Source organism: Bartonella pachyuromydis (assembly GCF_039543065.1).
In the GTDB taxonomy this organism is placed as follows: domain Bacteria; phylum Pseudomonadota; class Alphaproteobacteria; order Rhizobiales; family Rhizobiaceae; genus Bartonella; species Bartonella pachyuromydis.
This window is the reverse complement of the sequence record NZ_BAABJA010000004.1, coordinates 1-57,671: the sequence shown is the minus strand read 5'-3', so window position 1 is coordinate 57,671 and position 57,671 is coordinate 1. Positions and strand designations below refer to the sequence as shown.

At 38.3% G+C, this 57,671-nt stretch carries 46 protein-coding genes, 1 tRNA gene and 1 pseudogene (1 of these 48 running past the window's edge); 28 read left to right on the top strand and 20 right to left on the bottom strand.

Translation table 11 applies throughout. From position 1 onward, the window contains the following. From carB to ABD917_RS04160, 3 genes are all read left to right on the top strand, one after another. A protein-coding gene (gene carB, locus ABD917_RS04170) for a carbamoyl-phosphate synthase large subunit (RefSeq protein ID WP_345118850.1) crosses the window boundary here: on the top strand, window positions 1–2,632 show its 3' portion. 854 nt of this gene lie to the left of the window's left edge; 2,632 of the gene's 3,486 nt are visible here — the last part of the coding sequence; its start codon lies beyond the left edge, outside the window; the stop codon is at window positions 2,630–2,632. A gap of 625 nt (window positions 2,633–3,257) precedes the next feature. Beyond that, window positions 3,258–3,467, top strand: a complete 210-nt coding sequence (locus ABD917_RS04165) for a cold-shock protein (protein WP_142416370.1) — start codon at window positions 3,258–3,260, stop codon at window positions 3,465–3,467. Window positions 3,468–4,447: 980 nt separating this feature from the next. After that, the gene (locus ABD917_RS04160; RefSeq protein WP_345118849.1) at window positions 4,448–5,650 is read left to right on the top strand and encodes a pyridoxal phosphate-dependent aminotransferase; all 1,203 of its coding nucleotides are present in this window, start codon (window positions 4,448–4,450) and stop codon (window positions 5,648–5,650) included. A gap of 761 nt (window positions 5,651–6,411) precedes the next feature. Here the strand turns inward: ABD917_RS04160 and ABD917_RS04155 are convergent. Together ABD917_RS04155 and trxB are read right to left on the bottom strand one after the other, a co-directional pair. Further along, window positions 6,412–7,317: a LysR family transcriptional regulator gene (locus ABD917_RS04155; protein WP_345118848.1), complete on the bottom strand. Its 906-nt coding sequence runs from the start codon at window positions 7,315–7,317 to the stop codon at window positions 6,412–6,414. A gap of 38 nt (window positions 7,318–7,355) precedes the next feature. Further along, window positions 7,356–8,309, bottom strand: a complete 954-nt coding sequence (gene trxB / locus ABD917_RS04150; RefSeq protein WP_345118847.1) for a thioredoxin-disulfide reductase — start codon at window positions 8,307–8,309, stop codon at window positions 7,356–7,358. Window positions 8,310–8,619: 310 nt separating this feature from the next. Here trxB and ABD917_RS04145 point away from each other — a divergent pair, with 310 nt between their 5' ends. After that, the gene (locus ABD917_RS04145) at window positions 8,620–10,014 is read left to right on the top strand and encodes a TrkH family potassium uptake protein (protein WP_345118846.1); all 1,395 of its coding nucleotides are present in this window, start codon (window positions 8,620–8,622) and stop codon (window positions 10,012–10,014) included. A gap of 711 nt (window positions 10,015–10,725) precedes the next feature. Here ABD917_RS04145 and ABD917_RS04140 read toward each other — a convergent pair. Together ABD917_RS04140 and greA are read right to left on the bottom strand one after the other, a co-directional pair. Beyond that, window positions 10,726–11,784 (bottom strand): glycosyltransferase family 4 protein, encoded by a 1,059-nt coding sequence (locus ABD917_RS04140; RefSeq protein ID WP_345118845.1) that lies wholly within the window; start codon window positions 11,782–11,784, stop codon window positions 10,726–10,728. A gap of 6 nt (window positions 11,785–11,790) precedes the next feature. Next, on the bottom strand, window positions 11,791–12,264 hold the full coding sequence (gene greA / locus ABD917_RS04135; RefSeq protein ID WP_208440456.1) for a transcription elongation factor GreA: 474 nt from the start codon (window positions 12,262–12,264) through the stop codon (window positions 11,791–11,793). A 320-nt stretch (window positions 12,265–12,584) separates the two neighbouring features. Between greA and ABD917_RS04130 the strand changes: the two genes are divergently transcribed. The 3 genes from ABD917_RS04130 (at window position 12,585) to ABD917_RS04120 (ending at window position 16,905) form a co-directional block, all read left to right on the top strand. Beyond that, window positions 12,585–12,908: an SH3 domain-containing protein gene (locus tag ABD917_RS04130; protein ID WP_345118844.1), complete on the top strand. Its 324-nt coding sequence runs from the start codon at window positions 12,585–12,587 to the stop codon at window positions 12,906–12,908. 253 nt (window positions 12,909–13,161) lie between these two features. Beyond that, on the top strand, window positions 13,162–15,459 hold the full coding sequence (uvrB, locus tag ABD917_RS04125; protein WP_345118843.1) for an excinuclease ABC subunit UvrB: 2,298 nt from the start codon (window positions 13,162–13,164) through the stop codon (window positions 15,457–15,459). Window positions 15,460–16,197: 738 nt separating this feature from the next. Beyond that, window positions 16,198–16,905, top strand: a complete 708-nt coding sequence (locus ABD917_RS04120; RefSeq protein WP_345118842.1) for a BA14K family protein — start codon at window positions 16,198–16,200, stop codon at window positions 16,903–16,905. A 65-nt stretch (window positions 16,906–16,970) separates the two neighbouring features. Here ABD917_RS04120 and ABD917_RS04115 read toward each other — a convergent pair whose 3' ends face one another. Next, window positions 16,971–17,621: an MBL fold metallo-hydrolase gene (locus ABD917_RS04115; RefSeq protein ID WP_345118841.1), complete on the bottom strand. Its 651-nt coding sequence runs from the start codon at window positions 17,619–17,621 to the stop codon at window positions 16,971–16,973. Between the two features lie 143 nt (window positions 17,622–17,764). Between ABD917_RS04115 and ABD917_RS04110 the strand changes: the two genes are divergently transcribed. Together ABD917_RS04110 and ABD917_RS04105 are read left to right on the top strand one after the other, a co-directional pair. Next, window positions 17,765–18,475, top strand: coding sequence for a response regulator (locus ABD917_RS04110; RefSeq protein WP_345118840.1), 711 nt, complete (start codon window positions 17,765–17,767; stop codon window positions 18,473–18,475). 1 nt (window position 18,476) lies between these two features. Next, window positions 18,477–19,817, top strand: coding sequence for an ATP-binding protein (locus ABD917_RS04105; RefSeq protein WP_345118839.1), 1,341 nt, complete (start codon window positions 18,477–18,479; stop codon window positions 19,815–19,817). A gap of 52 nt (window positions 19,818–19,869) precedes the next feature. Here the strand turns inward: ABD917_RS04105 and ABD917_RS04100 are convergent, their stop codons facing one another. Together ABD917_RS04100 and ABD917_RS04095 are read right to left on the bottom strand one after the other, a co-directional pair. Next, window positions 19,870–20,370, bottom strand: a complete 501-nt coding sequence (locus ABD917_RS04100) for a type III secretion system chaperone family protein (RefSeq protein WP_345118838.1) — start codon at window positions 20,368–20,370, stop codon at window positions 19,870–19,872. Between the two features lie 378 nt (window positions 20,371–20,748). Then, window positions 20,749–21,006 (bottom strand): accessory factor UbiK family protein, encoded by a 258-nt coding sequence (locus ABD917_RS04095; protein WP_345118836.1) that lies wholly within the window; start codon window positions 21,004–21,006, stop codon window positions 20,749–20,751. 272 nt (window positions 21,007–21,278) lie between these two features. Here ABD917_RS04095 and lgt point away from each other — a divergent pair, with 272 nt between their 5' ends. The 4 genes from lgt (at window position 21,279) to ABD917_RS04075 (ending at window position 25,480) form a co-directional block, all read left to right on the top strand. Then, window positions 21,279–22,157, top strand: coding sequence for a prolipoprotein diacylglyceryl transferase (gene lgt, locus ABD917_RS04090; RefSeq protein WP_345118835.1), 879 nt, complete (start codon window positions 21,279–21,281; stop codon window positions 22,155–22,157). Then, window positions 22,132–23,211 (top strand): class I SAM-dependent methyltransferase, encoded by a 1,080-nt coding sequence (locus ABD917_RS04085; RefSeq protein WP_345118834.1) that lies wholly within the window; start codon window positions 22,132–22,134, stop codon window positions 23,209–23,211. Before lgt ends, ABD917_RS04085 begins: the two co-directional genes overlap by 26 nt. A gap of 79 nt (window positions 23,212–23,290) precedes the next feature. Continuing rightward, entirely contained in the window at window positions 23,291–24,076 is a 786-nt protein-coding gene (gene pgeF / locus ABD917_RS04080) for a peptidoglycan editing factor PgeF (RefSeq protein WP_345118833.1), read from the top strand. A 471-nt stretch (window positions 24,077–24,547) separates the two neighbouring features. Then, complete coding sequence (locus ABD917_RS04075; RefSeq protein WP_345118832.1) at window positions 24,548–25,480, top strand: ribose-phosphate pyrophosphokinase; 933 nt, start codon at window positions 24,548–24,550, stop codon at window positions 25,478–25,480. Here ABD917_RS04075 and ABD917_RS04070 read toward each other — a convergent pair. Further along, window positions 25,477–26,976: a helicase HerA domain-containing protein gene (locus ABD917_RS04070; protein WP_345118831.1), complete on the bottom strand. Its 1,500-nt coding sequence runs from the start codon at window positions 26,974–26,976 to the stop codon at window positions 25,477–25,479. The two genes, ABD917_RS04075 and ABD917_RS04070, sit on opposite strands and share 4 nt — an antisense overlap. Window positions 26,977–27,258: 282 nt before the next feature. Here ABD917_RS04070 and ABD917_RS04065 point away from each other — a divergent pair, with 282 nt between their 5' ends. Both ABD917_RS04065 and pth read left to right on the top strand, forming a co-directional pair. After that, entirely contained in the window at window positions 27,259–27,882 is a 624-nt protein-coding gene (locus ABD917_RS04065; RefSeq protein ID WP_345118830.1) for a 50S ribosomal protein L25/general stress protein Ctc, read from the top strand. A gap of 78 nt (window positions 27,883–27,960) precedes the next feature. Beyond that, window positions 27,961–28,542 (top strand): aminoacyl-tRNA hydrolase, encoded by a 582-nt coding sequence (pth, locus tag ABD917_RS04060; RefSeq protein ID WP_345118828.1) that lies wholly within the window; start codon window positions 27,961–27,963, stop codon window positions 28,540–28,542. A 260-nt stretch (window positions 28,543–28,802) separates the two neighbouring features. Here pth and ABD917_RS04055 read toward each other — a convergent pair whose 3' ends face one another. Further along, entirely contained in the window at window positions 28,803–29,543 is a 741-nt protein-coding gene (locus ABD917_RS04055; protein WP_345118827.1) for a L,D-transpeptidase, read from the bottom strand. A gap of 260 nt (window positions 29,544–29,803) precedes the next feature. Between ABD917_RS04055 and ychF the strand changes: the two genes are divergently transcribed. After that, window positions 29,804–30,907, top strand: a complete 1,104-nt coding sequence (ychF, locus tag ABD917_RS04050; protein ID WP_345118826.1) for a redox-regulated ATPase YchF — start codon at window positions 29,804–29,806, stop codon at window positions 30,905–30,907. A 414-nt stretch (window positions 30,908–31,321) separates the two neighbouring features. Here the strand turns inward: ychF and ABD917_RS04045 are convergent, their stop codons facing one another. From ABD917_RS04045 to petA, 4 genes are all read right to left on the bottom strand, one after another. Beyond that, on the bottom strand, window positions 31,322–31,762 hold the full coding sequence (locus ABD917_RS04045) for a PRC-barrel domain-containing protein (RefSeq protein ID WP_345118825.1): 441 nt from the start codon (window positions 31,760–31,762) through the stop codon (window positions 31,322–31,324). A gap of 108 nt (window positions 31,763–31,870) precedes the next feature. Beyond that, window positions 31,871–32,746: a cytochrome c1 gene (locus ABD917_RS04040; RefSeq protein ID WP_345118824.1), complete on the bottom strand. Its 876-nt coding sequence runs from the start codon at window positions 32,744–32,746 to the stop codon at window positions 31,871–31,873. Beyond that, complete coding sequence (locus tag ABD917_RS04035; RefSeq protein WP_345118823.1) at window positions 32,740–33,996, bottom strand: cytochrome b; 1,257 nt, start codon at window positions 33,994–33,996, stop codon at window positions 32,740–32,742. Before ABD917_RS04035 ends, ABD917_RS04040 begins: the two co-directional genes overlap by 7 nt. A 4-nt stretch (window positions 33,997–34,000) precedes the next feature. After that, entirely contained in the window at window positions 34,001–34,549 is a 549-nt protein-coding gene (gene petA, locus ABD917_RS04030; RefSeq protein ID WP_345118822.1) for a ubiquinol-cytochrome c reductase iron-sulfur subunit, read from the bottom strand. Window positions 34,550–35,376: 827 nt separating this feature from the next. On the opposite strand from petA, the gene ABD917_RS04025 reads away from it, so the two are divergent. After that, window positions 35,377–35,850 carry a tRNA (cytidine(34)-2'-O)-methyltransferase gene (locus ABD917_RS04025; protein WP_345118821.1) on the top strand — a complete coding sequence of 158 codons (474 nt, stop codon included), beginning with the start codon at window positions 35,377–35,379 and terminating at the stop codon, window positions 35,848–35,850. Between the two features lie 573 nt (window positions 35,851–36,423). On the opposite strand, the gene ABD917_RS04020 is transcribed toward ABD917_RS04025, so the two are convergent. Then, complete coding sequence (locus ABD917_RS04020; RefSeq protein ID WP_345118820.1) at window positions 36,424–37,677, bottom strand: CCA tRNA nucleotidyltransferase; 1,254 nt, start codon at window positions 37,675–37,677, stop codon at window positions 36,424–36,426. A gap of 247 nt (window positions 37,678–37,924) precedes the next feature. Here ABD917_RS04020 and ABD917_RS04015 point away from each other — a divergent pair, with 247 nt between their 5' ends. The 5 genes from ABD917_RS04015 to ABD917_RS03995 all read left to right on the top strand — a co-directional run bounded on the left by ABD917_RS04015 (window position 37,925) and on the right by ABD917_RS03995 (window position 45,963). Continuing rightward, the gene (locus ABD917_RS04015; protein WP_345118819.1) at window positions 37,925–38,956 is read left to right on the top strand and encodes an AAA family ATPase; all 1,032 of its coding nucleotides are present in this window, start codon (window positions 37,925–37,927) and stop codon (window positions 38,954–38,956) included. A 2-nt stretch (window positions 38,957–38,958) separates the two neighbouring features. Beyond that, window positions 38,959–39,870 carry a DUF58 domain-containing protein gene (locus ABD917_RS04010; RefSeq protein WP_345118818.1) on the top strand — a complete coding sequence of 304 codons (912 nt, stop codon included), beginning with the start codon at window positions 38,959–38,961 and terminating at the stop codon, window positions 39,868–39,870. After that, window positions 39,867–42,671: a DUF4159 domain-containing protein gene (locus ABD917_RS04005; protein ID WP_345118817.1), complete on the top strand. Its 2,805-nt coding sequence runs from the start codon at window positions 39,867–39,869 to the stop codon at window positions 42,669–42,671. The genes ABD917_RS04010 and ABD917_RS04005 overlap by 4 nt, the downstream gene beginning before the upstream one ends. Continuing rightward, window positions 42,668–44,767: a glutamine amidotransferase gene (locus ABD917_RS04000; protein ID WP_345118816.1), complete on the top strand. Its 2,100-nt coding sequence runs from the start codon at window positions 42,668–42,670 to the stop codon at window positions 44,765–44,767. Before ABD917_RS04005 ends, ABD917_RS04000 begins: the two co-directional genes overlap by 4 nt. Before the next feature lie 296 nt (window positions 44,768–45,063). Beyond that, window positions 45,064–45,963 (top strand): metallophosphoesterase family protein, encoded by a 900-nt coding sequence (locus ABD917_RS03995; protein WP_345118815.1) that lies wholly within the window; start codon window positions 45,064–45,066, stop codon window positions 45,961–45,963. Between the two features lie 358 nt (window positions 45,964–46,321). On the opposite strand, the gene ABD917_RS03990 is transcribed toward ABD917_RS03995, so the two are convergent. Continuing rightward, window positions 46,322–47,230: a cation diffusion facilitator family transporter gene (locus ABD917_RS03990; RefSeq protein ID WP_345118814.1), complete on the bottom strand. Its 909-nt coding sequence runs from the start codon at window positions 47,228–47,230 to the stop codon at window positions 46,322–46,324. 700 nt (window positions 47,231–47,930) lie between these two features. On the opposite strand from ABD917_RS03990, the pseudogene ABD917_RS03985 reads away from it, so the two are divergent. Beyond that, window positions 47,931–48,746 (top strand): annotated as a pseudogene (locus tag ABD917_RS03985) (TrmH family RNA methyltransferase). 47 nt (window positions 48,747–48,793) lie between these two features. On the opposite strand, the gene mnmA reads toward ABD917_RS03985, so the two are convergent. After that, window positions 48,794–50,023: a tRNA 2-thiouridine(34) synthase MnmA gene (mnmA, locus tag ABD917_RS03980; RefSeq protein ID WP_345118813.1), complete on the bottom strand. Its 1,230-nt coding sequence runs from the start codon at window positions 50,021–50,023 to the stop codon at window positions 48,794–48,796. Window positions 50,024–50,389: 366 nt separating this feature from the next. Between mnmA and sciP the strand changes: the two genes are divergently transcribed. Further along, on the top strand, window positions 50,390–50,665 hold the full coding sequence (gene sciP / locus ABD917_RS03975; RefSeq protein WP_345118812.1) for a CtrA inhibitor SciP: 276 nt from the start codon (window positions 50,390–50,392) through the stop codon (window positions 50,663–50,665). Window positions 50,666–50,790: 125 nt separating this feature from the next. Here the strand turns inward: sciP and ABD917_RS03970 are convergent, their stop codons facing one another. Continuing rightward, window positions 50,791–51,177, bottom strand: coding sequence for a flagellar export protein FliJ (locus tag ABD917_RS03970; protein ID WP_345118811.1), 387 nt, complete (start codon window positions 51,175–51,177; stop codon window positions 50,791–50,793). Window positions 51,178–51,738: 561 nt separating this feature from the next. Here ABD917_RS03970 and ctrA point away from each other — a divergent pair. Beyond that, the gene (gene ctrA / locus ABD917_RS03965; RefSeq protein ID WP_345118810.1) at window positions 51,739–52,440 is read left to right on the top strand and encodes a response regulator transcription factor CtrA; all 702 of its coding nucleotides are present in this window, start codon (window positions 51,739–51,741) and stop codon (window positions 52,438–52,440) included. A 209-nt stretch (window positions 52,441–52,649) separates the two neighbouring features. On the opposite strand, the gene chpT is transcribed toward ctrA, so the two are convergent. After that, on the bottom strand, window positions 52,650–53,288 hold the full coding sequence (gene chpT, locus ABD917_RS03960) for a histidine phosphotransferase ChpT (RefSeq protein WP_345118809.1): 639 nt from the start codon (window positions 53,286–53,288) through the stop codon (window positions 52,650–52,652). Between the two features lie 213 nt (window positions 53,289–53,501). Between chpT and ABD917_RS03955 the strand changes: the two genes are divergently transcribed. Continuing rightward, the gene (locus tag ABD917_RS03955; RefSeq protein ID WP_345118808.1) at window positions 53,502–54,098 is read left to right on the top strand and encodes a DUF1134 domain-containing protein; all 597 of its coding nucleotides are present in this window, start codon (window positions 53,502–53,504) and stop codon (window positions 54,096–54,098) included. 26 nt (window positions 54,099–54,124) lie between these two features. Further along, window positions 54,125–54,811: a hypothetical protein gene (locus ABD917_RS03950; protein WP_345118806.1), complete on the top strand. Its 687-nt coding sequence runs from the start codon at window positions 54,125–54,127 to the stop codon at window positions 54,809–54,811. Window positions 54,812–55,159: 348 nt separating this feature from the next. Here the strand turns inward: ABD917_RS03950 and ABD917_RS03945 are convergent, their stop codons facing one another. Both ABD917_RS03945 and ABD917_RS03940 read right to left on the bottom strand, forming a co-directional pair. Next, complete coding sequence (locus ABD917_RS03945; RefSeq protein ID WP_345118805.1) at window positions 55,160–56,278, bottom strand: DegT/DnrJ/EryC1/StrS family aminotransferase; 1,119 nt, start codon at window positions 56,276–56,278, stop codon at window positions 55,160–55,162. A gap of 55 nt (window positions 56,279–56,333) precedes the next feature. Then, complete coding sequence (locus ABD917_RS03940; protein ID WP_345118803.1) at window positions 56,334–57,284, bottom strand: Gfo/Idh/MocA family protein; 951 nt, start codon at window positions 57,282–57,284, stop codon at window positions 56,334–56,336. Between the two features lie 167 nt (window positions 57,285–57,451). Between ABD917_RS03940 and ABD917_RS03935 the strand changes: the two genes are divergently transcribed. Beyond that, window positions 57,452–57,528 (top strand) — tRNA-Met (locus tag ABD917_RS03935). The last annotated feature ends 143 nt before the right edge of the window (window positions 57,529–57,671 follow it).

Sequence of the window (57,671 nt, the reverse complement as noted above, 5' to 3'; positions counted from 1 at the left end):
TTCCATTGAAAATATTGATCCTATGGGTGTTCACACTGGTGATTCGATCACTGTAGCCCCTGCCCTCACCTTAACGGATAAAGAATATCAATCTATGCGCAATGCTTCCATTGCCGTTCTGCGTGAAATTGGTGTTGAAACGGGCGGGTCTAATGTACAGTTTGCTGTTAATCCTGAAAATGGCCGCCTTATTGTTATTGAAATGAACCCTCGTGTTTCCCGCTCTTCAGCGCTTGCTTCAAAAGCAACTGGTTTTCCCATTGCTAAGGTAGCGGCGAAACTAGCCATTGGCTACACACTTGATGAATTAAAAAATGATATTACGGGCGGTGCAACACCAGCATCTTTTGAACCTTCTATTGACTATATTGTTACGAAGATTCCTCGTTTTGCCTTTGAAAAATTTCCTAGTTCATCTCCTATCTTAACAACTGCGATGAAATCTGTAGGGGAAGTAATGGCAATTGGACGCACTTTTCAGGAATCTCTGCAAAAAGCGCTCCGTGGACTTGAGACGGGTCTTACCGGTCTTGATGAAATTGTCATTCCAGAACATGCTGAAGGTGATGAAAAGAGTTCCATACGCTCTGCCATTGCAATCCCCAGTCCTGATCGTCTGCGCTACATTGCCCAAGCAATGCGCACGGGCTTGCCCTTAAATGAAATTCATCAAATTAGCAAAGTTGATCCATGGTTTTTAGAGCAAATAGCCTCCATTGTTGAAATGGAACAGCGCATCCGCACCTATGGATTGCCCAAAGATGCAAATAATCTACGCATGTTAAAAGCCATGGGGTTTTCAGATGCGCGTTTAGCCACCCTTACGGGACAAGAACCAAATGATATTGCAGCTTTACGTAAAGCGCTCAATGTTAACCATGTTTTCAAACGGATTGACACTTGTGCGGCTGAATTTTCTTCTCCCACAGCCTATATGTATTCGACGTATGAAGTTCCCTTTGCAGGTATAGAGCACTCAGAAGCACAGGTTTCTGAACGCAAAAAAATTGCCATTTTAGGTGGCGGACCAAACCGTATTGGACAAGGCATTGAATTTGATTATTGTTGCTGCCATGCTGCTTTTGCACTCCGTGAGGCAGGTTTTGAAGCTATTATGATTAATTGTAATCCTGAAACCGTCTCGACTGACTACGATACCTCCGATCGTCTTTATTTTGAATCTTTAACAACAGAAGATGTTATTGCTATTTTAGAAACAGAACAGGAAAAAGGCGAATTGGTTGGAGTTATCGTTCAATTTGGTGGGCAAACGCCACTGAAGTTAGCAAGTGCCTTAGAAAAACATAATATCTCCATCTTAGGCACTTCACCTGACGCCATTGATTTAGCAGAAGATAGAGATCGCTTTCAGAAACTGTTATTCAAGCTTAACTTAACACAACCTAAAAACGGTATTGCACATTCAATTGAACAAGCACACAACATCGCCCATGAACTAGGTTTTCCATTGGTTGTTCGCCCCTCTTATGTTTTAGGAGGACGTGCTATGCAAATTATCCGTGATGAACGTGGTTTGCAAAAATATTTGCTTGAGAATGTAACCGAATTGGTTTCAGAAGATATCAAAGCTCGTTATCCAAACGATAAAACGGAACAAATCAATACCTTACTTAATAAGAATCCGCTTTTATTTGATACCTACCTAACCGAAGCCATTGAAGTTGATGTAGATTGCCTATCTGATGGAAAAGAAACATGGGTCGTTGGCATTATGGAACATATTGAAGAAGCCGGTATCCATTCTGGTGATTCGGCGTGTTCTTTACCAGTACATACGCTCTCAAATAAAATCGTCATTGAATTAGAACGTCAAACCAAAGCATTAGCTCAAGCACTTCATGTTCGTGGCTTAATGAATGTGCAATATGCCATTAAAGATGACACAATTTACGTCTTAGAAGTTAATCCCCGTGCTTCACGTACTGTTCCATTCGTCGCAAAAACCATTGGTCGCCCCATTGCTAAAATAGCAGCCCGTATTATGGCAGGAGAAACTCTTCAAAAGGCTCTTGAAGCTTATGGTGGCTTACCTTCTCCTCAACAAAAACCACATATTGCTGTCAAAGAAGCTGTTTTTCCTTTTGCGCGTTTTTCAGGTGTCGATACGCTTCTTGGTCCAGAAATGCGTTCAACCGGTGAGGTTATGGGACTTGATTATGAATTTGCTCTTGCTTTTGCTAAAGCCCAACTTGGAGCCGGTGTTGAACTTCCAAAGGAAGGAATGTTATTCGTTTCCGTGAGAGATGAAGATAAAGAACGTATTTTAAATCCCGTAAAACTTTTAACGAATCTTGGCTTTTCTGTTTTAGCAACAAGTGGAACTCAAAAATTTCTTGTCGAACATAATGTTAAAGCAGAAAAAATTAACAAAGTTCTAGAAGGACATCCTCATATTGAAGATGCTATTCGCAATCGACAAATTCAATTAATTTTCAATACAACCAGCACCCCTAGTGCTATCTCAGACTCCAAATCATTACGCCATGCCGCACTCATGCAAAAAGTCCCCTATTATACAACAATAGCTGGAGCACAAGCTGTAGTAGAAGCTATCAAAGCACTTAAAAACAATTGCTTGGAAGTACGCCCACTGCAAAGTTATTTCTCTTGATTTTTTTACTATAGTAAAAATAAGCAATACATTGATTTGTAATGGTAATTCATTTCTTTTAACTTGAATGAGAGAGCTAATAGCGTAGGATTCTCTCATTTTGAATCTGTCGCTGTTGAATCAATCAAAATTACTTTCTTGCACATTACAAATAGGATGAGCATCTGCATCAAAATTCTTAAAGATAAGAAATAAAAACACCTCTCATAAATCTCGTTTCAGATACCAAGAGCTATTGCAACATTGGGAGCTAATAAAGAGTACGATGATATCAGCTCTCTCCTTCATAAATATAAAGACGGTGGTAGGTTTTACCATTATACCATTCACAGATAGCATCGTGAAATGGGCTTAGATACCTTAATGTCTCTTTAAAACAAGCACGTGAATATTCCCTCTATATTCTCTGGTAACCTTTTATTTGCATAAAATATCGATTAAGGCTTGCTTTTTATCCTAAAGACTTTATATTAAGGTTCATCGAACTTTCGGTTATGTGACTTTCTTTCCTGTGCATTCTGCACTCTCGACGAAACTTCTCCCACCTAATTTCGATCTAAAACCGTATTGAAGGACATATGTGACTTCAATACATAATACAATTATATATTCTAAGGAGTTTCCTATGTCTACAGGAACAGTTAAGTGGTTTAATACAACAAAAGGTTTTGGATTCATTCAACCTAGTGATGGAAGTGCAGATGTCTTTGTACACATTTCCGCTGTTGAACGTTCTGGTTTAAGCAATCTGAACGAAGGGCAAAAAATTTCCTATGATGTTCTTCAAGATCGTCGTTCTGGAAAATTTGCCGCTAGCAATCTTGCTGCGCTATAATTTTTGAAATTCTACTTTGTTCAATAAAAAAACTCGCCTTCCGAGGCGAGTTTTTTATTTTTATATTTTATAAAAAAGTGTTGTTTTTTTTACTTTGCACAATAAGCTAAAATACTCCTGCTCTTCCCTCTAAATCTTTTACAATCACCACGAATGGCTTTTTGCAAAATCTCCAAAAACACCACAGATTACTTGAACCAAAATTTTTCAAACTCTACCAGCCCCCTTAAGCCAAAAGAGAATTGCAAGATAGTATAAGAATCCTACAGAGGAAGTATTTTTTTCTTGAAACGCAAAAATGCATCTGAATTATTGATTTTATTAAAGAAATGTTTGATAGAATACTGTTCTATGCGATAATATATTGTTTCATAAGCATAATTATAGCTTTGCAAAGTGAATAACCGCCCTGAATATCATAAGATTTCCCATTTCAATTGCTTTTATATTGAAACAAAAAACTTTTTCCTGCACATGACCAGAAGAGTTGGCGTATGGATAAGAACGAATAAAGAAAGCAGGAAAAATCTTCTTCATCCCTGATAAATTCACATTCATAATTCTTTGGCAAATTCTCCTAAAATCTAATGCTATTCCCTTTGTCTAACCTGAAAATACATAAATTTATGGATATAATACCTATGAAAAGAAGAAAAATTCAATGATTAAGTTCTTATTTTTATAATAAACGTTATCAATAAAATGATGGAAAGATCTCTATCTTTAACCAATCACAGAAATTCTTTCAATAAACTATAACTCTTTTGCCAATCTCTTTTCCTAAGATAAGGTTTCTCTCTGATAATATTCCTTTTCTATAAATAAAAATATTATCACCTATCCGCCTTCAATTTAAATTTTACTTAAATTATATAAAGACTAATATTTTTCCTGCACTTTTTTATTGCATACAACGTAATCTCTTATAGAATGTCCTCGAATTAATAATCATTTGCTGATATCATATAAGGATTGACATTATGGCTTTCATTGCCGATCGGCTCTCCCATATCAAACCTTCTGCAACAATTGCGGTTTCCCAAAAAGCACGTAATTTAAAAGCGTTAGGACGTGATGTTATTGCTTTAAGTGCTGGAGAACCCGACTTTGATACACCAGATAATATCAAAAATGCTGCTATTGAAGCTATTCGACGTGGGGAAACAAAATATACCCCTATATCTGGTATTCCAGAATTGCGTCAAGCAATTGCAGCAAAATTTAAAAGGGAAAATAATCTTACTTATCAACCAGAGCAAATTATTGTTGGTACCGGTGGTAAACAAATTCTTTTTAATGCATTAATGGCAACTTTAAACAAAGGGGATGAAGTCATTATTCCATCTCCTTATTGGGTCAGTTATCCAGAGATGGTCACCCTCAACGAAGGCAGGCCTGTTTTTGTAGAAACAAAAGCCCAGTTTTCTTATAAACTTCAACCACAAGAACTAGAAGCTGCCATTACCCCAAGAACCAAGTGGTTTCTCTTTAACTCTCCTTCAAATCCATCAGGTGCCGCCTATACATATGAAGAATTAAAAAAGCTAACGGATGTTCTCGTAAAATATCCTCATATTTATATTCTCACCGATGATATCTATGAGCATCTAACATATGAAGATTTTGTCTTTGTCACTCCCGCAGAGGTAGAACCAAAACTTTATGAGCGTACACTCACAATGAATGGTGTTTCTAAAGCTTATGCCATGACGGGTTGGCGAATTGGTTATGCAGGAGGACCACAAAAGTTAATTAAAGCCATGGATACCATTCAAGGTCAACAAACATCTGGTACAAGTTCCATCTCTCAATGGGCAGCTGTTGAAGCACTCAATGGCCCACAAGACTTTATAGCTCAAAATAAAAGTACTTTTCAAACACGTCGTGATCTTGTCGTTTCCATGTTAAATCAAGCTCTAGGCATTAATTGTCCAACACCAGAAGGAGCATTTTATGTGTATCCTTCCTGTACAGAACTTATCGGGAAAAAAACACCTGAAGGTAAAGTTATCACAAATGATGAAGACTTTGTTATAGCGCTTTTAGAAGCAGAATCGATTGCTGTCGTCCATGGCTCTGCTTTTGGACTTGGCCCCGCTTTTCGTATTTCCTATGCAACATCAGAAGAATTGCTAAAAGAAGCTTGCTCACGTATTCAACGATTCTGTAATAGTTTGCTTTAAAATACGTCAATTGTTTATTGTGTCTATTGTTACCATTTTGTTGGCGATCAGTCTTTCTGAAAGATTTTCAGCTGTTGAGCTATAATAAAAACAAATGGATTCTATAGAAAACATCTATGCCGAAACCTATGCCAAGAACAGAATAAAGAAGCTCTTCACACAGATAAAATAGAAACAAATATCATTCTAAAAATGATACTCTTATAAAGCCTGTTCCTATTTTCTTCTCCCCTCATGAAAAGTGAAAGCATTGGCTATTTTAACTCTATAATCAAGAAATAATTCTTGTCGAAGTTTACGATTACATTCAATGACTACCACAAGGCTTTTACACCTCTGTAAAGTCTACACCTATCAATGAATTCATAATATTAAAGAGAATTGAATACTTACAAATACCACGCTTTCAAGCCAACCTTTGCTCTTCTAAAATGGCCATGACAGTCTCAATATTCCTCATCACATCTTAATGTGCCTACTGTTGGAGATCCATAAAAAGCTTTGAGATTTTTTTAACCTGCAAAATATCTGTATTGTTAAACAGAAGCTAAAAAAAAGCCGGACAAATGTCCGGCAAGTTTGGAAAATCCCCAGAGATAAAATCAATCTGACAGATCTTCGTAAGGGAACACTCAAGAAAATGCAATGGGAGGCAACATAATCAAGAGATAATTCTCTATCTCATTTTATAAGAAAAAGCACAATAAAGACTTACGCGTACCTGCTATGCATTATAAACATAGCTCTTAAAGAGTGCTTCATTAAAAAGACCACTGGCGCGCTTTTAAAAAGATATAATCTCGAAAAGCATTCAACTTTGCCAAATTCTTTAAAGCATAAGGATAACAAAAAAAGGTATCAAAAGAAGGAATATCAACCATATCAGGAAAAAGGCGAACAAGACGTTCATCATTATTGACAATATAATCAGGAAGCACAGCAATACCAAGATCACGCATAAGCGCATTCTTGATTGAAATAATATTGTTAATTCTTAAGACTGAAGAACGCAAAGACCCATTATTTCTACCAGCCTTTTCCAACCAATTTAAACCAGATAAATAATGTGGAACAGGTTCACCAAATGAAATAATACGATGTGCATCAAGTTCAGATAATTTTTCTGGTTTTCCACAATTTGCGATATAGTTTTCCGAAGCATAAACATGCATATGAATTGTAAATAATTTTCTTTGTATAAGATCAGGCTGCTGAGGTTGATGGAGACGAATAGCACAATCTGCATGACGCATTGTTAAATCAAGTTCTTCATCAGAAAGCAAAAGCTGGATCCGCATATCAGGATAAAGACTTAAGAATTCTGGCATACGCTCTGCAATCCACCCAGCTCCCATTCCGAAAGTCGATGTAACACGCAAATGGCCGGTTGGTTTTTCACAACTTTCACTTAACTGCGATCGGACATTTTCAAGTTTCATCAAAACATCATGCGTTGTTCGATAAAGAATTTCACCCTGCTCTGTGAGAATCAAACCACGCGCATGACGCTGAAACAAGGGCACTCCCACCTCTTGCTCTAAAGCTGATACTTGTCGTGAAACTGCTGATTGAGATAAATGAAGCCTTTGAGCAGCATGGGTAAAAGAACCAGCTTCTGCGGCGGCATGAAAAACCCTTAACTTATCCCAATCCAATGGTGACGCCACAATTTCACCTCTCATTTTTTTACTTATTTCAATAAATGTCATGCTAGCAGATCTAAAAAACGTTCTGCTTCCAATGCCGCCATGCATCCCCTTCCCGCTGCAGTTATAGCTTGTCGGAATGTCTCGTCTGTGACATCACCTGCAGCAAAAACACCAGCAACGCTTGTTGCTGTTGAATCTGGCTCTGTCCACAAGTAACCACCTCTTTTTTGTTTCAGTTGCCCTTCAAACAAAGAAACCGCGGGATCATGCCCAATGGCAATAAATACTCCCTCCGCATTTAGCTTCACTTCTTGACCAGTTTTAACATTTTTAAGACGTGCACCCGTTACAACAGCTCCCTTTGAATCTTGAGCTGGCAAACCAACAATTTCTTCCACTATATGATCCCAAAGAATGCGCACATTATCGCGGGAAAACAGTCTATCTTGTAAAATTTTTTCTGCCTTAAAATAACCGCGCCGATGAACCACACTTACACTTTTAGCCAAATGCGATAAATAAAGGGCTTCTTCAACGGCTGTATTTCCCCCTCCTACAACAATGACATCTTTACCACGATAAAAAAAACCATCACATGTAGCACAAGCAGAAACTCCCCCTCCCATAAAAGTCTGTTCACTTTCCAAACCAAGCCAACGCGCCTGCGCCCCTGTTGCGATAATGAGGGCGTCACAACAATATTGTGTTCCGGAATCTCCATATAAAGTAAAAGGATATTCTAATAAATCAGCCTTTGTAATACTATCATAAATAATTCTTGTCCCCATATTTTCAGCTTGTTTTGCCATTTGTTCCATTAACCACGGTCCTTGAATTGGATCAGCAAAACCTGGATAGTTTTCCACATCCGTTGTAATCGTCAACTGCCCACCTTGCTGTAAGCCAGTAACCAAAACAGGCTTGAGCATTGCTCTTGCCGCATAGACCGCTGCTGTATAACCAGCTGGACCCGAGCCAATAATAAGCAGGCGAATATGCGATTGTACCATAGAATCCCCTTATACTTTTTGTTACTTGATTATTCTATAAATTATAATGGAATACAGCCTTTAAAAAAAATTCTCAACAGCCTAAATTATGGTGTATATGTATTTCCTTTCAAGTTTGTTGAAAAAGTTCAATTGTCAATTTACCAAAGCATGCTTAATATAGAAGTTAATCTTTATCGTATAAAGTAAAGAAAGGTAAATTCTTATGAGCATAAAACTGTAACCAAAAATGATAGAAAGATAGGGGACGACCATTTTTCAATTTATTATCAATGTTTGTGCACGTTTTGCGCTGATTATGGGAGGAGCAATGCTTCTGCCGATTTTAGTTGATTTGCATGACAATAACCGTAATTGGATAACCTTTCTCTACTCTTGTGCTATAACCACCATGTTGGCAACGCTGATTCTTTTAGCAACGAGAGGTGCGACCTGTCGTTTTTCAGCACGGCTTGGTTTTATGCTCACTGTTTGTCTTTGGCTAACAGGAAGCGTTGTAGGTGCTCTACCTCTTTACCTCTCACCTCTTCCTATTTCCCTAGCAGGAGCAATTTTTGAATCTGTCTCTGGAATTACCACCACAGGCTCCACAGTACTTACTAGTCTTGACAATTTATCGCGAAGTATTTTGTTATGGCGCTCTCTCATATGCTGGATTGGAGGCATTGGTTTTATCGGTTTAGCCTTATTGCTGTTGCCTTCACTGCGTGTTGGTGGAGTACAACTTTTTCATATGGAATCATCAGATAAATCCGAAAAAATATTGCCTCGCATTAACCAAATTGCTAACGGAATTATCATAGCCTATGTTGGACTAACATTGGCTTGTATGCTCTCCTATTTTGCCTCTGGTATGAGCTTATTTGATGCTATTAATCATGCAATGAGCACGATAGCAACAGCTGGTTTTTCAACCCACGATGCTTCTTTTGGCTATTTTTCTGATACACCCGCCATCTTAATTACTTCAACAATTTTCATGTTACTCTCCGCACTACCCTTCGTGCTTTATGTTAAATTAGTGCTTCCTGGCCGCTCTAAACGCTTCATTGATTCGCAAATAATTGTCTTTCTCTATATTGTTTTTCTTTTCAGCTTTGCTTTAGCAGCATGGCTAAAATTTCATGATCATCGTGCTTTTTATGCGATTTTTCTTGATGTCATTTTTCATCTCACATCCATCATTAGTACCACTGGTTACAGCGCCGAAGATTACCAACTTTGGGGACCTTTTGCGCTTGGTATCTTTTTCCTTGTTTCTTTTACAGGCGGATGTGCTGGTTCTACCTCTGGGGGAATGAAAATCAATCGCCTCATTATCCTTTGGCGTATTACACAAACAAATATAGAAAAACTGCTTTTTCCCAATGTTATTGTAAAAGCGCGCTACGATCATTTAAACATCTCAAGTGATGTTGCCAAAGCAGTGTTATTTTTTGTCTGCCTTTATATGTTCTGTCTTCTCATTGGTACTGCACTTTTGCTCACAACCGGACTTGACTTTACCACTGCCTTTACAGGAGTCCTAACCGCCCTTTCCAATATAGGTCCAGGTTTTGGCAACATTATCGGTCCCGCAGGTAATTTTTCGACAATCAATGATCACGCTTTATGGATTTTAAGTTTTCTGATGCTGGCTGGACGTCTTGAAATCATAACGATATTTGTACTTTTTATCCCCGCTTTTTGGCGTGAACAATTTTAATGCACAGCATCAATTAGAAAATGAAGCCCTGATTCAATAGATAAAAGAATCTTAAAGAGCTTTAAAACACGCAACCATACAAGCAATATAAAACTAATACGAAATGAAAAACCTAAAAAGCTCTTCTTAGTGCATAGACCGTTCTAAATAGCTGCATCACATAAATTCTCAAGTATCACTCAAGAACGTTCAAAGCACATTACGATCTTATAACATTCCTATTCATTAACCTCTATACAACAAAAAGGGACTAGTTCACACAACATTCCAGTATATTTTACCAATGGCTTTTAATCGAGAAAAAACCCGAAATCATTTCGCGCAAAAATATTTTTATCACAATCCCCCTGATATTAATTTTTATCTATGAAACAAAACATAATCCCCTCTCCCCTAAGACAACACAAACAGCTTCAAAAAATTCTTCTCTTTTATAAGGTTGCTATCATAAAAGCAACGACAGAAACCTAATAGTACCAAGAGATATCTACAATTGTTAAGACTTAAAAAGATGAAAGCATTCTTTTGTCTGATGTAATATTTCTAAAATCAAAAATGATCAACCCGCTTCTGTAATTTTATGATACCTCTCACGCCCTTCAAGAAGTATAAATTTCTAAGCCTTTTATCAAAAGCTTTGTTCGTTTATGATGAGAGCATACAAAAATATCATGCATATACTCCACTTCTCAAACCAAATTCCCAATATATTTAAGACGTTTTTTCCGCAAATATTTCCTCGTAAACGCTGCCAATGGCTTGAGCCTCTTTTTCCAAAGGAAAGTGGGTACGAACATGTGCTAAAGCCTTTTCTCCTGCTGTTATTGTTTTTTCTAAATCAGCAAAATAAGGTTCAATTGCTGCCGTTAAAGCATCTCCATCCCCTGCTTGAACAACTGTCCCTGTTCCTTCCACCACCAATTCTTTATAAACTCCCGCATCACTTGCAACCACAGCCGTCTGTGATGCCATTGCTTCCAAGGGTGTTAAACCAAAACCTTCTGTACGAGAAGGTGCTACATACAGCGACAAACGGCGGTACCACAAAGGTGTATTGAGTAACTCACCAAGAAAAACAATGCGACCATCCAAACCCGCCTTTGCAATCTTTTGGCGTAATTTTTTCTCAAAGTTATAATGTTGTTCTGTCGTTCGACCAGCAATAAGTGCTGTCCACTCAGGATAACGTGGCAACAACGCTATCATTGCCTCGACAAACAAATCAGTACCCTTTAAATAACGCACACGCCCAAAACACCCTACCGCATATTTTCCAAGAAGCCCTGTAGAAGAAAAGCAATCATCAAGGGCTTTTGGTGGAGAAAAACGCCTAACATCAATTCCATGCATAATAACTGTATGAGGTACTTCTAGATAGGCTCCCGTACGGATACTGGTAGCAATCACCCTATCCATACGCCAAATCAACCACTTGGTAAAAGATTTATGATGGCGCTGAGAAGCCGATGTGAAGACAAGTTTAAGCTTCATTCGCAACACATCACGCAAAAAAATGCCACAAAGCATCTCAATATTGCGTCGTGCATGCCAAATACGAAACGGCCTGTCCTTCGGGCTTTTCCAAAGCCCGAAAAGGTCCTTAAAGGCAAGAGCTGGTAAATTCTTTGGTAATCCAAATCCGAAAGTAGAGATATATATGCCTTTTTCTCGTTGCAGTGGAATAAGCTGAATAACCGTAGATGTCACTCCTGATAAACGCTTTTTAAAGTGAGGAGCAATAACCTCCGTTTCTTGCAAAGATACACGCATAACAATTTAGATGTATTGAACCTCAATAATTTCGTAATTATGTGCACCACCTGGTGCATTCACTTCAATAACATCCCCCTCTTGCTTACCAATGAGTGCACGTGCAATAGGCGAGGAAATAGAGATCTTACCAGTTTTTACATCCGCTTCTTGATCACCAACGATCTGATAAACTTTCTTCTCTTCAGTATCTTCATCCAAAAGTTTGATAGTGGCTCCAAATTTAATTTTGTCGCCGGAAAGACGGGAAACATTAATCACTTCTGCCCGCGCAATATAATCTTCAAGCTCATTTATACGCCCCTCATTATGACTTTGCGCTTCTTTAGCAGCATGATATTCGGCATTTTCTGACAAATCACCATGGGCACGCGCCTCAGAAATTGCTTCAATAATCCGTGGACGTTCTTGCTGTTGACGCCAACGTAACTCTTCTTTAAGACTTTCAAAACCAGCTGTAGTCATCGGAACTTTTTCCATAATCCGTCCCTTTCTGTTACACGGAAGGTTCAATAAAATACAAAAAACGGCTTCCAAAATGACTTTTGGAATCCGAAAACCACAATCTTCTTCATTATATAGTACAGCATCTCTGTTTTCCATATAAAAATAAAAAAGAAGATAAAGCATTCACTACTTATATTGGAACCAACAGATATTTTAACCTCTCAAATATCAACTTTCGCCACCACCCTTCAGAGCCTTTTAAAAGAACTAATTGTATTTCTTGCTGTTTTATCATAACTTAATTCATATAGAGAGAATAAAAGGAAATCTCTAAAGGAATCCTCTGCAGAAAAATGAAAACGTTGATAATTTTTTTTGTGTTTGGCCCTCTCTTTTTAGCCACAACCGTATCTGGAGCCACGGATGCCTTTGTCATAACAAATCTTAATTTGAGAACAGGACCAAGTACAAAGCATGCAGTTCGTGATTTAATTCGTGCTGGAGAGTTGGTATTTGTACAAACCTGTAAAGAAAAATGGTGCTATATTAAATATAATACCCAAACAGGTTGGGTATCATCTCATTATCTTTCATTTAAAAATGGCAATGATCTTTATCAAACCTATACAGTGTTTTCACTAACAAACAAAAAGCGCACACTCCATAGCAACCCATAGTGATATAGCCAGTACTTCCGCCAAACATCATCATAGTGCAAAAGAAATAATGCACATGAAAAACCATTAATATTATCACATGCAAAATATTTAAAACGCGTATTTCATCTTCAAAACTTGATGAATATCCTATGAAAGATTCAAGGAACTCAAACAAAATTGCTTAGGAATACTTTACCGTTATCGCGATTAAGTTGTAAAATTTGCGAATTCCTTTAAAACTATGAAAACTTTTCTATCAAAGGATTCAACAATGAAAAATGGTGTCACAGCAACAGTGGAAGCTCTTTCTGCTCTGATTGCTTCAGGAAATCCTCTTTTTAAGAATGGTGCATTATGGACACCTCACCGCCCTGTACGTCCTGAAAAATCTGAAGGTGGTATTCCATTTCAACTTGAAACATCCTTTGAAGCAGCAGGCGACCAACCTCAAGCTATTAAAACTCTGGTTGAGGGCATTAAAAAGGATGAGCGTACACAAGTTCTCTTAGGTGTTACTGGATCAGGAAAAACCTATACAATGGCAAAAATCATTGAAAAAACCCAACGTCCGGCTCTCATTTTAGCACCAAATAAAACTCTAGCGGCACAACTTTACGGAGAATTTAAAAGTTTTTTTCCTCACAATGCTGTTGAATATTTTGTATCTTATTACGACTATTATCAACCTGAAGCCTATGTAGCGCGCTCTGATACTTATATTGAAAAAGAATCCTCTACTAATGAACAAATAGACCGTATGCGCCATGCAGCAACACGCGCTGTCTTAGAGCGTGATGACGTCATTATTGTGGCATCTGTGTCCTGTATCTATGGGATTGGCTCGGTAGAAACTTATACAGCCATGACTTTACAAATACAAAAAGGAGATAAGCTCAATCAGCGAAAACTCCTAGCTGATTTAGTTTCTCAACAATATTACCGACAAGACATAAACTTCATTCGTGGTTCTTTTCGTGTCCGAGGAGATACAATTGAAATTTTTCCTGCCCATCTTGAGGATCGTGCTTGGCGACTTTCGCTCTTTGGTGAAGAAGTAGAAACAATTACTGAATTTGATCCTCTCACAGGAAAAAAAACAGCTGAACTCCAATCCATTAAAATTTATGCCAACTCACACTACGTCATACCGCGGCCAACATTAAATCAAGCAATGAAAGCCATCAAAATGGAACTGGTTCAACGTCTAGATGAATTAAACGAAGCAGGACGCCTTTTAGAAGCGCAACGTTTAGAACAGCGTACAATGTTTGATCTAGAAATGTTAGAAACAACCGGCTCATGCGCCGGAATTGAAAATTATTCACGCTATTTAACAGGACGACAACCTGGAGAACCGCCACCAACCTTGTTCGAATATATTCCAAACAACGCTCTTGTTTTTATTGATGAAAGCCATGTCACGATTCCTCAAATTGGTGGCATGTACCGAGGTGACTTTCGTAGGAAAGCAACCCTAGCAGAATATGGATTCCGTCTCCCCTCCTGTATGGACAATCGTCCTTTGCGCTTTGAAGAATGGGATGCCATGCGTCCACAAACCATTGCTGTCTCCGCAACACCTGGACGCTGGGAAATGGAACAATCTCACGGCATTTTTGCTGAACAAATTATTCGCCCCACAGGACTTGTTGATCCACCAACAGAGGTACGCCCTGCCTCTAACCAAGTCGATGATGTTGTCAATGAAATTCGTAAAACAATTCAAAAAGGCTACCGCACTTTAGTCACTGTACTAACTAAACGTATGGCTGAAGATTTGACAGAATATCTCCACGAACAAGCTATTCGGGTACGCTATATGCATTCTGACATTGATACATTAGAACGTATTGAAATTCTTCGCGATCTCAGGCTTGGGACTTTTGATGTTCTCATCGGCATCAACCTGCTTCGAGAAGGACTAGATATTCCAGAATGCGGTTTTGTTGCCATTCTAGATGCCGACAAAGAAGGTTTTTTACGCTCTGAAACCTCACTTGTGCAAACAATCGGACGCGCTGCACGCAACGTAGATGGACGCGTTATTCTTTATGCTGATACCATTACTGGCTCTATCGAAAGGGCATTACAAGAAACACAACGACGTCGAAAAAAACAGATAGCCTATAATGAAGAACATCATATCACCCCCACCAGTATCAAAAAAAATATCGACGATATTCTCAATTCAGGAGGAGAAGACCACCATACTTCTACAAAACTTCCTGATTTTATCAGACAAAACCATATGGTTGGAAATAATTTAACAACCCATATTCAATATCTCGAAAAATCAATGCGTAAAGCAGCCGCTGATCTGAACTTTGAAGAAGCAGCACGACTTCGTGATGAAATCAAACAACTACAGAAAATAGAACTCGCAATCGCAGCTGATCCTTTAACACATCATAGTGAACAATCCATCCATGAACTCATGATACAATCAAATTTTTTCACAAAGCCAGATCTTGATCACATGGGGCCAACAATAGACACTGGCATTTTGGAAAATCGCAAAGCAAAGAGAAAATCTCACAAAAATACTCTTAACAAAACAACAAGAAAATAAGACATTGTTCCTAATCAATAAGCTAAGACTATAAACCTGTTTAAAATCAATCTCTTTCCTCTAAAATCTTAATAACATAATCAAGAAACAGCACCATCCCATAAAATGAATAGCCTAAATATCAATGCAGCTTCAATTAAGCAAAAAGGTAACATAACAAAGAGATGATATAAGAAAACATTTCTTATAATGATCTTTTCATCAGAAAATCATAAACCTACCTAAAAATATTTCTAAACTTTAAAGTCGTAAAAACCAAATCAAAAACATCTTTTTCATATGCCCCATATACTGTGAGACAGAGCATAAAGGTAGTTTTTTATAATCAGCCTCTTACAAAGCCATCAAACCAGAGAATATTCTTATGACGAATGTAAGTAAATGAGATACTCTTATAATAATATAACCTCATGATAGCAAGAGTTATACCTCTTTAATTCACGCTATTGTTATTCAATTTTAAAATCTTATAAATTAAAAGAAAAATAAAAATATTATTTTACATAAAATCTTATTAACAAAATCAATTCTAATAACGATCAATACAATTTTATAAATTAAAATAAACAGAGTCTATTTCTTTAAACCAAACTTTTGTCATGATTTTGTGTTGATACTTAATAAAATAGTTTTTTATTCGTTATTATCAAAACAAATCAAAAGTCGTTCAGTTTGTGTTCAGTTTGATACGTGTAGAATTATGAAAAAATGCGAATTTACATAATAAGGAGCATCGCTATGAAAAAAATAATCAAATTAGCGGTATTATCCGCAATATCGAATGTAACTGCTTTCATGCCACTAAGCACAACACTTGCGAGCAGCGCATGGGGTTATAGAGAAGATACTATCACGAAGACAATGAAAAGTATAGAAAAAGAAATAGATGATCATATGAAGGGTATAGAAAAGGAAATAGATGATCATATGAAACGTATGAAGAAAGATATTAATAGCCGTTTTTCTTCTAATTCTTTTCCTACTCCTCCTCGCAAGAACCTCCATCGTATAGCCTATACGGGAGGCGAATATCATCACCGTAATGTTGAACGTAGGACATATCATTATAGTGAACGCAATACGACAACCCATCATCATCATACCCATAAACATTATGAATCTCGTAACAACTCAGGAGAGGCTATAGCAGCAGGCCTTCTTGGTCTTGCTGCAGGGGTAATTCTTAATAATGTTTTCAAAAAACCAGAACAGCCACAAACACAAATCATTTATCAAAAGGTTCCTCAAGCCATCTATCAACAAACTCCAACAAGTCAGGTTATTTATGAAGTTCAGTCAATAACAACATATCCCCCCCTCCAACAATCACAGGTTCATGATTGGCTTCAATATTGCAAGAAAAAATACCGTTCGTTCAATCCAAAAACAGGGACTTTTCGGGGTTCTGACGGACGAGAATACATTTGCTATGCTCCAGTAAATTAACTTCTTTGATAAGCTACTTAAAGAAATTTTAAAAACCAAAAAAACACTTGAGAGTGTTTTTTTGGTTATACATTAAACTCTTGAAGAAAAGGATTCCACTGGCGCTCATAGCCTAAGTGGCTTCTTGGTCCATGACCACAGATGAAACGAACATCGTCACCTAGTGGCAAAACTTTTTCTCGAAGTGATTTCATCAACGCATCATGAGAACAGAAGGGAAAATCCGTGCGTCCAATAGAACCACGAAAAAGCACATCACCCAATAAAGCAAAACGTTGTTTTTCATTGAAATAAATGACATGGCCAGGTGAATGGCCAGGTGTGTGAAAAACATTGAACACATGTCCAGCAAAATCAAGACTATCGCCATCTTCCAGCCATTGATCAGGAATACAACTGCGTGCATCAGTAATACCATAATTTTTTGCGCTTTCACATGCAGCATCCATCACAGGCTTATCACCATAATGTGAACCGATAATTTTAACACCAAGAGCTTCTTTTGCTTGCATTGCCGCTCCCACATGATCAAAATGACCGTGTGTTATCCAAATAGCTTCAACAGTAACGCCCATCTTTTGGATCACTTTTTGAATTTGAGGCCAATCCCCACCAGGATCCACTAAAACCCCCACTTTTTGTTCATTATCAAAAAGCAAAGTGCAATTTTGTTGAAAAGGTGTAACTGGAATAATATGTGTACTAAAATTGCTCATGATATTCTTTTTAAAGTAAATTTTTCTAAGCTTCTGAAAGAGCATTTTCTTCTTTATAGAGTAAAATAGCTTGCTCGACAGCTTTATGCAACTTATGTAAACTTGAATTCTGTAAAAACGCAATTTTGTCAAGGTTTTGAAAAATGACCGATCACTTTCAAGTTTTGTGTGATGATGCACCTCACCTTCTTGTGATAGATGACGATACGCGCATTCGCAATCTTTTATTGCAATTTCTCATTAAAAATGGATTTCGTGTTTCAGTTTCGGCTCATGCTGATGAAGCTAAACGGCAGCTTGCAAGTTTAGATTTTGATCTTCTTATAGTTGACGTCATGATGCCTAGACAAAACGGTATTGATTTCACATACGCACTTCGTCAAACAAGAGACGTTCCTATCCTCATGCTCACGGCTTTGTCAGAGACAGATAATCGCATCCATGGCTTAGAAGCAGGTGCAGATGACTATCTTGCTAAACCATTTGACCCTCGTGAGCTTCTCCTTCGCATTCACGCCATTTTACGACGTGGTTTTCCACTAAAGCAGCCTAAAATCGAACAGATTGTTTTTGGACCATACATTTTTTCCATTGCACGGCGCGAACTCAAGAAAGGAGGAGAAATTATTAAATTGACAGACAATGAACAAAAAATGATGGTTATTTTTGCTGAAAATGCAGGAGATATCATTCCACGTTATAAATTTGCAATGGATGATAAAAATATTGGCGAACGTGCAATTGATGTACAAATTAACCGCCTTCGCCGTAAAATCGAAGAAAATCCAGCACTGCCAATATGGCTCCAAACCGTACGGGGAATAGGTTATAAACTTTCAATTGAACAAGCATAATATGATTAAACCTGCAAAAAAATTTGTTCGCTGGTTAACAAAGAAGATGCCTAAACGGCTTTATGCACGCTCTTTGATCATCATTATTGCCCCTATGGTCCTCCTGCAAACAGTGATTGCTTATGTTTTTATGGAACGCCATTGGCAAATGGTAACCGAACGTCTTTCCACCGCTGTCGTCCATGATATTTCAGCTATTATTGATATTATTGAAACATATCCGCAACAAGATAACTACGAAGAGATCAAGCGTATTGCACAACAACGTATGGGATTAAACATGGCGATCCTCCCTCCTGCCTCTCTTCCTCCACCAGGACCTAAACCATTTTTTGCAATTCTTGATTATTTTCTCAGTGAAGAAATCACTCGTCAAATTAATCGTCCTTTCTGGATTGATACAGTAGGCGATTCTGATCTTGTTGAAATCCGCATTCACCTTGGTCATGGTATTTTACGCGTGTTTGCACCACGTAGCCAAACCTATGCTTCCAATACTGCTATTTTTTTAAGCTGGATGGTAGGAACAGCTCTTTTCTTATTGCTGATAGCGATCTACTTTCTGCGCAATCAAATCAAACCAATTCAACAATTAGCTGAGGCAGCAGAAAGTTTTGGACGCGGTCGCCCTTTACCAGAAGGATTTCAACCACAAGGAGCTGATGAAGTCCGTCGTGCTGGCATTGCTTTTTTACGCATGCGTGAACGTATTGAACGCCAAATTGAACAACGTACTATGATGCTCTCAGGTGTAAGCCATGATTTAAGAACAATTCTCACACGTTTTAAACTTCAGCTTGCCTTAGCAAATACAGACTTCGATATTAAACCTCTTGAGCAAGATGTAAGCGACATGCAAAATATGTTAGAAGATTATCTTGCTTTTGCCCGTGGTGAAAAAAATGAAAGCGTTAAAACTTTTAATTTAAACACCCTCATGCAAAAATTTTCCACCGATGCACATCTTCACAAACGTCAATTTTCCTACACCATTGAAGGTCCTACACAAATACAAGTACGCCCCCGTGCTTTCACACGCCTCGTGAGTAACCTTATATCAAACGCATTTTATTACGCCAATACCATCAAAATAACAGCCATATCTCACCAAGAATCCTTTATATTAATGATTGATGATGATGGACCTGGCATTCATAAAAATATGCGTACAGAAGTCTTTAAGCCGTTCTTTAGAGTCGACAAAGCACGAAACCAAGATGCAAGCGGAACAGGACTTGGCCTTTCTATTGCCCAAGATATAGCCCGTAGCCATGGAGGCAACATTCAACTAGACGATAGCCCTCTCGGGGGCTTGCGTGCTATTATTGATATCCCCCTATGAAAAAACTTCACAAATCGTTTTTTTTAAATGCTTAACAATAAATTGTAGAGATTTAAGCATTTCCTACAGTTTCAAACAAAGTATATTGCAGCGCCTTGTAAGCACTTTCTCCACGCCAAGCGACCATCTGAAATGCTACATAATGGCTTTCACAAACCTTTAGTGCGTGTATCAACAATGTTTCAACTTGTATATGAGATGGATGAACCCCTCCTGCCAATAAAAGCCCTTGTCGATAAATAACCGAATTATTGCTTCGCCAATAATCAAAATGTCCCAGCAGCAATTTTTCATTAATTGCTAGCAATAAGCGGTGTATTTCTGCCGTTTGAGCATTTTCAATAGAAAGATCAAATGCACAAGCCAAATGAAGCGCCTCCTGCTCTTCCATCCATGAAAAAGCAAGGCGATAATTTGCCCGTTTCCCTTCTACACAAACACGAATTTCATCTTGTGCATCCCGCTCAAACGACCAATTATATTTACAAGCAATCTGTTCAATAAAGTCAACAGGATGCTCTTCTCTTTCTGTGGCGCAAAATGCAAGCCTCATTATAATCCTCAATCATATTAAAACATTGTCAACAGAACACAAACCACCCCAACTGTAACAACATTTTGTTACAACCAAAGCCTTTACACCAAACAAATACACATTAAAAAAATTGACAGTACACAAGCACCCGCAACACAATCACGCTTCCCCAACTAACTTGATAACCATAGAACGAATCATCAGACTTTTTCAGTGTATTGATACAATTCTACAGCGCCAGTCCCTTATCAAAAAAAATATTTTTATTTACAGAAAATAAATCAAAACTAAATGGACATTTTCCGCTAACAGACTCAAGATTAAGCATTTTTTAATTTCAAGCATCCCATTGAAAAACTGGGGATATTTTTTCTAAAACTTTTTATAGAAATTATTTTACTTCTTTTCTGTCTGCGTTTCTTCCAACTCCTCAAGGCGTTTTTTTACATCCACATTGTCAGCGTTCGCTTTTAGCACCATTTCCTTAAAAGCTTCAAATTCTTCGCGTGAAACAAGATCAAGTTTATTTGCTATTTTTTCAGCTTGCAAACGAAAAGCTGTTCCAGCTTCACGTCGTATACCTTGTGCAATTTCAGCAGCATCTGTTGCTAATTTTGCTAATTCATCAAGAATACGGTTTGATCCATTACGCATAATGTTTTTCCTTAAATTTTAATTATTGACACACGCATTATAGCGTATTTTCATAACATTTAGATACTGTATTTGTTCCTTTTACCCTATAGATTTTATCCTATCCTACAGATTTTTCCATGTAGATTTTTTTAAGTCTTTTACACTCTTTTTACCAACATAAAATTTTAGCATGAGAAAGCAGTGGAAACCTACCACTCTCCCCGCTTGACCATTATACATTCATCTGTCATTCCTGACTATAATGTAACCTCAAAGAAAATGCTTAACTCATGAACAATATTTCTTGTCCTGCCATTGCTTTTCCAGATTTTCTCAATCCGGTAATTGTCCGTTTAGGTCCCTTATCTCTCCATTGGTATGGACTTGGTTACGTAATGGGCATTCTTTTTGCTTGGTGGTATGGGCAAAAGTTATTAGAAAAACAATCTCTATGGTATGCTAATCATCCTCCTATGAGTAAGGAAAAGATAGGAGATTTTGTTGTTTGGTCTGCTATCAGTGTTGTTGTTGGTGGACGTTTAGGACAAGTACTTGTATGGGATCCCGTTTATTATTTTAGCCACCCAAGTGCTATCATCGCAGTGTGGGATGGAGGGATGTCCTTTCATGGCGGGCTCATTGGCATCATCATTGCAATGATTTGGTTTGCCCATAAAAATAACATCAAGATACGCGCAATGTTTGATATCATTGCTGCCGGTGCCCCTATTGGTATTGGTATTGTACGGATATGCAATTTTATTAACCAAGAATTATGGGGCAATGTCACCACAAGTCCTTGGGCTGTTTGTTTTCCCCTAGATCCGTACTATTTACCACGCCATCCAAGCCAACTTTACGAAGCCTTCATGGAAGGATTCCTTCTCTTTGTCGTCCTATCCATTGTTATTTTTGCTTTCAAAGCATTAAAACGCTCCGGTACTGTGTCAGGAATATTTATTATAGGTTATGCAATAGCACGCAGTATTTCAGAAGTTTACCGTGCTTCCCAAGAAGATCCAGAATGGTTTTCCACCCTCTTTCATTCTACTGGCTTCACCTACGGAATGGCCTTGTCTCTTCCGATGCTCCTTTTAGGGGGGTATCTCCTTTTTCAAGCTTTCAAAGATAAATCTGTAGAACATGGCCACCCTGAAAGAAAAAATTAAGAAAATCATCGCGCTAAATGGCCCAATCCCTGTCAGTCAATATATGACACTAGCACTTGCAGATCCCCAATTTGGCTATTATCAAACACAAACACCCTTTGGGCGCGCTGGTGATTTCACGACAGCCCCTGAAATAAGCCAGTTATTTGGAGAAATGATTGGTATTTGGCTTCTTGCAAACTGGAAAATGTATGGTTGTCCTTACCCCTTTATTCTTGCTGAAATAGGTCCAGGACGTGGAACTTTAATGAATGACATTTTGCGTACCATACAAAAATTATCTTCAACCGCATTTAACGCTGCTGAAATTTTTCTTATTGAAGTGAGTAAAAAACTTGCAAAGGAACAACAGAAATGTCTTGCACCTTATCAAAAACAAATCCAGAATATTAAAAGCTTTGATCAAATCCCCTCAAAACCACTTTTTTTAATTGCTAATGAGTTTTTAGATACACTCCCCATCAATCAATATATTAAAATCAATGGAGCATGGAAAGAACGCCACATTACAGTAAACCAAGATGGAGATTTCGTCTTTATTGCCACCCCATATGAACTTCCCACTTCTTGCTTACAATCTTATTGTTCTGAAATGCCTGATGGCACAATTTTTGAACATGCTCCCTCACGGCATCAATTGATGCAACAAATCAGCAAGCATTTATTACGAGTACAAGGTTCTGCGCTGCTCATCGATTATGGTGCTCGAGATCTCGCCTTTGGCGATACACTACAAGCACTCTCAAAACATGAATTCCGTGATATTTTTGATGCCCCAGGTGAACATGACTTAACATCCCATGTTGGCTTTTTCTTTTTAAAAAAAATAGCCCTTGAACAAGGTTGTTTTGCTGAGATCCTCGAGCAAGGAGACTTTCTTTTAAAAATGGGACTGCTAGAACGGGCAAGACAACTTGGAATAGACAAAAGTACGACACTGCAAGATAAAATTCGCCAAGATGTCGAGCGATTAGCGGGTCCAGATCAAATGGGAAGATTGTTTAAAGTTTTACATATAAGTGACAAAAATATACCGATACCTCCCAGATTTTGATAATCAAAAATATTGACAAATACGCACATTTCACTCACTATTCTCATTTTGAAAACAACCATTTTCTATAAAAAGCTTTATGTATCCTCTCGCTCATCCCATCCTTGCAAAAGAACTTTCTGCTTTACACATAAACGGGATAAAACATGGTTTTTTCACACGCCAATGCGGTATTTTTAAAAGTCCTTCTCAAAACCTTAATGTTGAAGAAAGCTCAAATGATCAATCTGCACATACCGCACAAAATCGTATTTTAATCGCTGATTACTTTGGTGTTGAGATAGAAAATTTAGTTACTGTCAATCAAATACACTCTTGTGATGTTGTTGTAGTGAATCAAGTGTTTATTGATGAAGCTCCCAAAGCAGATGCCATTGTTAGCACCACATCAGGCCTCGTCATCGGCATTCTTACAGCAGATTGTGGACCAATTTTATTAGCTGATCCACAAGCTGGTGTTATCGCTGCAACTCATGCAGGCTGGCGAGGAAGCTTAAAGGGAATTGTAGAAAAAACGATTACCGTTATGGAAAAACAAGGAGCTAAAAGATCATCGATAACAGCAGCTCTTGGACCTTGTATTGGTCCTTACCACTACGAAGTAACAGAGGAATTTTATCATCAATTTATTGACTACCATAGTAATTTTCAAAAATATTTTGTAAAAACAGATAAAGTCAATCACTTTTATTTTAATCTATGGACATTCATTATCAATCAACTCAAAGAAGCAGGTGTTAACGCTTCCTGTGTAGAGCTTTGCACTTACCAAGATGAACAGCGCTTTTTTTCCTATCGTCGTGCAACACTCCGAAATGAACCTGATAATGGACGACAATTTTCTGCTATTATGCTCAATAAATAAAAAGTGAGACTTTTTCACTTTGAAGAGAATAGCGAAACTGCAAAATAAATTCTTTTCTTTCAATGAAACAAGAAACACTCTCCAATACTGTGCTTTTTATCAAAAAAGCTTTTTTCGCGTACAAAATGTAGAGCGTTTAACATTTCTTCTTTATCCAATTTACTTCATAAAGAAACTCAAGATAAGCTCTTTTAACTCGAACTCAGCTTCATTCCTTTCATACAGAAAACAATACGCATATTATTTTATAAAAGTAAGAGCAAAAAATTCCCATCAATATATTTTTTACTCTATGACCAAAAAACTTTGTTCTAAAAGCAATAAAACTTTGGAAAAAGAAAAAACAAGACACAGAGCTCTTTAACAATAAGAAATAAAATTGTAACGCTTTTATAATTGTTTCCTTGCAATCTGATAATAAGAAGTTAAAAAAACTATCATACTCTACCTTGACGACTCAGAGGTTTTACTATGAAGCTTTTCTGCGGCAATTCCAATCCACGTCTTGCTGAAGATGTTGCAAATTATTTAAATATTCCCTTAGGTAAAGCAACCGTGAAACGCTTTGCTGATCAAGAAATCTTTGTAGAATTACATGAAAATGTACGTGGGCAGGATGTATTTGTTTTACAATCCACATCCTATCCAGCAAACGATCATTTGATGGAATTACTCATCATGATTGATGCGCTTCGCCGTTCTTCGGCGCGTCGTATCACCGCTGTCATCCCCTATTTTGGTTATGCGCGCCAAGATCGTAAACCTGGACCACGCACCCCGATTTCTGCAAAACTTGTTGCCAACCTAATTACTGAAGCAGGAGCCCATCGCGTTTTAACATTGGATCTTCATGCTGGACAAATTCAAGGTTTTTTTGATATTCCAACGGATAATCTCTATGCTGTTCCAGTTATTTCTCGAGATGTCAAAATGCATTATTCTCTTGAAAATGTTATTGTTGTTTCACCGGATGTCGGGGGAGTAGTACGCGCACGTTCACTTGCCAAACGCTTAAACAGTTTGCTGGCCATCGTTGATAAACGTCGCGAACGTCCTGGTGAATCAGAGGTTATGAATATCATTGGAGATGTCTCGGGAAAAGATTGTCTTTTGCTCGATGATATTGTTGATTCCGGTGGAACCCTATGTAATGCAGCAAGTGCTCTCCTTAAACACGGTGCGAGTAGTGTCACCTCTTATATCACACACGGTGTTCTTTCTGGAAATGCTATTGAGCGTATTACCAACTCAGAGATGAAAGAACTGGTTATTACGGATTCCATTATGCCAACAGAAGCGATTGAGAAAGCGCATAATATTCGTGTTTTACCAATTGCAGACCTGATTGGCGAAGCAATCGCAAGAACAGCAGCAGAACAATCTGTCTCGAGCCTATTTAGCTAAATGGGTTGCTTGGGATCTCCTGGTGCAGTTTCCACACCAAGGTCAGGAAAAGCTATAATGCGTTGACCATTTAAATGTGTATGAATAATAATAAAACCGCGCTCTTCAAAGTAGCTTAAGAGTCGGCGTGCACGGCTTAAAGAATGGGTTCCATAAAGACGTGCTAAAAATGCATCTGATGGACAGGGTTTTCCACTCAAAGCAGCCTGTGCCACATGCAAAAAAACACCTTGAACATCATCTTCCAAACTTTCTGATAGTTGTAAAAGGCGCTTCCAGTTTTCACTCACAGCAGTTTGTTCGTCGACACAAGCTTGAGCAACAGCCAATTTGCGTCGAAATTGTGAAAGGTTTAAAGGATCTCCTGAAAGACCATGAATACGACAACGAACTAAGAAATCTTGATAAAGTAGCGCTGTAGAACGATAAAACGCCTCAGGATCATCAAGGATTTCCCGAATAACACCTTCTACTTGTCTCTCTCTCTCCACAACAGAAAGTTCAGGAAATAAGCTGGGTTTTTCTTCCAACAACTCTTGTTTTTTATGCACAGCCTCTTCTAACATTTCATGAATTGATTTTTCTCGCACTGGCTCTCGTGATTGTTTAAAGGGAATTAAAATTTCCTCTGGTACAGCAGTAAAAACAAGTTCTTTTGCATCCATTCGCTCTGTTGGAAGAGGCATTAATTTAGGACTAGAAGAACGTGCCAATGTTTCAACAGGTCCAATGATAATCCGCAAAGAACGCCTTGATAAAGCAGGTCCTAAAGCTATAAAATGCCCTCGCTCGAGATCTCTAAACATTTCTGCTTGACGACGTTCCATTCCCAAAAGATCAGCCGCACGCACCATATCAATATCTAAAAAAGTTCGCCCCATTAAAAAATTTGATGCCTCAGCAGCAACATTTTTAGCAAGCTTAGCCAAACGCTGTGTTGCAATGACACCAGCAAGCCCCCGTTTGCGCCCTCGACACATAAGATTAGTCATAGCACTCAATGAAATTTTACGCGCTTCATCAGAAACCTCTCCGGCCGCCGCTGGAGCAAATAATTGTGCTTCATCAACAACAACAAGCATGGGATACCAATAATCACGTTCCACATCAAACAATGCCCCAAGAAAAGCACCCACAGCGCGCATCTGCTGTTCTGTATCCAAACCTTCAAGATTAAACACAACCGAAACCCGATGTTGGCGAATACGATGAGCAATACGCGTTAATTCTAGCTCATTGCGCCATGCTTCAACAATAACATGACCAAATTTATCTGCCAAAGTGACAAAATCACCCTCTGGATCAATCACACAATGTTGTACCCATGCAGCACTTTGTTCAAGAAGACGTCGCAAAAGATGTGATTTCCCTGAACCAGAATTACCTTGTACCAAAAGACGTGTCGCCAATAATTCTTCCAAATCAATACATGCAGGTACAGATTTACGCAAAGCATTACATTCTGCCGTCTCACCCAAGGCGATTTCAACTTTCATAACATCTCCAGTATTTGCTTTTGAATATTACCAGCTCATATTCATGAGCCCAATAAACCATGCTTGTAACATTTCCTTTTTTCTAACGGTAGAAATCATCGATTTTTCCCACAACTCTTGCATCTACGCAGAGTTTGAATTATAGAAAGAGCCTCTGCGTAGACACCCTTGGAGGCAACGCAGAATGGAGCAATCGCTGTTAACTAGTGCATATCTTCATATTCATACGAAAACTGTTGTTGGTTTTTGATGGATCTCCAATCATGTAAAAGGACTTAAATTATGAGCAAAAGCTATACTCTTAAGGCCGAAATACGCGAGCGGGTTGGTAAGGGGTCCTCCCGTGAACTTCGCCGTAACGGTCTCATTCCTGCTGTCATTTATGGTGAAAAACAACCACCTTTGGCAATCTACGTTCCCTATAAAGAAATTTTTTATAAAATTCACGCTGGTGGTTTTCGTACTACCATTGCAACGATTGCAATTGGCAAAGAAAAAATTACGGTTCTCCCCAAAGATTACCAATTGGACCCTGTGCGTGACTTTCCCCTCCATGTGGATTTTCTCCGTATTTCAGCAAAATCCGTTGTGGAAGTTAATATTCCTGTACACTTCCTCAATGAAGACACAGCTCCTGGTCTTAAAAGAGGAGGCGTTCTCAATATTGTTCGACACGAAATTGAATGTACTGCTCCAGCAAATGCTATCCCCGAAGCAATTGAGATAGACCTTTCCAGCTATTCTATTGGTGACTCTATCCATATTTCAGCGGTGCAACTACCAAAAGGTGTTACCCCAGTTATCCAAGATCGAGACTTCACTATTGCAACCATTGCAGCTCCTGCTGGCATGAATGTCGGTGATGGAAGTTCCGAACAAGAAAATGGAAACGAAGAAAACGCATAAATTTCACAAGGCGGGAAAAGTTCCCGCCTTAACTTATGTAACATTGATTAACCTCTCACACTTTAACTGTAGGCGCGCATGTGGCTTATTGCTGGTCTTGGAAATCCTGGTTTACAATACCGAAATAACCGCCATAATATTGGTTTCATGGCTATTGATGCGATTTACCAGTCCTTACCTTTTTCTCCATGGTCAAAAAAATTTCAAGCTGAAATCGCCAATGGTCTCATAAATGGTGAAAAGACTTTTCTTCTAAAACCTCAAACTTTCATGAATCTTTCCGGCCAAGCAATTGGTGAAGCTTTGCGGTTTTATAAACTTGATTTGAAAAATCTGATTATCATTTATGATGAGTTAGATTTATTACCAGGAGAAATACGTGTAAAAATTGGTGGAGGAAACAATGGACATAACGGCATAAAATCTATTGATGCGCATTGCGGTATTGACTATTATCGTATCCGCTTAGGAATTGGACGCCCCAATTCTAAAGAACTTGTTCATCAGTATGTTCTAGGAGATTTCACAAAATCTGACCAAAAATGGTTAGTTCCTCTTTTAGAGGCACTTGCAAAGAACATTTCTTTCCTTATAAAAGAGGACAGGTCTCTCTTTATGAATGAAATCTCACAAACGATGAGAAATAAAAGCCTGTGGTAATGGCGCTTTTCTCTAAAACACAATAAATCAACACCGCTTTGTGTCATTCTTACATACACTCGCTTTTTCAAAAGGAAAAGGAACAGACAATGAGCACAACACATCAAATGAAACGCATGAAATACCCCCTCAAAAATCTACTTATGTTTAAAGCAAACTATAGTGAGCATACACTCTTGATTATTAACTTTAAATTATAAAATTACCCTCATAAATATCACAAACCATATATTAATTGAAATGACTAGTATTCTTTAAATTTAAAAAAAATCACTCGGATTAATGGTTGACTCTAGTGGATTAGAAGCAGTGGATTGTTGGCTGTAAACTTTTGGTCTCTCATTGTTTTGTAACACCACCACACGAGAACCGATAGGAACACGATCATAAAGGTCAATAATATCCTGATTAAGCAAACGAATACATCCACTTGAAATAGCATGGCCAATAGACCACGATTCGTGGGAACCATGAATACGGAACAATGTATCTTGCCCATTTTTGAAAAGATAGAGTGCTCGTGCTCCCAATGGATTATCAGGTCCTGGTGGCATGCCTTTCCCCAAATGACCATAACGTTCTGGTTCTCTATTCATCATTGCCACTGTAGGAGTCCAATTCGGCCAGCGACGTTTGCGCTGTATAACCCCTTCACCTTCAAATGCTAAGCCTTCCTTCCCAACCCCAATACCATAACGCAAAGCGCTGCCATTTTCACCAATAAGGTAAAGAAAACGCTCCTGCGTATCGACAACCAGTGTTCCAGGGAGATAAGAAGTATAATAAATAACCCTTTGACGCCAAAATTTGGGATCAATTGTAGCAAGATCAATAGCAGGCAACAAGTAAGGTTCATTTATTACAGGACCATACAAGGCCTGCATTTCTGCTGGAATGTGCCGAACTTGTTGAGAAGAATCCAACGACACATTTGAGTGACGCGTAGCACATCCAACCAAAGCCAAAGGTGCTGCAATTAAAAAGGCACGACGAGACAACACTCTTCTATTTTCTCCAATTAATTTTTTATGCAGACTTGCATACTATGAAAAACTTAGCACATTATTAACGTTAATTTGAAATTCTCTTATCATTAAGATAGAAAACTGTTAAATGTGATAAAAAAAGACAAATTATTTTTTAACATAGACTTTTTCCTTACCTACAGCAACAAGAGACTATAACTCTTTTCAAAATATGCTATAAAAAACCCAAAAGAATATTATCCTAACCATAAAATCAACAGAAAAGAAGAAAACTCATGGGTTTTAAATGCGGTATTGTGGGATTGCCTAATGTTGGAAAATCCACTCTTTTTAATGCACTAACCAAAACGGCTACAGCACAAGCTGCCAATTATCCTTTTTGTACCATCGAACCCAATACCGGTGAAGTTGCAGTTCCAGATTTGCGTATGGAAAAAATTGCTGCCATTGCTGGCTCAAAAGAAATCATTCCCACACGCATCAGTTTTGTTGATATTGCTGGGCTTGTACGTGGCGCTTCAAAAGGAGAAGGTTTAGGCAATAAGTTTTTAGCCAATATCCGTGAAGTTGATGCTATTATTCACGTTTTACGCTGTTTCCAAGATGAAGATATTACCCATGTAGAAGGACGCATTGATCCTCTTTCTGATGCCACAACTGTTGAAACAGAGCTTATGCTCGCAGATCTTGAAAGTCTTGAGAGGCGCATCATACAAATTCGCAAACGTGCAACTGGAAAAGATAAAGAAGCTCTCACGACTCTTCCCATTATGGAAGCAGCATTAAACTTACTCCAAAAAGGAAATCCTGTTCGATTATTACGCCAAGATATATCTTCCGAGGAGCGCCGCATCCTTGACAGTTTAAATCTTCTTACCTCTAAACCCGTACTTTATGTGTGCAATGTAAGCGAAAATGATGCCGCTCATGGAAATAGCTTTACCCAAATGGTTGAAAAAATGGCAGCAGAGCAAAGCGCTCAAAGCATTATCATTTCTGCGTCCATTGAAGCTGAAATTACCCAACTCAATGATGCAGAGGCTTCAGAATATCTTAATGCTTTAGAGCTCTTTGAACCAAGCCTAAATCGCCTCATTCGCGCCGGCTACTCTTTGCTGGACCTCATTACTTATTTCACCTGCGGACCTAAAGAAACACGAGCATGGACAATTACACGTGGCACGAAAGCCCCTCAAGCAGCAGGCATTATCCATTCAGATTTTGAACGTGGCTTTATCCGCGCTCAGACCATCAGCTACGAGGATTATATTGCTTTAGGAGGAGAAAACGGCGCAAAAGAAGCAGGCAAAGCCCGCGATGAAGGTAAAGAATACATCGTACAAGATGGCGATGTTATGTTGTTTAAACATAATACTTAAATATCCGTTTTATCTCAATATGTTACATCTACTAAAGAACTAAAAAGACCTTTTATTATCAATAACACGTTATTTTATGAATCTTTTTAAAGGTAATCTATGCGCAAATAAACAGAGAGATAAGATTTTCATTTCCCTCTTCTATCATATTTCTATAATATAAGAAGAATTCGCTTTGAGCTATTTTCTAGCTGCTCTAAATATGCAAGGTATTTTCCTCTCAAACAAATTAAAATATTTGTTTCCTCCCTCATCACAACCATTCAGATTTCATCTCAATTTACCTTTGATGTCTTTAAGAAACTGCACAACTTTTTGCATAAAATTTTTCCCTCTCAAACGCTTTGTAAAAAAACAGCGCCATCATATGTTATGATAGCAACTGTTCTAACCATAGAGAATGGAAATATGAAATTAGCGCGCCCAACGTCCTTCATATTTAAATGTTGGAGCTTCCTTTAAAGAATCCTTTGTCGCATTGGTAATAAGTTTCCACTTACCATAATCATTTGTCATCTGGATTGTTTCTGGAGAAACAACCACATAACTCTCTCCTATACCAAGGAAACCACCAACGGTAATAACAAACCCTGCAATGTTATTTTCACGCAAAATAATATCTTTTACTTCACCAATATTTTCATTTTCTATATTGTATACATCTGCACCAATAAGACTCGAAGCAACGAAATCCGTTGCTAAAGGTGTAACATAACGCGCAGACATATCTGACCCCACCTGTACAACACCAGTTGAAGAAATCACTTCATCTTTATAAGGAACTTCAAAAGTCTGCGCGTAAGTACTAGAAACCATTAAAGCAGATATAAGAGCAGTATAGGCAATTTTTCTCATTTTAACATCTCCGTTTTTACTTTATAAAGCGTCAATGCATCATAACAAGAATTGTTCCATACACTCTTTGTACTATTTTAAGACCAATAATCCTGATATTTCTTCTTTTCAGTCTTTCTTTTTCTCTAGTTTTTCTTCTAAATCACGCCAGATATGAGTTTTTAAAATATAAACAAGCCCCCCAAAAATGATTAAAAATAAGATAACACGAAAACCGGTTTTTTTACGAATTTCCATATGAGGATCAGCAGCCCACATCAAAAAAGCAGAAACATCACGTGCATAATGTTCAACAGTTTCTGGAGTTCCATCTTCATAAGAAACAACACCATCACTCAATGGAGGTGCCATAGCTATAGAATTACCAGCAATAAAATAAGGATTATACCAAGAACCATCAGCGATTTCTGTATTTTCTGGTGCCTCCTGATATCCTGTTAAAAGAGCTGTAATATAATCCGAACCAGCGGTATTATAATGCGTTAACATATCAGTAATCAAAGCAGAAAACGGCAAAGATATGGCGCGCGCACGTGCCATCAATGATAAATCCGGAGGATAAACACCATTAAGAATGACTTTTGCTTCTTCTTCATGAGCAAAAGGAGAAGGAAAATAGTCAGTTGCACCCCCAAGGCGTTTAAAAAACTTCCCTTCTCGGTTAGGACCATCGATTATCTGATATTGCCTCGCAAAAGCTTTAATCTGCTCTTGATCATAGCCAAGAGCCTTTAAATCGCGAAAAGCTACATATTTTAACCCGTGGCAACTGGCACAAACCTGTTTATAAACCTTTAATCCACGCCGCAACTGTGCTTTATCATAAACGCCAAATGGTCCTGAAAAGCTCCATTCTTGTCTTTTAGGAACATGTAACGGGAAAGAAATAAATTTCTCCTCCCCATCTGAAACATTGCCAGCCACACTATGAGAAGAAAAGCATATCATAGCGATAACAATCAATCTGATAAAAACATTCACCATAGTTTATTTTTCTTCTGTTTCATATCTTCAGTAACGGAAGAAGGGAGAGAACAATTCTTTTCAAAAAGAGGGAGGATCGGCAAAATAATCAGAAAGAATATAAAATAATAAGCGGTCGCCAATTGCGTCCATAAAAGGACACTGTCACTAATTTCTCTTGAACCTAGATAGCCAAGAAAGACAACATCAGCAATGAATACCCAAAAGAAAATTTTGTAAATAGGCCGATACCTTGCAGAACATATTTTAGAGCGATCTAACCATGGAACAAGAATCAAAACGAAAACCGAACCTGCGAAGAGGATAATCCCCAAAAAAGTTGATGAAAGAACGCCAATATTAAAAGTTATGGCACGCAGTATGGCATAAAAAGGCAAAAAATACCACTCCGGCACCACACGAAGAGGTGCCTTTAAAGGGTCAGCAACATCATAATTTTCAGCCTGTCCCATGTAATCAGGCATATAAAACAAAAACCAAGCAAAAAAGATCAGAAAAACAGTAATGGCAAAAATATCTTTGATAAGCGCATAAGGTGCAAAAGGAACAGTTTCCTCTTTCGATTGTACCTCAAGACCAGTTGGATTACCCTGTCCAACTTGGTGAATTGCAAAAATATGAAGCCCTACCAGAAAAAGCAAAACAAATGACAAAAGATAATGAAGTACATAAAAACGGTTCAATGCCTCCTGTCCCACACTATAACCACCAAGCAATGTTTCATGCAACCATGTCCCCACCAAAGGAATAGCTTTTAAAAAGCCAGCAACCACTGAAGCAGCAGAAACAGACATCATCCCCCAAACCAGCACGTAACCAAAAAATGCTATTGCCATCATAGTGATATAGATAAACATGCCGGTAACCCAAACCATTTCGCGCATATTTTTATAAGAACCATAATAAAGTCCCCGCGCTAAATGGATATAAACAGCAATAAAAAAGAACGATGATCCGACACAATGCCATGGACGAAAGAGCCAACCAAACTGCCCTTCACGCCTAAAGCGTTCACCTGTTTCAAAAGCCAAATGAACATCCGGCACATAATGCATAGACAATACAAGACCCGTCAAAAGCTGTGATAAAAGCATAACGGTCAAAATACCACCAAATGTATAAAAATAATTGAGATTACGCGGTACAGGAAAAATAACAAATGCATTGTAAAAAAAACGAGGGAGAGGTAAACGCTTGTCAAACCAACGGGCAAGAGCAGTCTTAGGAATATAAGGAGGGAATCGTGCCATCACTTTATCCTATTTTCAGTAAAGTATCAGAAAGAAATCGATAAGGAGGGATAGCAAGATTATAGTTAGCAGGACCTGAACGCACTCTTCCAGCTGTATCATAAACCGACCCATGACATGGACACAACCACCCACCAAATCGTCCCGATTGGCCAAGTGTTACACAGCCTAGATGCGTACAAAGATTAATAAGAATAAGCCAATTCTCACGTCCTTCGCCTGCTGAACGGGCTAAATCTGTTGCTTCTTCTTCACCTTTAAGATTAGGATTGCGTGCCTGACGATCTCTGAGAAGAATCAATTTAGTAGCGCGTGCCTCAGCAATTTCTTTTGCAGTGCGGTTACGAATAACAACAGGCTGTCCACGCCATTTAACCGTCACCGACATGCCCTCTTCAATGCTAGAAAGGTCAACCTCAACAGAAGAAGACGCTAAAACAGCTTCATCTGGACGCAACTGACGGATAAAAGGCCACATCGCAGCACCTATCCCAACGGCTCCTGTAACACCTGTTAGCAAAAACAGAAAATCCCGCCTCGTCTTCTCACTCATTATCTTAACTAAAGCGTACTCCCTAAAATAGTTTCTCTACCATTCTCTCCCTTATAACACAATCCCCCGTCAATCAGTTCTTTAAACCATAAAAATATCTCAGAAAAGACTTCTTATCATTTATATAATTTGCCGTTTTCTTCTCTTTTTTCACTAAGCTCGATGACAACAAATCAGAACTTCTCCCCACGACCTGCTTTCTTCAATATTTTTTATTTCCTACTATTTACATTCTCAAATTTACTCCTTTAATGCAACTTAAAAAGAAGATAGCATAAACCAAATATAGTATCTTCCCTCGCATTATCACTTATTGAAAAGCCTCTAATCTATTGAATTCAAGCAACACTCCAACATTGCAGTGTCTTACCAATGCATTCAACACAAAAATCTTTTCCATTAAGAAACAATTCATACAAAGCTCTTCTCAAACAAAGCTTTATAAAGAAAACTGAATTTCGCATTTAATCAGTGATTTCCCTCATCAAAAACATGAAGATTATATATTGTGTAAAAAGCGATGCATGTTTGATAATCGACACAATCAGACATGTTACTTTGATAAATATTTCAACAACAGAACTACACAAATACAACAGTTCTAAACATTCTTTCAATAAAATCTACTCTTATAAGAACCAATATTTGTCTTAAAACTCTTTGAACTATGCTCACCTCTTCATAATTCATTCTCTACTCATTTTATCATAAACTTGGATATATCCTCCCCAAAATCCCGAAAATAACACATGCTTCTCAATGAGATCTATTGCATAAGCTATAGAGCGTCTTTACAAACGCGAAGGAAAAATTCTACTACGTAAAACATGACACTTCATATTGCGCTTTTTCAACCTGATATTGCCGGTAATACTGGAACAATTTTGCGTCTTGGCGCCTGTTTTGGCTTACATATTCATATTATTGAGCCAGCCGGCTTTAACTTATCCGATCGCAATCTTAAGCGTGCGGGATTAGATTATCTCGAATATGCCTCGCTAGAGCGACATATTGATTGGCAGAATTTTATAAACACCATGAGACACTTTAAGCGGCGGCTTTTGCTTTTGAGCACAAAAGCAGAAACATGCTATACGCAGATAAGCTATCAAGAAAATGATGTTTTACTTTTTGGTCGTGAATCGGCAGGTGTCCCTGATTATGTTCATGAAGCTGCTGATTATGCATTGAAAATTCCCATGAAACCACACGCACGCTCTTTAAATCTCGCAATGAGTGTGGCCATTGCAACAGGAGAAGCACTTCGCCAAATTGGTTATCATGAAAAGAGAGAAACTTGATAAAGAAAACACAGAAGTTTCCGTAAGGGATTCAATATATTGATAAAAATGCTAATGACCTATACAATATCAACGACTATCAAAAAAGTGGAAGTGCCACATCTCTCCAGAAGCTCATAATACCATTAAAACTGCATATTTTTCAATATGTTTGTAGAATAAGCTAAAAATAACCTTTAGAAATCATTGGGAAAAAATCATATTGATTGAGCCAAACGATAAAAGAGCCCTTTCGATCTCCTCCTTCTAAAGAACAAAGCTTTTTATCAGCGTCAATCTATCATAAAAAAGATTGCTCTCAATGGAAAGCACTTAGCTCCCCATTTATGTATTTACCTCATAAGCGCTAACCACAAGCCTTACCCTGAATATATTCAACTTCATGAATGATATAAAAGACAACAGAAACCAAACAAGTAAACAAAATTACATTTTTAAACGCAACGAACACGTTTTATGCCACTATCTTGATAAGATTTTACAATAGAACAGATAACACTCTATCACATTATTTTTACTCCACTAACAAGTTTTATAAAATAAAAACAAAAGTTTATTTCAAAAAAACGTATATTATAAATTAATTTTTTCTAATAATGCATTACGATCCATAAGAAATCCGCTTTCAATCCATACCATTTCAAGCTCTTTGAGTTTTTTCCCTAAAAGAATACCTTTAGAAAAACCATTCTGGATCAAATCCTTGCCACTTATAGGAAAAGTTGGAATCTGCCACCTTTGAGCAAACTGATAAAGCCTGACATAATCTTCTGCTTTTTGTAAAGCACTGCTTTTCTCTAAGGCATCAACATATGATGATGCAATAGACAAAGATAACTGATCTAAAACCGGCTGCTTACCATGTAAATAAATCAGTTTTTGTACAAAACTCTCTGAATAGTTTTGCTTGATCCTCTCCAACTCTGCCCATTCTTTTAACCGCGTTGTTTCCTTATGAGATAAACGCAAACGCTTTGCCATTTCATAAACACGCACAGGATCAGGAGGAAGAAGACTTTCTAGCCGTAACAACGGATCAACTTTCCAACCAAGAGCCTGTTCTGTCTTCACCAACGGGTGAATTACATCAATGCCCCACTTTTCTGTTTCAGGAAAAAGACATGCCAAAACGCCGCTTTGACGCATCCATAAAAGAGCACGCGTTGGATCTAAGGCTGCAAGCAGTTTTTTCATTTCGCCCCAAATGCGCTCCGATGAAAGCTTGTGTAAACCATCCTTTAAACGAACACATGCCTTCAAGCCCTCCACATCAGGTCGTCCCATACCATACCAAGCAAAAAAGCGAAAAAAACGCAAAATACGCAAATAATCTTCGCGAATACGATTTTCTGCAATGCCGATAAAGCGTACTGTCTGGCTAGCAATATCATTCAATCCCCCCACGTCATCATAAAGACGACCAGAAGCATCACAATAAAGCGCATTAATGGTAAAATCCCGCCGTTCCGCATCTTTTTTCCAATCACGACCAAAGGCCACTTTCGCATGACGACCATCTGTTTCAATATCAGAGCGAAGCGTTGTTACCTCATAAGAACATGACTGAGAAATCACCGTTACTGTACCAAATGCAACACCTGTAGGGACAGCTCTAAATCCTGCTTCTTCTACGCGTGCTATAGTCTGCTGTGGCAAACAAGTTGTAGCAATATCAATATCACAAATAGGCTGCCCTAATAGCTGATTGCGCACAGCCCCCCCCACAATACGAGCCTCTTCACCGTCCAAAGACAAAATGCGAAGAAGTATTTGAATATCATGATGTTGCAACCATTTAACCTGTTTGAAATCTTGTCTAATGCTCAACCCTTTAACCTTTCAAAAAATTATCTTCTTTGCCTTAAAACAGATATAGTCATGAGAATACTATTTCCCATATCTCCCTTATACAACACACTTGCTTGTTTCAAATAGATCACTTTGCATATGGGCGAAGATAAAAAAACAACATATTGCGCTTCTTTTCTTCGCATTTTCTGCTACAAATTATAAAGTATTCATTATCATGCAGAGAAAATTATCGATTTTGCTACAAATGCCTTAAGGAAGAAATATGAGTCAACGTGATACATCATCCAATTCTATAAGAGAGATCAATATCAGTGAGGAAGCGCAAGAGGTCATTGATGATATTGATACCACGCACAAAGAATTGGATATTCTACAACAAGAAATTGACAAAGTTATTTTTGGGCAAAATCATGTGATTGAATATGCTTTAATCACTATTTTTGCTGGTGGACACGCCCTTCTTGTCGGTGCTCCAGGACTTGCAAAAACGCGTCTTGTTGCAACTTTGGCAACAGTATTAGGACTTGATGAAAAACGCATCCAATTCACCCCCGATCTTATGCCATCAGATATTATTGGTTCTGAAATTATGGATTCCGATAAGAGTGGTAAACGTTCTTTTCGTTACGTTCAAGGACCTATTTTTACCCAACTTCTTATGGCTGATGAAATCAATCGAGCCTCTCCACGCACGCAATCAGCTCTTTTACAAGCTATGCAAGAATACCATGTCACCGTTGCAGGTCAGCGTTATGATTTGCCACAACCTTTTCATGTACTAGCAACCCAAAACCCTCTTGAGCAGGAAGGAACTTACCCACTTCCTGAGGCACAACTAGACCGCTTTTTGATGCAAATTGATATTGACTATCCTGATCTTATGACAGAACGGCGTATCATTTTAGAAACAACAAGAGAGAAAAATCAAAGTGCAAAACCGATTTTGTCAGCCCAAAAACTGCAAAAAATTCAAAAGATCATTCGGAAAATGCCCATTTCAGAAAATGTTATAGAAGCCATTTTAAAGATCGTTCGTTCGGCTCGTCCTCGTAAAAACAACACCCTTGCAAACACTTATGTTGCTTGGGGACCTGGTCCACGCGCATCACAGGCACTTTCCCTTTGTGTCCGTGCCCGTGCACTTTATTATGGGCGTTTAGCGCCCTCACTTGATGATGTTGAAGCGCTAGCTTATCCCGTATTACAACACCGCATGGCACTCAATTTTTCTGCACGTGCCGAAGATATAACCGTAAAAGATATTCTCAATAATCTCGTGAAAGACGCTTTTTAAAAATGGCCATTGGCAAAAAAGTTTCAAAAACCCCTCCCATGTCACTTGCTAGCAAACTGCATGAAGATACGGCAAAGATGGCGTCTTTTCTTCTACAGGCAAACCGGATCGCCAATACACTGATGACAGGATGGCATGGACAACGCAGATGCGGTCAGGGAGAAAATTTTTGGCAATTTCGCCCCTATATTGAAGGGGAATCCATTACACGTATTGACTGGCGTCGCTCAGCACGTGATGAACATACTTACCTACGCGAACACGAACGACAAATGACTCAAATGGTTTGGCTTTGGCCTGATCAAAGTGCATCTATGCATTATTGTTCACGTTTTTCTAAAATTTCTAAGGGTGATTATGCCATCATTCTTACCCTTGTATTGGCATTGCTTCTTGCACAAAGTGGCGAACATATTGCTATCCCAAACCTCTTACCCCCTACCATGGCATCCAATGTTATAGAACGCATAGCACTCGCTTTGACAAATCATCAAAATGAAAATTCATTCCCCAATTTTTCAACGATTACACGTTTTTCTCATGCTATCATAATAAGTGACTTTCTCGATCATCCTGAAAAGATCATCCAACATTTAAGCACTTTATCTACAAAACAAGTCACTGCGCATTTAATTGAAATTGCTGATCCCGCAGAAGAAAACTTTCCCTATAGAGGCTGTACTGAATTTTTTGATCCAGAAACAAAAGAAAAGCATACTTTTGGAAAAGCAGAGAATCTTCGTGAAAACTATTGCAAGCTGTATCAAGCAAAACGACAAGAATTAGCAATTTTTTGCTCACGCCAAGGATGGACCTATCACGTGAGTACAACAAACAAGCCCTTCACAGAAACCATTTTGCATCTCGCAAACAAAATGGGGAATTCTCACTCTCATATCAGGAGGTCGCTGTGAGTTTTGCTGCTCCCCTGCTGTTACTTGGACTTTTATCCCTGCCAATCATTTGGTGGTTGTTACGCACGACACCTCCCTCACCGCGTAAAGAACTCTTTCCTCCCTTACGTTTTCTACCAAAACCAATTAATCAACAGGAAAAGGCAAGCCATACACCATGGTGGTTATTGTTATTACGCTTAACCATAGCAGCACTCATTATCATCGCTTTAGCGCGCCCAACGTGGAATCAAAAACCAATTATATTCTCAAAATCACAGCCCCTTGCTCTCATTATCGATAATGGATGGGCATCTGCTAAAGAATGGAAAAAACGTATCTCTCTTGCAAAAAACCTCCTTACACAAGCAGAAAAACAGCAAAAAGACATTTATTTGCTTGCCACCGCTGAAAATGATGAAGCCGCTAGAGGTCCCTTCCCCGCAAAAGTTGTAAAACAACATTTAATGCATTTGCAACCCCGCCCTTGGCCTGTCAATCGTATGCAGGCACTAGAAAAACTGATTGAAATAAACAAAGGAAAATCTCTCGACATTGCTTACTTAAGTGATGGACTACAAACAAAGGAAGATGATCAAACTTTTTCTCTTATTAAACAATTAAAACCCAAAACATTTTTATGGTATTTAGCTGATATTTCGGATTTAATTGGCATAACGACCATAGAAAATAACAATGGCAATATGACCACACACATTATTCGTGCAACAACACACGGTGGCTCTCCTACCACGCTAGACCTTTATGATTCAAACAACCAATTGCTCGGCCAGTTTAAAGCAAACTTTCTTGAGGGAAAAACCACCGCGCTTGTTCCTTTTAGCGTACCACTTGAACTACGCAATGACATTGCTTGGATAAAAATGAGCAACCAAGCCCATGCTGCTGCTACCTTTTTAGTCGACAGCCATAAAAAAATAAGCCGTGTTGCTCTTCTCTCATCAAATACCAATGAAATGATACAACCTTTACTCTCTCCATTTTACTATATTATAAAAGCACTCCAAGATCATACACAGCTTATAACAGCTGGTGGAAGAGAACTTTCAGCGGATATTGATCACTTACTGAAACAAAATCCTTCTGTTTTTATTATGGGTGACATTGTAAACATGTCAGCAGCAGCAGAAAAAAAACTATCTGACTTTGTCAACAAAGGAGGAACACTCATCCGCTTTGCGGGAGAAAAACTGAGTACTGCAGAACACTATGATAGCCTTCTTCCAGTAGCTTTGCGCCCTAGCAAACGTTTGCTTGGCAGTATTATGTCTTGGACGAAACCGCAAAAACTTGCGCCATTTACAAAAAATAGCCTGTTTTATGATCTTCCCTTTCCAGAAGATATTACGGTCTCACGCCAAATCCTAGCAGAACCAAGTTCAGATCTTTTTGAAAAAACATGGCTCGCTCTTTCTGATGGAACACCCCTTATTACAGCATCAGAACGTGGTAAAGGAACACTTGTTCTTATTCACATTGCTCCAGATCCCACATGGTCCAATCTCCCTCTTTCTGGCTTTTTTGCACAAATGTTGCAAAAACTAATCACATTAAGTGCCTATGAAAACACAAATCCAACACATATAACAACAGGAACAACAATACAAAATCCTTGGCAAACAATAGCTGCTGATGGTCAATTGCAAACGCCCCCCTCTCATGTTGTTCCACTAGTTCTTAATGCTAAAAATCCACCCCTTGCCTCCTATCGTACTCCCCCCGGACTTTATGGTGTAAAAGAAAATTTTTATGCACTCAATTTGTTAAGTCCTTCATCACAATTAATAAAGCAGTCTCTGTCACCTTCTTTAAGCAAAAATCCTTTATCTTACGATATAAAAGAAAAACATCTCATTGGCCCATTATTAGCATTCGCTATGTTACTCTTTGCCTTGGATAGTTTTTTAACTTTATGGATGGGAGGTGTTCTTTTTCTTAACCGACGCAGCAATATGCTACTTTTTCTTCCCCTTATAATAGGTATTATGACCTTCTTTTCATACACACCAACCGTTCATGCACAAAACATAGAAAGCCATACAGAAAGCATGGTACAAGCAGCAGGTGCCACACATCTTGCTTACATTATAACGAACAATCAGGAAATTGATGCAACAAGTAAGAGCGGTCTAGAAGCCTTAAGCCGATTCATCGCAGAACGGACAATGCTCACACCAAGCTCTGTGGTAGCACTTGATCTCGATAAAGACGAACTTGCCTTCTATCCTCTCATTTATTGGCCCCTTGATGCAAACAGTCCTCTACCAACACAAAAGAGTCTTGAAAAAATAAATAACTTTATGAAACACGGAGGCACAATTTTATTTGACACGCGCGATCAAATAACCACCATCCTTACTCTTCAAGGAACAGCCACCCCAGCCACACAAAGACTAAGAACCATTTTAAAGGGATTAAACATTCCAGCCATTGAACCAGCATCAACGGATCATATAATTGCCCGTTCTTTTTATATCATGCCAGATTTTCCAGGGCTCTACCGTGGTTCACCTTTGTGGGTTGAATCATCATCAACCAATAAAAAAAATAAAAATCCTCTTAGCTTTGGTGATAATGTCAGCTCTCTCCTGATTACCGGAAATAACTTTGCTGGTGCTTGGGCACTAGATGAAAAAGGCATGTGGAAATACCCAGTTGTTCCCAATGATCCGATCCAACGACTCTGGGCTTTTCGTGCAGGATTAAATATAGTTATCTATGTGCTTACAGGAAACTATAAAGCGGACCAAGTGCATGTTCCCGCACTTTTAGAACGCTTTAAAAGAGAAAGAAGGCAATGATTCCATTCTTGACTTTTCAGCCTTTTTTGCCTCTCTCTTGGATTCTCTTATTAGGAGGGATATCCGCTCTTTTTGTCATTATTGGCCTCATTAAGCAGCGTCAAGGTTCTCTATTACGCCTGATGGCATTGATCGCTCTTATTCTTACTTTACTCAATCCAATGATCGTAAAAGAGCAGCGCGAACCACTGAAAAGCACCATAGGCATTGTCATTGATCGCAGCAAAAGCCAAACATTTGGCACACGTACAAACGACACTGATGAAGCACGCATGCAACTCACAAATGCATTGGCAAACCACCCACAATTTGAACCACGCTTTATTGAGGTTGGGAAACTTGCTGATAACCAATATGCACCCTCAACAAATTTGTTTCATGCTTTAACACAAGCCACATCTGATATTCCACCATCTCGTTATGCAGGGACAATTTTTATCACCGATGGACAAGTACATGACATTCCTGACATTGCAAAACTTCACCATCAAGCACCACTCAATGCCCTTATAACAGGAAGATCGGATGAATTTGACCGCCAAGTCAAAATTATTTCTCCTCCTCGCTTTGCTCTTATCAATAAACCACAAATGCTTTCTATCTTAGTAGAAGATAAGGGACAAACCCAACAATCCCTCCCAAAACAAGCAAATATTATTGTAAGCGTCAATGGACAAGAAGTTGGTCATTATTCTGTAATCCCTGGTAATATTTTTCAAACTGAAATTACTCTTCCCCATACTGAAAAAAATATCATCCAAGTTGCTACAGAGGCGTACAAAGGCGAATTAAGCTCTGAAAACAACCGCACCATAGCACTTATTGAAGGAATTAGAGAAAATTTGCGTGTCCTTCTTATTTCAGGTGCACCTTATAATGGAGAGAGAACATGGCGTGATCTTTTAAAAGGAGACTCTAATATTGACCTTGTTCATTTTACGATTTTGCGTCCTCCCGACAAAGCAGATAATACACCCTTAAGCCAATTATCGCTTGTTGTTTTTCCTACCAAAAAGCTCTTTGTTGATGAGATCAACAATTTTGATCTCATCATTCTTGATGGCTATCAACACTCTAGTGTTCTCCCATTAATCTATTATGATTATATCGCACAATATGTACAACAGGGCGGTGCGTTGCTTATGGTAACAGGACCTGAGTTTACGCAACAAAACTCACTTGCAAAAACACCTTTAATAAGCATCCTCCCCGCATTACCCAATGGTACTATTATTCAAAAGCCTTTTCGCCCAAAGTTAACCAATGCAGGTGAACGTCATCCTGTCACAAGAGATCTTGCAACACTGAATTTTCCAGCTTCTCAATGGGGACGATGGTTACGGCAAATTGCCATCCAAAACACACACAAAGGTATTGCTCTCATGAAAGGAGCCGATGAACAACCGCTTTTACTTCTTTCCCATATTGGTCAGGGACGTGTGGGCATGTTGCTTTCTGATGAAAGTTGGCTTTGGGCAAGAGGTTTCGAAGGTGGTGGGCCCTATGCAGCTCTCTATCGACGAGTTACCCATTGGCTTATGAAAGAGCCTGAACTTGAAGAGGAAAAATTAACTGCAACCAATGACCATCATCGTTTAACGATTCATCGCCAAACGCTCAAAGATTATCCAGAGCCCGTTGAAATAACTTTCCCCTCTGGAAAAAAAGAAAATATTACTCTTATAAAAGCGCAAGAAGGCGTTTTTACAGCAACGATTAATACCGATGAGACAGGAATTTTTACCATCAAAAACGGCGATTTAGCAATACCTTCTCCTGTAGAGATGCACAACGATCTCGAATTACTTGATGTAATTTCAACAACAGAAAAACTAGCTCCCATCAGTAAACACACTGGTGGATATACCGTACGTTTACACGATAAAGAAAAAGAAGGTATTCACCTTCCTTCTATAAAGCCGCTTCGATCACAAATAGCTAGAACACCTCTACCTGCTGCCCATTCCATTGTTCTAAAAGAAGCAACAGAAACCCGTTTAATCAATAGCTTCCATTTGTCGATCTTTTCTGGTTTCTTTGCACTGCTTATCTGTCTTTTCCTGTTAAACAGCATGTGGTATTGTGAAAGCCGTTAAAAAGTCCCCAAATTTCTGCTACAATTTTAAAATGCATCTGATCTTTATCATAGTATTCACTTAACGCATTACTCTTCAACAGTTTATAATATCGTAGCAGTCATTTAAAAATCTTAAGAATTCACACTACCTTTTATCATGAAAAAACAATGAAGCATAAACTTCCCAACAGCTTTTCTTTCTCTTTTCGACCAATCGTTTTTTCATTTCATAAGCCTTTTTTACCTCGAAAATGCATCAGCTTGCCCTATTCTCTTTTTTTTTCCTATTTTCTTGCCTAAATCATTTTCAACGCTATGCTAACGTCTATGTTTTATCTTGCCCATATATCAGACGTGCACCTTGCACCTTTGCCCCAACCTTCTCTCTTTGAACTTTGTGGAAAACGCCTTACAGGCTATCTGAATTGGCAAAAAAAACGTAAGAATCAAATGGCAACAAATGTTCTAGAAATTTTAATGGATAGCTTGAAAAAGACAAATCCTGACCATCTTGTCATCTCTGGTGATCTTGTTAATCTTGCTCTTGATAAAGAATTTGAACAAGCGCATCAATGGTTGCTAAACCAAGGAGAGCCTCAAGATATTTCCTTAACATTTGGCAATCATGATGCCTATGTCCGTGGTGCTTTCCAAAAAGCCTGTACCCTTTTTAAACCTTGGATTGAAGGTGATATCCCCCAAAAAAAGGCTTTTCCTTATATGCGCATTCGCAAGAATGTTGCTATTATAAGTGTCTCGTCAGCCATTGCAACACCACCATTTCAAGCTTTTGGTTATTTTTGCAAAAGGCAAGCGCAAGCTTTATCGCAACTTTTAAATGAAGCCGCAACACGCAAACTTTTTCGTGTCGTCATCATTCACCATCCCCCCTTTCATCACGCAACCTTTTGGCATAAGAAATTATGGGGGATTGAACGTTTTCTAGATGTTATCAATCATCACGGCTGTGAGCTCGTTCTTCATGGCCATACCCATCTCCCTACATTGAAGACTATTCAAGGAACCACAGGAAAAAAAATTCCTATCGTAGGTGTTTCCTCGGCATCACAAGCTTTTGATGATAAAGCTCCTCCCGCAGGATTCAATTTATTTTCCATTGATGGTGAAAACTCTCAATGGTACTGCCAATTACAACGCTATAACCTTATCAATCAAAAAAATGAAATAGCCTGTACTGAAACAGTAAATCTTTAAGCATTTTGCAAGTCCTAAAAGTTGTAGAAACAAGCGAACAATAAAAACATCCCTAGGTTAATACTTGATATTCACTTTCTCTCTTTCCGATTCATCCAGACAAAAATTCTGAACCATAAAGCTAATGACAGATTGCTTTCTCTCACATGCTTTTTTCCACCAACGACTTATATATTTCATCTCACCAGCTTATTAGATAAGCCTTGCCATCAATATTGTACTTAACCTTATTCTTTATCAGGTTGATGCAAAAAAAAGCAAACACAGACCAGCACTTTTTATATCCATATAAAGGCAGCTTATATTCTCCCTTAAGGCACAATATTATAGGCTACAACAGATAATTGAAAAAATCTTTTTATAGAAAAGGAACCACCGTTGTACCTAGAGGCAATTTAGCCTCTTCCTCAGGCTCAACATGAATAGAAATACGCACATTATCAAATTCTTCTTGAAGAACACCTTCAATTTTATCGCAAATCCTATGTGCTTCTCCTACCGACATAACAGCGGGTACAACCAAATGAAACTCTATAAAAGTCACTCTACCAGCAACACGGGTAAGCAAATCATGGACTTCAAGTGCACCCTGTGCATTTGCAGAAATAAGCTCACGAATCCGCATAGTCTCATTCAATTCAACGCCAACATCCATTAATCCTTGGACAGCACTGTTAATAACCTTCCAAGCTTGCAAAAGAATATTAACGGCAACAATGATTGCTAAAATCGGATCCAATACACCCCACCCACTGAAAAAACCAGCAACCAAACCAACTAAAATAGCCAGTGAGGTAAAAACATCTGTTATAAAGTGCATTCCATCTGCCTTAAGAGCCGGTGAACGGTGCATTATTCCCTGATGGATTAGAATCCAACCCCACATGCAATTTATGATACTTGCAACAACATGAATGACGAGCCATATCCCCGGCTTTTGCAATAACTTTACCGTCGAAAGAGCCACCCATGCCTCTCTTAAGATGATAATCGCTGCAATAATGATGAGGATTCCTTCAAGAATCGCGGAAAAATATTCCGCCTTATGGTGCCCAAAAGGATGATCATGATCAGCCGGCTTCATACTCACTTTAACCGCCCACCATGCTACCAATGAGGCAAGTATATTTACGATTGATTCCAATGCATCAGAATAAAGTGCAACCGAACCGGTGATGTGATATGCCCAATATTTCAAAGCGAAAACGATAAATGCCACGAAGATAGAATAGAGGGTTAAGCTTTGTATATTAATTTTGGCACCCATCACCACGCCCATTCTTCTTTACAAAATAAGAAATAGCATTTTAAACTATAATCCCTGTGACATTCTTGACATACTACAACTCCTCTTGCGTCTTCATAGAAAGAGACGTTGTACAAGATAAAAGAACCTCACAGCGCACCATTGTCATTTCAGTATCAAGGCTGTTACACAATATAACATCAGAAATAACGCAATGTAGATATTCTAACAAGAAATAAAAAGCTCTCTTAAAAAATCAAAGGCATTCTCTTCATCCTCTCATAAACTTTTAAGTCATTCCACAGCTCTATGAGCAAAAAAAACTCACAATACATCAGTAGAATTGCACACAGTAAAAAAGATTGCTTTACCTTATACTGCAATCTTATATATCAACTGAAGCAAAAAAACTATTTCAGAGAAGAAAGAAAAACAGAAAGATACCCCCAAAAGAATCTGAGCATTGGGGACCCAGATTCTCTTCCCTTAGAAATTAAGGGTATGCAGAGCTTAGGAAATAGCGGGGACCTAAAACCCTGCACCCGATACGAAAACAAACTACTTGCACCGCACTCGGTATCCTTACACTATACCTGTGGTTGTATTTTGTCAACACAATTCTATTATAAGTTTTAAAATAATGGAATTTTTTTAGCTCTCTCTTCAAAAAAGCAAATATTGAACACTAGCAATTGAGAAAAAAGCACATTAGACCCTCTATATGCATTTAAATATCATAACAATCTATGAAACTGATGATCCACGTCTGAGAGACTATCAGAACATCCGTGAAAAAGATCTTGTTGGACGATGACATCAATTTATAGCTGAAGGTAAAGTCACGTTATCGGCATTGCTTGCTTCCAAAGAATTTTCTGCCCTCTCACTGCTCATAGTGAGTGAACGTCTTTCTGGACTTATGCCCCTCTTAGAAAAAACACAACCAACATGTCCCATTTATTGCGTCCATCAAAAAATCATGGATGATATTGCGGGTTTTCATGTTCATCGTGGTGTGCTTGGTATTAGTAAACGCAAGTCACTCCCATCATTACAAAATTTTTTACAAAGTCTTCCAAAAAAAGCTTTGATTCTGGTTTTATGTGATATCTCCAATCACGATAATATGGGAGCCATTTTTCGCAATGCAGCTGCCTTTGCCAGTCATGGTATTATCATCGACAAAACCTCATGCGATCCACTCTACCGCAAATCTATCAGAGTTTCTACTGGAGCAGCTCTCAAAGTACCCTATACGCAAGGTGCGGATATTGATGACATTATGGTAGCTCTAAATGTTGCAGATTTTCATCTCTATGCACTTTCTCCCTCTGCCCCATACACTCTAAAGCAAGTAAAACCCATAAAAAGAATAGCTCTTATTTTGGGAACAGAAGGCGATGGCTTACCAAGCCCCATCCTACAAAAATCAGAAAGCTTACGCATTCCTATGGCTCACAGCTTTGACAGCCTTAATGTTGCTACAGCAACAGGTATTGCACTCGCCCATTTTAGCGATTGCGCTAAACTTTTCTAAAAACAATAATACTGTAAATTGTAAAATATCTCGTGAGTATATTCTTTTTATTTACAAGAAGCAGTTGTTTCAAAGTCTGAAGCAACAGCCGTTTTTGCTTCTAGATTGCACAAAAGACGCTTCAACATCACTTCAGTATCAGCAGCACGTTCTGAACGGGTTACAAATCCTCCTCCAAGAACACGCGCTTCATTACTATTTCCATCATAAAGAACACAAGCTTGTCCCGGTGCTACAGCACTCTCACATTCCAATAAATCAACGGAAAAAACACCCTCTCGATAATGTAACCGCGCAAGATGCGGAGGACGTGTCGAACGAACTTTTACAGCCACCTCAACCCCCTCAAAGGGAAAACTATTCAACGACTCATCACCAAGCCAGTTTACATCCCGCAAAAAGAGCTTATGTGTCTCCAACATCTCACGTGGGCCAACAATAACACGCGCATTTTCCACATCGAGATAAACCACATAAAGCGCTTCACCCGTTGCAACGCCAATACCACGACGCTGACCAACCGTGTAATGGACAATTCCCGCATGTTTTCCTAAAATCTGTCCATCGATATGCACAATCACTCCAGGATTAGCCGCCTCTGGACGCAATTTTGTGATAACATCAGAATATTTTCCCTGCGGAACAAAACAAATATCCTGACTGTCATGCTTATTGGCAACAACAAAGCCCATTTCTGCCGCTATTTCACGCACCCGTGCTTTAGGAAGATCACCAAGTGGAAAGCGCAAATAATCAATCTGCTCTTGTGTCGTTGCAAAAAGGAAATAGCTCTGATCGCGATCTCCATCGAGAGGACGGAAGAGCGCCCGATGCGCACCATGGGAACGTGAGCGGATATAATGCCCCGTTGCTAAAGCATCTGCACCTAATTGGCGCGCCGTTGCTAAGAGATCAGCAAATTTAACAGTCTGGTTGCACGCCACACATGGCACAGGAGTCTCGCCATGTGCATAACTTTCTGCAAAAGGATCAATCACAGCTTCACGAAATCGCTTTTCATAATCAAGAACGTAATGAGGTATCCCCAATGTCTCTGCTACGCGTCGCGCATCTTCAATATCTTGCCCAGCACAACACGCCCCAACCCGATGTGTTGCAGCACCATGGTCATAAAGCTGTAAAGTAATCCCAATGACATCATATCCTTCCTTTTTCAAAAGGCCTGCCACAACCGATGAATCAACCCCACCTGACATTGCTACAACAATGCGGGAATTCTCAGGCCGTCCTGGTAAATCAAGACTGTTCAAAAACATGTATTCATTCTCTACTTAATGGACACTCAATATGTTAATGCCCTTAATATGCGCTATTCATTGCTTTTATGCTATTCACCGTCCTCTTATATTGTTTTTTTATTCTTTCCACAACCAATAGCATCACTTTCTTAAAAACGGTTGCAAACAAAAAAAGAATGATGAAAATAAGGCATAATGAAAATCTTTTCTATTGTTTAAAAAATCCAATAAAAATATTATAAAAGACGACTCTTCGCGCTTCACTTTGAAGCATATTTTTGTTGTCTTTCTTACTTTATTAATTTTTTTTCAACGCGTTTAGCTCTTTTTTAAATTTCATGTTTTATAAACGAATCAAATCCTTGACTAAAGGTAGAGGATAGAATGACAAACCTGATAAAAACACAAATGAAATATGTTATTGGACCAGATGGAAGTCCACTTACAATTGCTGATCTACCGCCCCAAACCACAAGGCGGTGGGTAATCCGTCGCAAAGCTGAAGTTGTTGCGGCTGTAAGAGGTGGATTATTAAGTCTTGATGAGGCGTGTCAACGCTATACTTTAACCGTGGAAGAATTTCTCTCATGGCAAAGTTTGATTGATGAACACGGTTTAGCAGGATTACGAACCACCAGAATTCAACATTACAGGTACTAATTGCCAGTGATAGTGATTCGATAACAGCTTAAAATACAAACAGCCAAACTCTTACAGGTTTGGCTGTTTTTTTGCCTCTCAGCATATAAGTATCTCAAAATATTAATTTCAAAGCGATAGTTTTATCAGCCTGTCATTGAATGAGATTGCCTTAAAACACCCCCATCATCCGTGAATACTTTCTTTTCCCGTGCCTCAAGAAGCTGTGCACGCTGTAGCTCTCCACTGATTTCATGAAGCGTCATTTCAGCATTTGTTTTTTGCAGCTGCAAATCACGAATCGAATTTATAAGATTATCGCGCCTCTGCCGCGCTGCACGAGCAAAAGCAGAATAAGCAAAATGATGAACATCATTGTTCCCAGATTTACGCTCTTCATTAATAATTTGCGACTCTAATTCTAATACCATTCGCTCAAATTCTGCAATCATCATCTCAAGCTGTGCAATTTCACGACGCTTCCCACGCACTTGAAACATCTTCAATCGCACTATACTTTCCCGTGGCTTCATACTCACTACTCCTTGATTACGCCAGCTCAAAATTCATATTCGCACTTTAATACACCGCTTGTTGGCTTTTGGCTGAAGGAAACCATCCATTCTAAAATTCAAAACTACAATTTCTGTCTTTCCTTACAGAATATGATGAACACAACATTTTAAAAAATAACTATTTCTTCACCTTTCTCTTCCACTATAGAACAAAGAGGTTTAAAGCTCTGTAAACAAAAACTGAAATTTTAAAAAATTAATTAAAGTAGTCTTTTATAAGATTTTCTTAAAGTAAAATTTCCGTGGAAAAAGCATTTTATTTTTTCATTAACTCCCAAAATATGCTATTTTTCTAAAATAATTTTGTAACCTCTTTTAAAAATAAAAAGATTTTGTTAACCACTATCATGGATAGTGGGGAATTCAGTGGTGATTGTTACGCGTACTACTGAAATATTCATAAACGCTTTTATTATTAAGTGTTTGGTTTCATAAGTTGTTTTTATCAACAGTGGTTTTATCTGCTGATAAAATGGAAATGCTCTTTTTGATTCGTAAGGAGCAAAGTGAGGGATTAAAATGCGCGTATTATTAATTGAAGATGATAAAGTTATGACACAGAGCATTGAGCTCATGCTTAAGTCAGCAAACTTTAATGTTTATATCACTGATCTAGGTGAAGAAGGTGTCGATTTAGGTAAGCTTTATGATTACGATATTATTCTGCTTGATTTAAATCTGCCTGATATGTCAGGCTATGATGTCTTGCGGACCTTAAGGTTAGCAAAAATAAAAACCCCTATCCTCATCCTTTCTGGTATGAATGCCATTGAAGATAAGGTGCGCGGTTTTGGCTTTGGTGCTGATGATTATATGACAAAGCCCTTTCATAAGGATGAACTTATTGCGCGTATTCATGCGGTTGTTCGCCGTTCAAAAGGGCATGCGCAATCAGTTATTGTTACCGGTGATCTTACTGTTAACCTTGATGCAAAAACCGTCGAAGTTGCTGGGCGTCCCGTTCATTTAACAGGTAAAGAATATCAAATGCTAGAGCTTCTCTCTCTACGCAAAGGCACAACACTCACCAAAGAAATGTTTCTCAATCATCTCTATGGTGGAATGGACGAACCAGAACTCAAAATTATCGATGTTTTTATCTGCAAACTGCGGAAAAAATTAGAAGCTGTTGCTTCTCACGTAAACTACATTGATACCGTTTGGGGACGCGGTTATGTGTTACGTGATCCAGTTGAAGAAAACGTACGTAAAACCGCTTAAGCAGTAAAAATGCACATGGTAAAATCTCGGAATATAGCGGGCCGAGATTTTTTCTCTGTGACAAATAAAGGTTCTCGCACAAAAGCCTCTCGTTAGAAAAAATCCTAAAGCTTTAGAACCCTCACCCCTCCCAATTTACAAATATCATCTCATTGCTCACCGATATATTCTAAGCCATCTTTTTCAAATACGGCTTAAGCATTTCTATCTTAAAGTCTCTTCACACTTTCCAAAATAATAAAATGATCCGTTTCATCGATATTTATTTTCATATCTGTCACTTCAGAAAGTAACACTGTATAATAAGATTGAATAAGATGAGCATCGATGTGCTCTTCCTGAATTTCTCCATTATACAATGCGATAAAATGAGAAGGAATACGGAGATTTTTACCGCAAATCTCAAAGCGAAAAGAACGTTTATTTTCCTCTTGCACAATCATAACAACAATTTCTCCTCCACGAGAAACAGTTGCATTTGCAATCAATAACAAATTAAGCAAAAGTTTAACTTCATTTTTTGGCAAAAGCAGAGCAGGAACTTGCCATTTTAAAATTGCTTTTTCTTCTTTCATATATTGTTGAGCCACCTGCTCAGCGGAACGTGTATCTATTTGTCCCCCATTTGCACCTGAAAAACCGAAAGCTAATCGTGCAAATTGTAAACGCGCAGAAGCGCTCGCAACGGACCAACGCACCAATTGCAAAGCATCTTCTTCAGCTCCTCCCTCATCATAGAGCTCCATCGCATTTTGAATAGCACCAACAGGTGAAATTAAATCATGGCAAAGACGACTACAAAGCAAAGCAGCAAGATCCATAGGCTTCAAAGAAACAGCTAATGTCATAATTATTGAAAACTCCTAAGATTAAAAACAAGCTTGCTTTTAAAGCAAAACTCTTAACATCCAATGGATACATATAGGAAAATTTAACAATCATGCTAATTTTTTAGAAACAAATTCAAGAATTTAAATGAACTTACATCTTATTTTTTATTTGAATAGAATAAAAATCTTAATATTATCTTTTATTTGTAACCAATAAAAGGGAAAAACTCTATGATCCTCTTTCTTCTAAAACGCTGGTACAAAAACATTGTATCTTTTATCTTCCTTTTATTCGTCGTCATAAACACAGCAAAAGCACAACTCCAACCAATAGAACAACAAGAACCTCATTATTCGCTACAAGAAATTATTGATTCAGGTCATGTCTTTTTTGGAAAAACAACAAGTGGTATAGCAGTAGCAATTCAAAATATCTTCTCACAATACGGTTATCCAAATGCCTATATTTTAGGGGAAGAAGCTTCTGGTGCCTTTTTTGCAGGCCTAACCTATGGTGAAGGAAGACTTTTTACAAAACTCTACGGTCAACATAAAGTTTTTTGGCAAGGTCCTTCTGTAGGATGGGATTTTGGTGGCCAAGGTTCTCGTCTCATGATCTTAGTTTACGATCTTAATAATATAAATAATTTATGGGGCCGCTATGGTGGTATTTCAGGTTCGGCCTATTTAATTGCAGGTGTTGGTTTTCATGTCCTAAAACGCCACAATGTCTTACTCGTTCCAGTCCGGACAGGTATTGGTGCACGGCTTGGCATAAATGTAGGATATTTAAAATTAACACCCAAACCAACATGGAATCCATTTTAAACGGAGTTTTATTAAAAAGGGGATTTATGCTTATTCAATCGCTTCTTTTTTTTATTCTTGGCGTCGCCTCTACAGCGTGGATATTGGTGCTTTTAGCTCCGCTTATTTGGCGGAAAGCTGTTTATTTTGCACATAAAAATGTTGCTGCACAAATTCCGTCATCACACACTGAAATACAAGCAAACTACGATTTTCTCTGTGCACAATACGCTATGAAGCTTGCGTACAACGAACAAAAATATGAATTTTTGCAAAAAAAATATATGCAACAAAAAATACAACTCAGCCAAACAACAGAAAAGCTTTATCAATTATGTTTTCCCAAACAAAATATATCTTCCCCCTCAAAAGAAGCTATCACAACGAAACAAAATCTTTTTTCAACAAACACTTTCATGATGGACATTAAAACTATGCGAGAAAAAATCGCCCATTATCAACAACGTTTACAAAAAATTCAAATCAATGAGCTCAATGCCATGGAAAACCAGCAACTCCTAGATGAACTGCGTGAAGAAACAAAGGAATTGGCAGCAACATTAGCTGCTCAAATAGCACAACAAGAAGGAGAAAATTCACCCATAACTGACATGACCAAACTTTTTCAACAATCCCAACATGCTAAAAAACACCAATCTCTTGAAGAAAAAAGTGATCTTGCATCTCTGATTTATAAAAAAATAACCTGCACGAAGAAAACACCTCCCACATAAATTGTCTCCAAAACAACTTAATATAAATAATAAATATTAAATCAGTCGACGTTAATATTGATTAAATCTTCCCTACCCCAATAAATTTATTATCTATTGAGAAAAACATGTTTTCCCCTCTTTGTTCTAAAGGATGAAAATTCTACCCATAACACTCTGTAAGCACTCTGGATTTCTGTCTATCGAGCTCCATCTGCTGACCATTCATATGGCCCACTTACACAAATTCCTAAGAGAAAAAACTGCCCTGAACACTTGCCACATTATCTAAAAATAGTGATGTCTAAACCTAAACAACAATGTTTTACGGAAAACTTTCGTTAAAAGAATAGCTGTAAAGATATTCTCTCAAGAATGATAAAAATCTCTTATTCTTTGGATAACCATATCCTGATCATTTTGCGTCAAATAAGGGTGCATGGGTAAACTTAAAACATGGTCTCCCAAAGACTCAGAAACGTCAAGAGAACCTTTTACATAAGGGAAATGCTTATAAGCGGGCTGTTGATGCAAAGGAGTTTTATAATAAACCATTGTAGGAATAGAGTTTTTCTGTAAATAATCTTTTAGTTCATCACGTTTTTTTACTTTAAGAGTATATTGTGCATAAGCACAACGAACATTATCTCCCACTTCTGGAACTGTAACAATATCTCTTAAATGATCTGAATAATATTGAGCAATCACCACACGCTTTTCCATCTCTTCTTCAAAGATCACAAACTTTTCTAATAAAACTGCAGCTTGAATAGTGTCTAGACGCGAATTCATACCGATACGCACATTGTCATATTGCGTTTCACCTTTACCATGAAAGAGGATTGAACGTAAAAGTTCTGCCAGATAATCATCATTTGTCATCATAGCACCTCCATCGCCATAACAACCCAATGGTTTTGCAGGGTAAAAACTTGTGGCAGCCACATCACCAAAAGCTCCACACATAGTATTCCCGCTTCGTCCTCCCATTGATTGCGCTGCATCTTCAATCACAAACAAATTTTCTTTTGCCGCCACATGAGCAATTTGTGCATAATCCGCAGGAAGACCAAACAAATCAACAGCAATAATCGCCTTGGGTTTAAGACGTCCTTCTTTTTTAATCATTTCGATTGCTTCACAAAGTTTTCCTACATCAAGATTGAATGTATCAGGCAAAACGTCAACAAAAACAGGTTGAGCTCCCACCAAAGCAACAACTTCAGCAGTTGCGGAAAACGTAAAACTAGGACAAAAGACAGCATCACCTGGACCAATATTTTTAGCCATAAGAGGCATTTTCAACGCATCCGTTCCATTGGCACAAGCAATCACATGTTTAACACCAAGATAATTGGCCAATTTCTCTTCAAATTCTGTTACTTTTGGTCCCAAAATATACTTACCACTGGCGATCACATGCGCAATTGCAGAATTAATTTTGTCTTCAATACGCGCACGCTGCGCTCCAAGGTCAATAAATTGCATACTAACTCCATTGATTATCACAAGAATGCAAAAACGCTACTTATCTCTTTTATCTCTAATAGTTAACATGAGCAGCAGTTAAAATTCGTAAAACAGCAAGAGCATCATCGCCATTTGTGCGAGGCGCTTGACGCGTTTCAATACAATGAAGGAAATGCTGTAATTCACAAGTAAGAGGCAAATCTTCACACACATCAATATAGTCCACCTCATCAGTGCTAAAAGCCCACTCTTGATTTTCTTTCCAAACGGCAAAACGGTGCAATGCCAATTTACGGCTCCATGGTTCCATATCATCAAAAACAAGCATAGCTTTTGTACCAACAACCGTTAAACGCCTTTCACGATAGGAACTCAAGCGTGACGTAAAAAGATGGCTACAGATACCATTTGGAAAAGTCATATGAATATGGGCAAAATCAGAACACTGATCAATAATAGCTCCCCCTTCACCGCGAACCTCGGAAGGTTCACATCCCGTGAGAGCTAAAATCATTGAAAGATCATGAGGTGCAAGATCCCACAAAGCATCGCTTTGTGTATGAAATTTGCCAAAACCTAATCGGTGAGAATAAATATAACGCACCTCCCCCAGTTCTCCCCTTTCCACCAATTCACACATTTTTTCAAAGGCAGGATGAAACCTTAAAATGTGACCCACCATAAAAATCCGTTCGTATTTGCGAGCAATTTGTACTTGGCGTTCAGCATCAGTAATATTCAAAGCTATTGGTTTTTCAACGAGGACATCCTTACCATTTTTTACAGCACGCAAAACATTTTCTGTATGAAGCTGCGGAGGGAGTGCCAACACCAACGCGTCAACATCTTTATAAGCAAAAAGATCATCCGGCGCGATAACATCAACGCCATACATATCTGCGAAATTTGCAGCACGAGCACTATCAACATCAGAAACTGCTGCTAAAGCTCCAAGACTTTGGAGTGTTCTTATATGATTCCCACCCCAATGACCGCATCCTAAAACCGCTACACGTGGCATCATTTTTATGCCTTACCTCACCTCATCATATAAAAATTATATTTTCCTAGTACTCCATATCGAGGATAAAATAGAATGACAAGAGAAAAGCTTAAAAACGATGCTTGACATCTTACTATTCTACCTCTTATATCCGCAAAAGATGAAATAATGTAATCATATTTGTATTTGGCGGAGTAGCTCAGTAGGTTAGAGCAGAGGAATCATAATCCTTGTGTCGGGGGTTCGAATCCCTCCTCCGCTACCATTTTCTTCTCAATTGTTGTAGCTTGCCAGCAGGTTTTGTATATTTTGACACTAGGTTTTGTACCAATTTATTTTGTTTCACATGATTTTTAAGTGGTTCTCAAAGGGTCTTCAAAGACCTTTCAAAGGGTGTTTTAAGATTTG

What these genes read in the sequence shown, in the direction of transcription:
- ABD917_RS04015 (WP_345118819.1), top strand. Translation starts at nt 37,925, where the DNA reads ATGAGTCAACGTGATACATCATCCAATTCTATAAGAGAGATCAATATC.
- ABD917_RS04160 (WP_345118849.1), top strand. Translation starts at nt 4,448, where the DNA reads ATGGCTTTCATTGCCGATCGGCTCTCCCATATCAAACCTTCTGCAACA.
- ABD917_RS04000 (WP_345118816.1), top strand. Translation starts at nt 42,668, where the DNA reads ATGATTCCATTCTTGACTTTTCAGCCTTTTTTGCCTCTCTCTTGGATT.
- ABD917_RS04075 (WP_345118832.1), top strand. Translation starts at nt 24,548, where the DNA reads ATGAAGCTTTTCTGCGGCAATTCCAATCCACGTCTTGCTGAAGATGTT.
- pth (WP_345118828.1), top strand. Translation starts at nt 27,961, where the DNA reads ATGTGGCTTATTGCTGGTCTTGGAAATCCTGGTTTACAATACCGAAAT.
- uvrB (WP_345118843.1), top strand. Translation starts at nt 13,162, where the DNA reads ATGAAAAATGGTGTCACAGCAACAGTGGAAGCTCTTTCTGCTCTGATT.
- ABD917_RS04140 (WP_345118845.1), bottom strand. Translation starts at nt 11,784, where the DNA reads ATGCGTGTATCTTTGCAAGAAACGGAGGTTATTGCTCCTCACTTTAAA.
- lgt (WP_345118835.1), top strand. Translation starts at nt 21,279, where the DNA reads ATGAACAATATTTCTTGTCCTGCCATTGCTTTTCCAGATTTTCTCAAT.
- ABD917_RS04110 (WP_345118840.1), top strand. Translation starts at nt 17,765, where the DNA reads ATGACCGATCACTTTCAAGTTTTGTGTGATGATGCACCTCACCTTCTT.
- ABD917_RS04105 (WP_345118839.1), top strand. Translation starts at nt 18,477, where the DNA reads ATGATTAAACCTGCAAAAAAATTTGTTCGCTGGTTAACAAAGAAGATG.
- ABD917_RS04025 (WP_345118821.1), top strand. Translation starts at nt 35,377, where the DNA reads ATGACACTTCATATTGCGCTTTTTCAACCTGATATTGCCGGTAATACT.
- ABD917_RS04120 (WP_345118842.1), top strand. Translation starts at nt 16,198, where the DNA reads ATGAAAAAAATAATCAAATTAGCGGTATTATCCGCAATATCGAATGTA.
- ABD917_RS04130 (WP_345118844.1), top strand. Translation starts at nt 12,585, where the DNA reads ATGAAAACGTTGATAATTTTTTTTGTGTTTGGCCCTCTCTTTTTAGCC.
- ABD917_RS04115 (WP_345118841.1), bottom strand. Translation starts at nt 17,621, where the DNA reads ATGAGCAATTTTAGTACACATATTATTCCAGTTACACCTTTTCAACAA.
- ABD917_RS04070 (WP_345118831.1), bottom strand. Translation starts at nt 26,976, where the DNA reads ATGAAAGTTGAAATCGCCTTGGGTGAGACGGCAGAATGTAATGCTTTG.
- mnmA (WP_345118813.1), bottom strand. Translation starts at nt 50,023, where the DNA reads ATGTTTTTGAACAGTCTTGATTTACCAGGACGGCCTGAGAATTCCCGC.
- ABD917_RS04095 (WP_345118836.1), bottom strand. Translation starts at nt 21,006, where the DNA reads ATGCGTAATGGATCAAACCGTATTCTTGATGAATTAGCAAAATTAGCA.
- sciP (WP_345118812.1), top strand. Translation starts at nt 50,390, where the DNA reads ATGACAAACCTGATAAAAACACAAATGAAATATGTTATTGGACCAGAT.
- ABD917_RS03955 (WP_345118808.1), top strand. Translation starts at nt 53,502, where the DNA reads ATGATCCTCTTTCTTCTAAAACGCTGGTACAAAAACATTGTATCTTTT.
- ABD917_RS04165 (WP_142416370.1), top strand. Translation starts at nt 3,258, where the DNA reads ATGTCTACAGGAACAGTTAAGTGGTTTAATACAACAAAAGGTTTTGGA.
- ABD917_RS04035 (WP_345118823.1), bottom strand. Translation starts at nt 33,996, where the DNA reads ATGGCACGATTCCCTCCTTATATTCCTAAGACTGCTCTTGCCCGTTGG.
- ABD917_RS03995 (WP_345118815.1), top strand. Translation starts at nt 45,064, where the DNA reads ATGCTAACGTCTATGTTTTATCTTGCCCATATATCAGACGTGCACCTT.
- ABD917_RS03970 (WP_345118811.1), bottom strand. Translation starts at nt 51,177, where the DNA reads ATGAAGCCACGGGAAAGTATAGTGCGATTGAAGATGTTTCAAGTGCGT.
- greA (WP_208440456.1), bottom strand. Translation starts at nt 12,264, where the DNA reads ATGGAAAAAGTTCCGATGACTACAGCTGGTTTTGAAAGTCTTAAAGAA.
- ychF (WP_345118826.1), top strand. Translation starts at nt 29,804, where the DNA reads ATGGGTTTTAAATGCGGTATTGTGGGATTGCCTAATGTTGGAAAATCC.
- petA (WP_345118822.1), bottom strand. Translation starts at nt 34,549, where the DNA reads ATGAGTGAGAAGACGAGGCGGGATTTTCTGTTTTTGCTAACAGGTGTT.
- ABD917_RS04100 (WP_345118838.1), bottom strand. Translation starts at nt 20,370, where the DNA reads ATGAGGCTTGCATTTTGCGCCACAGAAAGAGAAGAGCATCCTGTTGAC.
- ABD917_RS04145 (WP_345118846.1), top strand. Translation starts at nt 8,620, where the DNA reads ATGCTTCTGCCGATTTTAGTTGATTTGCATGACAATAACCGTAATTGG.
- chpT (WP_345118809.1), bottom strand. Translation starts at nt 53,288, where the DNA reads ATGACATTAGCTGTTTCTTTGAAGCCTATGGATCTTGCTGCTTTGCTT.
- ABD917_RS04085 (WP_345118834.1), top strand. Translation starts at nt 22,132, where the DNA reads ATGGCCACCCTGAAAGAAAAAATTAAGAAAATCATCGCGCTAAATGGC.
- ABD917_RS04010 (WP_345118818.1), top strand. Translation starts at nt 38,959, where the DNA reads ATGGCCATTGGCAAAAAAGTTTCAAAAACCCCTCCCATGTCACTTGCT.
- ABD917_RS03945 (WP_345118805.1), bottom strand. Translation starts at nt 56,278, where the DNA reads ATGCAATTTATTGACCTTGGAGCGCAGCGTGCGCGTATTGAAGACAAA.
- ABD917_RS03940 (WP_345118803.1), bottom strand. Translation starts at nt 57,284, where the DNA reads ATGATGCCACGTGTAGCGGTTTTAGGATGCGGTCATTGGGGTGGGAAT.
- ABD917_RS04040 (WP_345118824.1), bottom strand. Translation starts at nt 32,746, where the DNA reads ATGGTGAATGTTTTTATCAGATTGATTGTTATCGCTATGATATGCTTT.
- ABD917_RS04065 (WP_345118830.1), top strand. Translation starts at nt 27,259, where the DNA reads ATGAGCAAAAGCTATACTCTTAAGGCCGAAATACGCGAGCGGGTTGGT.
- pgeF (WP_345118833.1), top strand. Translation starts at nt 23,291, where the DNA reads ATGTATCCTCTCGCTCATCCCATCCTTGCAAAAGAACTTTCTGCTTTA.
- ABD917_RS04045 (WP_345118825.1), bottom strand. Translation starts at nt 31,762, where the DNA reads ATGAGAAAAATTGCCTATACTGCTCTTATATCTGCTTTAATGGTTTCT.
- ABD917_RS03990 (WP_345118814.1), bottom strand. Translation starts at nt 47,230, where the DNA reads ATGGGTGCCAAAATTAATATACAAAGCTTAACCCTCTATTCTATCTTC.
- ABD917_RS03950 (WP_345118806.1), top strand. Translation starts at nt 54,125, where the DNA reads ATGCTTATTCAATCGCTTCTTTTTTTTATTCTTGGCGTCGCCTCTACA.
- ctrA (WP_345118810.1), top strand. Translation starts at nt 51,739, where the DNA reads ATGCGCGTATTATTAATTGAAGATGATAAAGTTATGACACAGAGCATT.
- trxB (WP_345118847.1), bottom strand. Translation starts at nt 8,309, where the DNA reads ATGGTACAATCGCATATTCGCCTGCTTATTATTGGCTCGGGTCCAGCT.